Source organism: Candidatus Cybelea sp. (assembly GCA_036489315.1).
Classification (GTDB): Bacteria; Vulcanimicrobiota; Vulcanimicrobiia; order Vulcanimicrobiales; family Vulcanimicrobiaceae; genus Cybelea.
Map to the genome: position 1 here is coordinate 1 of DASXFZ010000029.1, position 56,669 is coordinate 56,669.

Here is a 56,669-nt window from a genome sequence, read left to right on the forward strand (position 1 = left end):
TGGCGCTGGCAGCGAGTGGAGGCATAATCGTGGAGATCATTGGAACGAACTTTACGCTTGCGCTGGGCTCCTGGCGTCTGCGCTTCGTGCTGGCGATCGAGGATAGCGACGAAAAGCTGAAGGAGCGAGTCGCACCTCCCCATCGCTTGCGCGTCGTCCCCGAAGACGAATTCGTCCGCTGACGCTTGGCGTACGAGCGAAAAGGTTGGAATGAACGGCGTTACAATACAAAGCCCGTCCGTACGGCGGGACGGGCGTACTTGAATCCGTCCTTGCCGACGGTGTAGAGATAGATGTTCGGAATGAGCGGATCGCCGCTGATGTTGAAGGCGAACTGTCCGACGAGCGCCGTAAACGTACCGCCGTGCTGTAAAGACGTTAGAAGCGAGGTCTTCGTCGTGGCACCTCCACGCTGCGAGGCGGCGATGATCAGCTGTCCGGCGGCGTAACCGAACGCGGAGAACGCCGTGATCTGCGTCACCTCACGCTGAAAATCTGCGACGAGCTGCACGGCGCTCGTAACGCGATCGAGCGGCGGCATCGGTGAGGCGACGTAGGCGCCGTCGAGCGTCGTTGCGTAGGTCGCGATCGTGTCGCTGTTGTAGAAGCCGTCCGACGCGCCGAAGTCGCCGGTGTATCCGGCCAGCCGAAGCGCGAGCGCGATCGGCCCCATTTCGGCGGTCTTGCCGCTGAGGAAAACGTAGCCCGGGGCGCGGTCGAAGATCGTTCGCGCGGCTTGCGCGGGATCGGTCTTGTCCAGCGGAAAAAGCAGCAGTTCCGAGGAGTGATGCCCGTTTCGGGCCTCGGCGACGAAGCCGCGCGCGACGTCGTAGCCGTAGTCGCCGTCGAAGGCGACCGCAACGGTCGAAACGCCCCGCTTTCCGTCGAGGGCCGATCCGGCGAAAAGGCGGCCGGCCGTGCTGTCTTTTGCCGGCAGCCGGTAGACGTTGTGGTACCCGCGCCCGGTAACGGCGTCGGCCGTGACGGTCGGGACGATCAGCGCAAAGCCCATATTGGCGTATCGGGAGAGCGCCGCCAGCGTCATCGCGGCCGTTAAATTCCCAACCACGCCGACGACGGTCGAGTCGGCCGCCGCGACGTTGGCATTCGAGGCGGCGAGTCCGCCGTCGTTTCGATCGTCCAACGGTTTCAAACCCCACACGTTGCCGATCGGGGCATGGAAACGATTCTGCTCGTCGACGGCGGCTTGCACGCCTTTGACGACTTCGTTGCCGTATTTCGCCAAGGCACCCGAGAGCGTCACGTTGACGGCGATCGTCAGCTGGGGAAGAAAATTGTTGAGCTGATTGATCGGTTGAGCCGGAACGATCTGCGCGGGCGCGCGCGCAGTCGTCGCGGCCGTCGCGGTCGCCGCGGCAAGAAAAGCGCGCCGCTTCATCGATACGCGCCCAATGTCGTCGCCAAAAAGAAGACCGAAAAGATCATGTTCGAGAGAAAGACGCGCTCGTTGATGACGAACAAATTGGCGCCGCTGCGAAATAGGTGCTCTTCATAGAGAACCAAGACCGCGACGGCGACGACGCCGAGATAGTAAGGGCGCCCGGCGCCGTCCAGGATGCCGGCCCACGCCAGCAGGCCGAGCATTCCCAGATGCAGAGCAATGGGTACGAGCCGGCCGCTGCGCTCGCCGAAGCGAGCCGGCAGCGAGCGAATCCCCTGCGCGCGATCGACTCCGAAGTCCATCAGCGCGTAGATGATGTCGAAGCCCGCGACCCAGATCGTCACGGCGGCAAAGAGCGCAACCGCCGACGGCGTAATCCTCCCGGCAATGCCGACGTAGGCGCCAAGGGGAGCGAGACCGTCGACGGCTCCCAGCACGAAATGAGTCAGCCACGTGAAGCGCTTGCAGAGCGGATAGATCAGCAAGAGCACGACAGCGATCGGCAGCAGCTTGAGGCACAGTGGGTTTAGCATCCACGCTGCCCATAAAAGAATGCTGAGGCCGATGGCCATCGCCCACAGCATGCTCGAAGGCGGCAGCGACCCGCTAGCGAGCGCTCGCCTTTGCGTCCGGGGGTTTTGTGCGTCGATCTCGCGGTCTAAGAACCGATTGGCCGCCATCGCCGCGGTGCGCGCCCCGAGTACCGCCAGCGTGATCCACGCCAGCTTTGCCGGCGCGGGAAGTCCGTGCGCCGCGAGAATCGCGCCGACGTAGGCGAAGGGCAAAGCAAAGAGCGTGTGCTCGATGCGGATCTCGCGCAAGAAAAGACGAATCCCGTTCAAACGCACCCTTACGGTTCGTTTCGCGACTGCATCAGCCGTTCGTAGGCGTGCATGCCTTGCCCGGACCACGGATCGGGACGCAGCGCCTTCGCGATACGGTCGAGCCCGTAGGCGCTCCAGCGCTCGCTAACGAGGCGGCGAGTCGCGGCGTCCATCAGCATCTCCGGCGGCCATTCCCGCGTGTATCCTTCGGACGCGTCTTTACGGGTCGCGTCGATGCCGATCTTCGTGCCGTACGCGATGCTGTAGGAACCATGGTCGAGGTCGTCGACCGGCCCCGGCATCGTCACCACGTCGCGCTCGGGCGCGAGGTTGTTGAGCACGGACCACGCGACCTCGCGCGTTTGCGAGACGTCGACGTCGGCGTCGACCACGATCAAGACGCGCGTGAGCATCATCATGTGCCCCAATCCCCAGAGCGCGTTCATCACCTTCTTCGCCTGACCCGGATAGGTTTTGCGAATCGAGACCAGGGCGAGATTGTGGAAGCCGCCTTCGACCGGGAGGTTCATGTCGACCACCTCGGGCAGCATCGCCTGCAGCAACGGCAGGAAGATGCGCTCCGTGGCCTTGCCCAGCCACGCGTCTTCCATCGGCGGTTTGCCGACGACGGTAGCGGCGTAGATCGGTTTGCGGCGGTGCGTAATGCACGTAACGTGAAACGTTGGATAACGGTCGGCCAAGCTATAGACGCCGGTGTGATCGCCGAATGGGCCTTCGAGCCGAAGGTCTTCGTTGTCAACGTAACCTTCGAGGACGAACTCAGCGTCGGCCGGCACGAGGAGGTCGACCTGCTTGGCCGGCGTTAGCTCGACGGGCTTTCCGCGTAAGAGGCCGGCGAACGCAAACTCGTCGAGCAGCGGCGGAAGCGGGGCGGTCGCCGCGTAGGTGAGCACCGGGTCCGTGCCGATGGCGACGGCGACCGGTACTCGCGTGCCCCAGGCATCGGCGTGTGCGCGTCCGTGTTTGTGCCGCTGCCAGTGCATGCCGGTCTCCGTCGCGCCGTACACTTGCATGCGATACATTCCGACGTTGGTGCGCCCGCTGTGCGGGTCTTTCGTGATGACGAGCGGCAACGTGATGAACGGCCCGGCGTCCCGCGGCCAGGTCGTCAAGACCGGCAGCTTCGTCAAATCGGGCTTCTCCATGACGACATCCTGCGCGCTCCCTGCGTTGACGGTCTTCGGGATCGCGTTTGCGAGCGGCGCGAAGGCCAGTGCACCGCCGATCTTCTCGACGATCGATCCGCTGGGCGGGCGCATCGCCGTCAGCGCGGCAACGCGCGCCGCGACTTCGTCGAGGCTCGCGGCCCCCAGCGCCATGGCCATCCGGTGCGCGGTTCCGAACTGATTGGTCAAAACGGGGAAGCTGGATCCTTTGACATCGGTAAAGAGCAGCGCCGGGCCGCCCGCCTTCACCACGCGGTTGGCGATCTCGCTGATCTCGAGCCGGGGATCGACCCTTTCCGAAACGACGTGCAGTTCGCCGGCCTTGCGCAACGCTTCGACGAACGCCTCGAGCGAACGGAATGCCATGGCGCCGTCCTTATGCGCGGGGCGGCTTAACCCTCGCGCGCCGGAAAGGCCGCGACGAAACGCGCACCGCCGCGGGACGAGTCGTCGACGACGACTCCGCCTCCGTGCGCCGACGCGATCCAGCGGACGATGGCCAGGCCGAGGCCCGCACCGGAACCGTCGTTTGAAAGCCGGTAGAAACGCTCGAAGACGCGTTCCCGATCGTCGCGCGGGACACCGACGCCGTCGTCTTCGACGACGATCTCACAGACGCGGCCGTTGCATCGCGAACGAATGCCCACGGTCCGGCGAGCGTGGCGGATCGCATTTTCAAGCAGGTTGCGCACCAGTTCGCGCAAGCGGCGTTCGTCGCCGTCGACGATGGCGCTGCCTGCGCTTACGTCGAGCGTGACGCCGCGTGCGTCGGCAAGCGGCTGCGTTTCGCGCGACGTGAGGTTGACGATCGCGGCAAGATCGAGCGGTTCGCAGTGCAGCACGCGCTGTGCCGGATCTCGCGCCAGCGTCAGCAGGTCGGTGACGACGTCGGCGGCCTCGAGCGCGGTTCGTGCGATCGTCTCGAACGCCGTGCGGCTCTCTTGCGTAGCGTTCGCGCGCGCGGCTTGCGCGACCGCGGCGATCGCCGTGAGCGGCGAGCGCAGCTCGTGCGCGGCGTCACCCGTAAAGCGGCGTTCGCGCTCGCGTGCCGCTTCGAGCGGCGCGATCGCCGTGCGCGCCAATAGGTACGAAGCGACCGCTACGACGACTACCAGCGGCAAGTCGAATTCGGCGATCGTTGCCACGACGCGATGCATTGCCGCCGCGAACCCGGCGCTCGCCTCCGGCGTATTGAGTGCCGGGCCGAGCATCGAGCTGTATTCACGGGCAATGAAAGCGTAGGCGCCGATGCTCAGAGCTGCAAGGACGCAAATGAAAACGCAGAGGTAGAGTGCTGCCGTGCGAACGACTAACGAGGCGCGAATCAACCTTTCGTCTTTCGAAGGGATTGGCGAGGGAGCCTCCGGGACGGCTCCCGGAGCCGGCGAGCTACGCCTTCACGCGATATCCGATGCCCCAGACCGTCTCGATGATGCCTCTTGCGCCGAGCTTCCCGAGCTTTCGGCGCAGCTGGCTGATATAGACGTCGACGATGTTGCTCGATCCGTCAAAATCGTAATCCCAGATGCGTTCGACGATCTGCGCGCGAGAGAGGGCGATGCCGGCGTTGCGTGCGAGGAACTCGAGGAGGCGAAACTCCGTCGCCCCCAACGCGACGGGCTTGCCTTCGTACGTGACGTTACGCGCAGCGAGATCGACACGCAGCGCGCCTACGTCGAGGACGCCGAACAGGGGCCGTTCGCCGCGACGCAGCATCGCGCTTACGCGCGCGATCAGCTCCTCCTCGACAAACGGCTTCACGAGATAGTCGTCGGCGCCGCAGTTGAGACCGGCGACCCGGTCTTCGACCGCATCGCGCGCGGTCAGCATGAGGATCGGCGTCTGGACGCCGGCAGCCCGTGCGTTGCGCGCGAGAGTAAAGCCGTCGAGCCCTGGGAGGCCCACGTCGACGACCGCGACGTCGTACGTGCGGCTGACCAGATGGTCGAGCCCGGTCTCGCCGTCCGAGACGACGTTGGCCGCGTACTTTCGCGTCTCGAGCATTTTGCGGATCGAGTCGGCGACCGCGGCGTTATCTTCTACTACGAGTATTCGCATTGTTGTCCTAGTTTTTCAGCGGTCCGGGGAAGGCGATCGTGAAGGCGCCGCTGAGGAACGGATGTTGCCCCGGCGGTTGAACCTCTTGCAGCAAGACCCGGCACGGAGCGATCTGGACCGCAGCGTAATAAACGAAGTCACGGTTGATGAACGGGTTCGCATATGCGTCGTAACGCAGGCCGAAGTAGGCGTGCGGAATCGGATAGTATTTCAGGCGCACATATCCACCCGTTGAATGCTGGTTGGTCAGAAGCCCGTCGGCGTCGTGGTCGTCGCCGTACCACTGTTCGGCTTGGAGATCGAGATCTCCGTAGCTGGCGTGGGCCATCAGTCCGTACCGTTCGTACAGGTCGGCAAAGGGCAGGCGGCCTGACGGCAAGACGCCGAGCGTGCCGCCCAGCGCGGTCCCGCCGATTTCGAAGAGGCTCTTGTTGCTTTGGGCGAGCGTCTGGCGCAGCCAGAGGCTAAACTCCGGGCTGCTGTTCCAGGTCGTCTCGCCGGTTGGGACCGGTTTTCCCCCGTAGGGTGCTCCCTGGAAAGAAGCGAACGCGACGACGCCGTCGACGCGGAGGTTGCCGACCGTCTTCTCCGCCATCAGGCCCCAGCGCGGCGACGAAAGCGGAAGGTTGTTCAAGCCGACGTGCGCGCCGTAGTAGCCGTACTGCTCGAGATCGTCGAGGCGCTGCCCCGGCGACTGCGTGAGCGGAAGCTCGAAGAGTCCCCCGCGAACGAGCGTCTTCGTGTGCTCGTCATAGCCGGCGGCAAAGAGGAGGTAGGTGCCGCTCGGTCCTCCGGCTGCGCCCAGACTGTAGTGCAGAAACGTGGTGATCGGTCCGAAGTTTGCACTGCCGAGGACGATGCCGCCCCCCTGCCACTGGCGGGAACCCGACGCCGGATGCTGGTCGTACTCCATCTGATAACGAATCGCGAAGACGGTCGTGCCGTGCTCGGGCAGCGGCAGACGATATCCATGATTGCGAAAGTAGTTTCCGAACGCGTTGAGTTCGGGAAGGACGCTGTGGCACTGACCGCATTTCAGATGATAGCGTTGCGCAAAGATCGGAATCGCGCTCGCCGGCGCGCAGGCCATTCCTACGAGGAGTACCGCGAGCGCTGCGACAGCGGTGCTATTGCGCAATGATCGCCGCTCGCATCGGTGCGCCGTAGTGGAAGAAACAGCCGAAGAGATAGGTACCGGCGCGATCGACCGCGATGGTCTGCGAGGACGATCCGGCCTGGAGCGCTCCGCTGCTGAAGCCGCCCGAGAGGCTCGTTCCGTGTTGCTGCGTTGCCGAGATGCCGAAGGGCGATCCATCGGGGAACTGCGTTGCATTCGGAATCTCCGTTGCGGTGTGCGCGAAGCTGTCGGTATTCGTGAAGTGGATCTCGGAGCCGACCGCGACGTTCGTAATGGCGGGAGTATAGCCGCCGCTTTCGCCATACGCCGTTTTCACCGGCTGGCTGAGCGTAAGATTGACGTCGATCGTGGCGCCGCCGCTGCCGCCGCTGGCGACCGGCGTTCCGCCGGCCGTGCACGCGGCAAGCAGCAGCGCGAGCATCGAGAGGAGGATCCGGCGGCTCATCGCTGTGTGATCCAGCGCCGGCCGGCAAAGGCTGCGACGAGATCGTCGTCGAGAGCTGTTGAGGCCAGCATCGTCTGCGCGAGCTCGCCCGAAGAGTTGAATGCGTAAACAAAAGTAGAATGACGATCGTGGATGCCGTGCTCTCCCTCTTCGGAGATCACGTTGAAGGCGCGCATTATTTTGTGGACGTTCGATTTCGATCCGCCCGCGACGATCCAATAGCGAGGGTCGGCGTTGAAGCGATGCGCGAGCACTTGCATGTCGTGCGGTGAATCGTGTTCGGGGTCGAGGGTAATGGTAAGCAATTTCCCCTCCAGATGACGGTGCTGCATTTGTTCGGCCGCCTGCTGGAACTGAGCGTTGACGAGTGGGCACGCGTCGGTGCAGTGAGCGGCGATGAAGGTCACCGCGAGCGGTTTGCCGCGCAACGACGAGAGCGTGAAGGGACGGCCCCGCTGGTCGATGAGCTGCGGCTCGCCGGGGGCACTTGTCGCTTTCGGGGCTGGTTTGGGAGCACGAGGTTCGTAACCGCCGCTGCCGGGCGAGGCGCTCGGACCGGGCGTCGCGCCGGCGACGACCTCGATGACGTCCCGCATCTCGAACTCGATATAGTGGAACGCGCAGCCGATGAGGTACGTACCCGGGTTCGTCAGTTTGACCTTGACGCTCTTTCCCGGATTGATCGTACCGCTGGCGTAGTTGGAGCCTAACACGCCGTTGCCGCTGGGAGAGAAGGAGAGGCTCGGATCTTTCGGCCACTTCGCCGGCGGCGAACTCGCGACGGCAATGACGTTGAGCGTGTGCGGCGTGGTCGACGAAAGGTTCGTCACCGCGACCGTAGCTCCGGGAGGATAGGCCAACACCTGTGAGGTCTTGTTTTGAGTGTAACCGCTGACGGTTCCCCAAACCGGATCGTCTTCGACGCCGATGGTTCCGGTTGGAATGCCGACACCGATGCCCTTCGAGGGCGGCGGGGAGGGCGTAGGCCCTCCACCACCGCTATTGATGCTGCCGAGACCGCCGCCGTTCGTGCAGGCAGCGATCGCGCCGGCGGTTACGAGCGCGAAGGCCGCAGCAAGTGTTGGAGACTTCACTGTCCCGGCGGTGTCGCTTGCGGGCCGGGAGTCGCCTTGGCTTTCACGACGATGACGTCGCGCATTCCGTCTTGATAGTGAAAGGCACAGCCGAACAGGTAGGTGCCGGCCTTCGATAGCATGACGCTCACCGACTTGCCGGGCGACAGGACGCCGCTCGCGAACTTCGGCCCCAGAACGCCGCCCCCGCGCGCGTTCGTGGTCAGCGACGGACTGCTCGGGAACTTGGCCGGGGCCTTTTTGATCTTTTTCACGACGTTCATCGTGTGCGAGATGTTTTTAGAGAGATTCTCCAGCGTGATTTTCGTGCCGGTCGGGAAGCCGAGGGCTTGCGAGAACTTCGTCTGGGTGAAACCGCCGAGCGTCGCCTTCCAGTGTGGATCGTTGATCGCTCCAAGGCCTTCGCTGGGCAGTTCCTCGCCGATTGTGTCCTTCGGCACGGTCGCGAAGACGGTGACGTTTTGATTGTACGACGGAAGGAGCACGGTATTGGCACCCGATGCGCCGGTTCCGGTACCGCCGCCGGCGCAAGCCGCAAGTGAGGCGGCGGCTATCGCCAAAGAGAGACCCGCGAGTCGTGTTGACATGAAACCTCCAAGAGAGTGTCGATTGTGCTCGCTAGGGTAGCCCGGCCGGATGAAAAAAGTATAAAGACCTTTTTTGCTCAGGGAACCCGGATCGAATCGCGCATCGCAGCCGCGATATTTTGCAGGGCCGGGTCTGCACCGGCGTCGCTGCAGGCTCGTTCGAAGGCACTGCGTGCGGCCGCATGCTCTCCCTCTCTCAGGAGCACGACCCCGAGCGCGAATCGCGCCCGAGCATAGGCCGGCGCGAGCGCTAACGCGCTGCGCAGTTCTCGCTCCGCCGCATCATAGCGTCCCAGGCGCTCTTCGGCGAGTGCGAGGTCGTAGTGAGCGACCGCATAGGAGGCATTTGCATGGAGGAGTTTTCCGAAGTCTTGGCGCGCGGTTACCGCGTCGCCGGCGTGCAACGCGACGATTCCGCGCGAGTAGAGCGCGCGCGCCGAGTCCGGATCGAGGGTGACGTAGCGGTCGGCGGTCGCACGCGCCTCGCCGATGTCGCCGCGCGCGAGATCGACGGCGATGAGATTGGCCATGGCGGCCAAGAAACCGGGATCGAGCGCCAGCGCCGCGCGCAGTTCGCGTGCGGCGTCGTCGTTGTGCCCGTCGTTTGCGTAGGCGATCGCGAGATCGTACCGGGCCGTCGAGCCTTTGGGTTCGGGCGGATCGAGTGCGACGATTCGTTCAAACTCGGCGATTGCCGATTTCCAGTCGTTGCGGGATAAGGCGCTCAGCCCGATCCTAAAGCGCTCCTCGACCTCGCGTTGCGTTGCGAGCGTTCGAAGCGCGGGCTCAGAGGTCGTGCGTGGAAGCGGACGAGACGTCGAATACGTTTGTCCCGTTGCCGCAGCCGTCATCAGACCGGTGAGTACGGCGCCGGCAAGCAGAACGCGCATCGTTCACGGATTACCCGCGCCGGCAGGGAGTTCGGCCTGGCGCCATCCGGTAGAGGACGCCGCGCGCTCCGGTTTGCACTCCCATCCGGTCCGGCCGGCCGAAGTAATGGGGCCGAGCATCGCGGGGGCCGCCGATGGGGTCAAAACGCCCGCGATTGCGTCCTCGAGCGACTCTGCCCCGGCTACGGCAAAGTGGCCGCAAGCGATGAGGAGTGCGAGCAGCACAGAAACGACGACGGGATGGAGCGGGGTTCTTGACACTCCTTCCATCATAGCCGAAAGTCTAAAGAATCCGTGAACCTCCCGCATAACGGCGCGGCGGCGCTCCTTTTGGTGATGCTGGTGGCGCTCCCCGCGCGGGCTGCGGCTCCGTTGGTTGTGGGCGCCGTCCGAGATCAAGGCGGAGTCCCTATCTCCGGCGCGAGCGTCGAGGGGCGGCGGTTCGGAGCCCCGCCGGTACTCGCAACGACCGATTCTTCCGGTACCTTTGCGATCGATGCGGCGGGCATCTCATCGGTCGTCATCCGCTGCCGGTACTGTGCTGCAGCCCAGGCGGGGGTACGCGAGGGCGAGCCGGTCGTCGTCATCGTCCGCCGGTATGCGGCGCTCGCGAGCGACGCGCCCAACGCTTCGGATATCGAGAGCCTCCCGTACGCAAACGTCGAGTCTATCCTCGGATTGCGTCCCTTTACGCTGCTGGCGCAGAGCCAGAGCCCCTATCCCGGCTCCCGCGTCAGCGACCGCGGGCTCTCGCCGGACGGATCGCTGCTGGTCGACGACGGCTCTCCGAACTACGACATCGTCGCCGGCGGCTCTCCCTACGCGCTGATCCCCGCGCAGTTCGAGCGCAGCGCCGCGCTGCAGCCTGCGAGCAATGCGTTTCTCTATGGTGATCAGGCCGCCGGCGGCATTGCCGACCTTAACCCTTTCGTCAGCGATTCGAACTGGCAGGTTGCAAGCGTTGGGAGCGATACAATCGCCCGCGCGCAGGTGGGTTCCGACGCAGCGGGCGCGGTGTTCGGAGCGTTCAGCAACGATACCGAGTCGCGCCAGCGCGGTGACGTGTCGGCGACTTGGTCTCCGGGCGGCGATCAAACGCTCGCATTCACCGGCGGAAGCGAACAGGGGCGGACCTTCGGAACGCCGCTGTCGAATTACGCGGGAAGCTACTCTTTCGTCAACGCGACCTATGCGAATCCGCAGCTCGAGAACCTGTACGCCTCGGCGGCTGTAGACCGGGGAAACTATACGTTCGGCTCGGCGGCGTACTCGGCCGCCGCGATCTGGTCGGACTCGAACGTTCTGATCGGTGCGCACACGTCTGGCGCGGTCTCGGCGTTCGCCGATCTCGGACTGCGGCTCTCCACCGGCCTCTACGATCAGCAGGCCGGGTGGTCGCTGTTGCCTAGCATCGGCGCTACGCTCTCGCAGTCGCGGCTCGACGCCGGCATTCACGCGACCGGCGCCGGCTACGATGTCAAAGCCGGCCTCGGTGCCTTTTGGATAGATTATGGAGGCGGATTGTACGGCGTGTCGCAGCCGGCAAAGACCACGCTGGCCGCGCCGTCCTTGCAGGCGCAGCTCTTTCCCGAGGGTCGCTGGAGCCTCAATATCCAGGGCAGCGGCTCGTTTACGCTCCCGACCTTCCTCGAGCAGTACGATTACATCGACTACCCGCCGACGTCGGTGCAGCTCGAGCGCAACGAGCTCGTCGCCGGAGCCTTAACGTACACGGATCTTTCCCGCGTTCGCGTTTCGTTCGAGGAGGCCTCACAGCGGGTTACCGGGGTTACCACCGGTACGATTACCTCCGCCGGGCTGGCCGCGACCTGGCAGGTGACGCCCGAGCTCGCGCTGCGCGCGTGGACGATGCACGTTACCGACACGGTGACGCCGTTCGTCGTCGCGGGTTACGATGAAGGCTCGGCGCCGACCGTCAATGCGATGTGGTTGACGTACGAAGCGCGCAGCCCGCTTCGCTTCGACCTCATCTACCGGCGAGATCTCCTTGACGGCACGCCGTTCTATCACGTCGACGGTGACGTTTCGGGACCAATTGCCGCACGGCTGCGGTGGTTTGCCGGCGTGGAGGATCGCATGCATCGCACGTTCCTCGATGTCGGATTGCGCTTCGGCGGTCAGTGATCCGCTACGCAATCCTCCACGCGTTTACCTATTCGTCTTCGTGACGCCCCTGCGTTCGGCGGCGGCGGCGCATCGGGGGAGCCCCGGGCGCACTAGCGCTCGGCGCAGCGTCACGCGGTGCGGCGTCACGCGGTGCGGCGTCACGCGGTGCGGCGTCGCGGGGTGTGAACTCGCGCGGAGTGAACTCGCGCGGGGCGCGGCCGCCCGGATCGCCGTTGCCCGAAACGCCACCCATCAGCGCCTTTCGGGAGAGGTTGAGGCGTCCTTGGCCGTCGATCTCCATAACCTTTACCATCACCTCGTCTCCGACTTTGACGACGTCCTCGACCTTGTCAACCCGGTTCGGCGCGAGCTGGCTGATGTGCACGAGGCCCTCCTTGCCGGGAAGGATCTGCACGAATGCGCCGATCGCGATGATCCGGGTAACCGTGCCGCGATAGGTCTCGCCGACGACGACCTCTTTGGTGAGGTTCTCGACGATCTCTCTGGCTTTGTCGCCCGACGCGCCGTCGAGCGACGTGATGAAGACGCTGCCGTCGTCCTCGATGTCGATCTTCTCGACGCCGGTGTCGGCGATGATCTTGTTGATGACCTTTCCGCCGGGACCGATGACGTCTTTGATCTTCGCCGGATCGATCTTGATCACGATCATTCGCGGTGCGTACTGCGAGAGCGCTTCGCGCGGCTGCGCGATCGCCTCGGCGAGCTTGTCGATGATGAAGTAACGCGACTTGCGGGCTTGTTCCATCGCTTCTCGCATGATGGCGATCGTAACGCCTTGGACTTTGATGTCCATCTGGATCGCGGTGATGCCCTTGCGCGTGCCCGCCACCTTGAAGTCCATCTCGCCCAGCGCGTCCTCGAGACCCTGGATATCGGTGAGGACGGTGTACTTGTCGCCCTTGAGAATCAAGCCCATTGCGACGCCGGCGACGTGCTCGCGAATCGGCACGCCGGCGTCCATGAGCGCTAGCGACGAGCCGCAGACCGACGCCATCGACGACGAACCGTTGGATTCGAGCACCTCGCTCATCAGGCGCAGCGTGTACGGGAACTCGTCCTTCGGCGGAAGCACGGGAACGAGCGCGCGTTCGGCAAGATGCCCGTGGCCGATCTCGCGGCGGCCGGGTCCGCGCATCGGGCGCGTCTCACCGACCGAGTATGGCGGAAAGTTGTAAAAGTGCATGTAGCGCTTGTTTTCGAGCGCGACGATGCCGTCCAGGCGCTGCGCGTCACTCGTGGAGCCGAGCGTCGCCGCCGTAAAGACCTGCGTTTGACCGCGGGTGAATATTCCCGACCCGTGCACGCGGGGCACGTAGTGCACCTTGCACCAGATCGGACGGATCTCGTCGGGTTTACGGCCGTCCGGCCGGACTTTTTCATCGACGACCATGACGCGAAGCTCTTCCTCTTCCATGGCCTTGAGGATCTTGCCGAACTCTTTTACGGTAAGCGGAGCTTCGAGGAGCGCTCGCACGTTCTCGTCCTTCTTGCCGCAACGCGCGATCGCTTCGTCGACGGTAATCTCGCCGAACGCCTCCTCGCGCTTTTGTTTGTCGACGATCCGCATCGCTTTGGCGATGTCTTTTGCAAACGACTTTCGCACCCACTTGTCGAGCGTCGCATCGACCGTGAGGAGCGGGAACTCGCGTTTTTTCTTGCCGTTCTTCTTTGCAAGCTGATCGATCGCTTTGACGATCTTGCGAATTTCGGCGTGCGCGAATTCGACGGCAGCGAGAAAGTCTTCCTCGGCAATTTCGTGGCCGCCGCCTTCGACCATCATCACGGCGTCGGCGGTACCGGCGATCACGATGTCCATGCCGCCGCTTTCGTACTGCGGCAGCGTCGGATTGCAGATCAACTTGCCGTCTTCGTCACGCCCGACGCGGACCGCGGCTACCGTCTTGTCGAACGGAATGTCGCTCAGCGCGAGTGCGGCGCCGGCAGCGCAGACGCCGAGCACGTCGGCATCGAGTTCGGGATCGATCGAGAGCACGGTCGCGACGACCTGCACGTCGTTGCGGAAACCATCTGGAAAGAGCGGGCGGATCGGCCGGTCCATCTGACGGGAGCTGATCACGGCATGCTCGGGGGGACGCCCTTCACGCTTGATGTACCCGCCGGGAATCTTTCCGGCTGCATACATCTTCTCTTCGAAATCGCAGGTGAGGGGGAAGAAGTCGATGCCTTCGCGAGGCTTTTCGGACGCGGTCACAGCGCAGAGCACGACATTTTGGTCGCCATAACGAACCAGAGCGGAGCCATTTGCTTGCTTCGCGAGCTCGCCGGTTTCGATGACCATCGTGCGCCCGCCGACCGTCAATGTTACGGATTCGGGCACGGTGTCTCCTAAGTTAGTATGTATTATTACTTTTGATTAACCGCGCCGGATTCGGGCTGGGGCGGTGGGCGCCCTGCCGCGCGGGAACCTCCAAGGCTCCCGAGGTTCCGCTGTGCCGCGGCTTGTATTACGCCTCCCATGCAGAGCCTTACGACTGAGGATTTGACCGCCTTAGAACTCAAAGCCAACGACATACGTCAGGGCATCATTCGCTCGCTGCTGGCCGCGGGGTCCGGGCACTCGGCCGGTCCGCTGGACATGTCGGACGTTTTTACGGCCCTTTACGGGCGTCTGATGCGGCACGATCCGAAGAATCCGCAGTGGCCGGACCGCGACCGGCTGCTGCTGTCGTGCGGCCATATCGCCCCGGTCCGGTACTCGGCGATGGCGAACTTCGGCTACTTCCCGGTCGAAGAGCTGCTGACGCTGCGCAAGTTTGGCTCCCGCCTTCAGGGCCACCCGGAACGAGTGAGCTTGCCCTCGGTCGAGACGACCTCCGGGCCGCTCGGCGAGGGTCTCGCGCAGGGCGTTGGGATGGCCTTGGGGGCGAAGATGGATGGTAAGGATTTTCACGTCTGGGTCGTCACGTCGGACGCAGAGCATCAGTGCGGTCTGCACTGGGAAGCGGTTCTGACCGGCGCAAAGTTCAAGCTCGATAACCTCACGGCGATCGTCGATCGCAACTTCATTCAAATCGACGGCAGCACCGAAGACGTGATGCCGCTCGAACCGTTCGCCCAGAAGTACCGCGCCTTCAACTGGGAGGTGTACGAGTGCGACGGCAACGATATCGCAGAGTTCATCGAAACGGCGCAGCGCGCGCGATCCTATGAAGGAAAACCGCAGGTGATCATTGCCAACACGATTCCGGGTAAGGGCGTCTCCTATATGGAGGGCGATTACCTCTGGCACGGCAAGCCCCCGAACAAGGAGCAGGCCGACGAGGCACTGCGCGAGCTGGCCGCCGACCGCGAACGGATCTTGGCCCATGAGTAGCGGCACGGGCGTGCGGGAAAGCGCACAGACGATGCACCTGGTCGATTATCGCAGCCCCGACCTCAAGATGGTTCCGACCCGCAACGGTTTCGGAGAGGGCTTGATCGAGGCCGGCTCCCGCAATCACGACGTCCTGGGCATCTGCGCCGATCTTTCCGAGTCGACGCGCTTCGAGGGCTTTAAGAAGGCGCACCCCGATCAGTACATCGAGATCGGCGTCTCCGAGCAGATGCTCGTTGCGATGGCAGGCGGTCTGGCGGCGGTCGGCAAGGTCCCGTGGATCGCAAGCTACGCGATGTTCAATCCGGGTCGCTCGTGGGAGCAAGTGCGCACGATCATGGCGCTCAACGAGACAAACGTGAAGATCGCGGGCGCGCACGCCGGCGTCTCAGTCGGTCCGGACGGCGCGACGCACCAAGCGATCGAAGATATAGCGATCATGCGCGTTATCCCGCATATGACGGTTGTCGTCCCCTGCGATTCGGTGCAGACGAAAAAAGCCGCACTCGCGCTCTCCGAGATGTGGGGACCGGTCTACCTTCGTTTCGGGAGAGACAAATCGGCGGTGATCACCACCGACGAAACGCCCTTTGAAATTGGTAAGGCGCAGACGTTCCGCGAGGGCGCCGACGTTGCCATTCTTGCCTGCGGGATCCTCGTCTACAACGCGTTGATCGCCGCCGACCGGCTCGCCAAGGACGGCATCGAGTGCCGGGTGATCAACAATCACACCGTCAAGCCGATGGACGAAGCCGCCGTCGTCGATGCCGCGCGCCGCTGCGGCGCGGTCGTCACGGTCGAAGAGCACCAACGGGCCGCCGGCATGGGCTCGCGCGTCGCCGAGATTCTCGCGCAGCAATCTCCCGTGCCGATCGAGTTCATCGGTGTCGACGACCGCTTCGGACAATCCGGCGACCCGGCGGAGCTTATCGAGTATTACGGAATGGGCGTCGACTCGATTGTCGCCGCCGCCAAGAAAGCGCGCGCAAGGAAGACGTAGTTCATCCCAATCTCGTTGTCGCCGCGGGCCTCGATTACCATAGTAAACGTCGGCCCGCGGCTCCTAGAGCTTGGGCGAACTACGCCTTTCTGGAAGTCCGAACGCCATTAGAAGCGTTTTCTTTAGCGGCGCAGGCCGAGGTCGGCGATGAGGCTGCGATACCGTTCGAGGTTTTTCTGGTGCAGATAGTTGAGCAAGCGGCGGCGTTGTCCGACCTGCAGCAGCAAGCCGCGCCGGCTGTGATGATCCTTTTTGTGAATCTTGAGATGCTCGGTCAACGAGTTGATCGATGCGGTGAGCATCGCGACCTGCACTTCGGCCGAACCGGTATCGTTCGATCCGCGGCCGTACTTGGCGGAGAGCTCCGCCTTGGTTTCCTTGGTGAGCGGCACGAGTAAAACTCCTTTGAGCAGGATGGTCTCGCTCGGGTACAGCGTGCTCGTTGCCGTCCCGGCGACCGGCTTAGGATAGCAAAGGCTCCGATAGGGCGCAAGGTGAGTTCGGGCAAGCGCAAAAGCGCTCGTGCATGGACTTACGAATAGCGGGAAAAACGGCGCTCGTCACCGGCGCCTCCTCGGGGCTGGGGGAAGCGGTCGCGCTGGCGCTGGCAGGCGAGGGCGTTAAGCTGGCGCTCGCGGCGCGGCGCGTCGATCGACTCGAGACGGTCGCGGCCAACGCCCGCAAGCTCGGGGCGCCGCAGGCGCGCGCCTTCGAGCTCGATCTCCAAGATTCGGACTCGGTGGCCTCCGCGATCGCCGCGGTCACCAGCGGCTGCGGGCATCCCGATATCGTCGTGCTCAATGGCGGCGGCCCTAAGGCCGGACGCTTCGGCGATCTCACCCTTGCCGACTGGGACGGCGCCTACCGCCTGTTGCTGCGCGGGATGCTCCAAGTACTCGCGGCCGTGGTCCCGCCCATGCGGGCCAACCGCTGGGGCAGAGTCGTCGCCCTGACCTCGACCTCGGTCAAGCAGCCGATCGATAACCTCTTGCTCTCCAACGCGTTTCGAACCGCGCTCGTGGCGACCTTGCGGACGCTGGCCGCCGACGTCGCGCCCGACGGAGTGACGGTCAACTCCATCGCGACCGGGCGCATCGAAACCGCTCGCTTGCGCTCGCTTTACGGCGACGACGAGGCCAAACTGCGTGCCGCCGGCAGCGAAGTACCGATCGGCCGGGTTGCCACCCCGGCCGAGTTTGCGCCGCTACCCGTTTTTCTCTGCGGCGAGCCTGCTGCGTATGTCACGGGCCAGGATCTCGGTGGACGGCGGCTTGACCCGTGGCCTTTTCGGCTAGCGACAAGCAAAGGTCGGCTTCCCGGCGGCTTCGAATGACCCGGCCGATATGCAGGGAGTTGAGGGAAAACGCGTGGCCGCGCTGATCGGCGATGGTTTCGAAGAGATCGAGCTCATAGAGCCGCGGCGGGCGCTCGAGGAGGCCGGTGCGATCGTGACGGTCGTCGGTACCGACGAGCGAGCGCGCCAGCGCATTCGTGGAAAACGCGGCTTGGACGACGGTCAGAGCCTTCGGGCCGAGGAGCTCGTCGGCGATTGCACCGCTGAAGACTTCGACGCGCTGCTGATTCCCGGAGGCAGCTCGCCGGATCGGATTCGGATGGATCGCGAAGTCCAGCGTTTCGTCCGCGATATCGATGCGCTCAAAAAGCCGGTGCTCGCCATCGGTCACGGAGCGCAGGTGCTGATTTCGGCACAGCTGGTGCGCGGGCGGCAAGTGACCGGCGTGCATTCGATCGCCGACGACATCCGCAATGCCGGCGGACTCTATCGCGATCAGCCTACCGTCTCGGATTCCAACTGGGTAACGACGCGAGGCAGCGAGGATCTCGCCCAGTTCAATCGCGCGGCACTCGAGAAGCTGGCGACGGCGATCCCCGTCGCGCCCGTAACGTAAAAAGCGCGCCCAGCCCCGCTACGGTCTCGGGGCCCAGAGGGGATCCCAGCGCGCCAGCGTTTCGCCGTACTGCCGCAGCGCGGCAAACGCGACGATGGCACAAAACGCGAACTCGGGGAGAACGAGCCGCTCGGCGACGCCCAGCGAATACGCGACAACGCTCGTCAAGCAGGCCAACACCACGTAGAGCGCGCGCGTCCAGCCGAGCCGGACCGTTGCCGAGAGCGCCACGAGCGAACAGGCGATGACCGCCGGCGATACGGCCAGCAGCGTCGCAGCGGCGTCGGGCGAGCCGCGGGCGATTTGAACGCCGGCGTAGACAATCGTCGCCAGTAGGCCGGCTGCACACGGGACGGCCGCCTTCGCCCGCGCAAGCTCGCGGCCGAAGAGCGGTGCGCTCTGCTCGCAGCGGTCGAGGTGGGGATGCCGTCCCGGCGTCTGATCGAGCGCGATCGCGACGGCGAGCAAGGAGCAGCAAAAAAGCGGCGCCGTGACGCCTGCCGGCTGTACGAGCGCCACCAGCACCGCGACGGAGCACGCGTAGAGCACCAGGCGGCGAGAGACGTACAGCCGCGCTTGGAACATTGCGGCAAAGGCGCGCGAGGTCACGTAAATGCCTGCGCGGCGGCGGCGTGCGCGTGCGTCGAAAGCAGCGCGCAATCGCCGGCGACGTCCAAGATCTGCCGGGCATACGCCGCCTGCGGCCGATCGATCACCAGCAACTGCGGCATACCGATCAGCGCGCCGATCAGTGGATATGCAAAAGCCTCGTGCATGCCCTCGAGGCGCTCGCGCAGACTCGCTGCATGGCCCTGCGCCCGCCGCGCCTCGACGTTCCACAGCGCGGCACGATAGGCGATGTAGCGGCCAAACGCGGTGTCGTCGAGCGCGAGGGGCTCGTGCGGCACGAATCCCGCGATGCGTTTGCAATGCACGGACTGCACGCGCGGATCGTAGTCGCCGATCAGCACGCTTCCGCTCGACGCCTTCGCAATCGCGGCAGCCATTAGCGCGACGATCGTCGCTTCCAACGGCGTCTCGAAGTTCAGAGCGGCGCGTTGGCCGCCGGCCAGCTCGAGCGTAACCGGGCCGCCCGAGACGGCGGCATTCGTGAAGAACGCCTTCCTCATGCGCAGCAGCGCCATCGCGGCAAGAGCATTCCACGAAGGCGGCCAACTCACTGTCGTGCCCACGAACGCGGAGGTCGCGCAAAGACTGCTGGAGATTCGGACGCTGATGGAGCTGGCGGGCGAATCCTTTTATAAGTACAGCGCCTATGAAAAGGCGGCAGCCTCGATCGAGAACGCTCCCCCGCTAGCCGATCTCGTCGCCGCCGGGGAGCATCGAAAGCTTGCCGGGATCGGCAAGACGATCGCCTGCGCCGTCGAGCAGCTGGTCGCGTCCGGCACGTGCGATCAGCTCGAGGAGCTTTACTTGCGCTACCCGCGGACCCTGATGGAGGTCCTCGGCGTCAGCGGAATCGGTACGAAGACCGCGGCGATGCTTTTCACGGATTACGGCATAGCCTCGCTTGCCGATCTGGAAGCCGCCGTCGCTGCCGGAACGCTTCTCGGCGTCCCTCGACTGGGAAGCAAGACGATCGAGAATTGGAAGCGCGGCATTCTTGCCTATCGGGGGCGGCAGCAGCGAACGCCTTTGCCCAAGGCCTTAGCCATCGCCCGCCTCGCCGTCGACTACCTCCGCGAGGGGCCGGCGCTCGAACGCCTCGCGTTTGCGGGCAGCCTGCGACGCAGCGAGGTGACCGTCGGCGACATCGACATCGTCTGCACCTCGCCGCAAGCGGCCGACGTGGTGGCGCACTTTGTCCGGTGGAAGAGCGCCGAAGCCGTTTTGGCGGAAGGGCCGACCAAAGCGAGCATTTGGCTGCGGGGCGGCCTGCAGATCGACCTGCGTGTCCTGCCCGACCACCTCTACGGTAATCTGCTGCAGCATTTCACCGGGTCGCGGGACCACAACATCAAGCTTCGCGAGTACGCCGTTCGCCGCAGCCTGCGCGTAAGTGAAAACGGAATCCTCAACCTCGAAAACGGCGAGGTCACGACCTGCAGCAACGAAGCCGGCGTTTACGCGGCGCTGGGGATGCAGTACATCCCGCCCGAGCTGCGCAGCGGACAAGATGAGATCGAGTTCGCGCGCAACGGTGCAATCCCGGTTCTCGTCGACCTGCCGGATCTGCGCGGCGACTTCCACATGCACACCACTTATAGCGACGGCGACGACACGCTCGAGGCAATGATTGCGGCCGCCGCGGCTCGAGGCTACGAGTACCACGCGATCAGCGACCACTCCGGCGGCCGACGAAAATTCGGGATGGACGCCGCAGCGGTGCGACGCCAGCGGGAAGAGGTTCGCGCGCTAAGCGAGCGCTACGGGATCGCGACGCTCTGCGGCAGCGAGGTCGACATTCTGCCGGACGGCGCACTGGACTTCGACGACTCCGTTCTCGCACGGCTCGACATCGTGATCGCTTCGGTTCACACAGCGACGTCTCAATCGCGCGAGGAGATGACGGCGCGGCTGATCCGCGCCTGCGAGAATCCCTACGTTAACATCATCGGCCACCCGACCGGGCGCCGGTTCGAGGGATCGCCGGGCTACGAGTTCGACTACGATGCCGTATTCGCGGCGGCCGCGCGCACCGGAACCGCGCTCGAGATCGACGGACAGGCCGCACGCCTCGACCTTCCCGCGGCGCTGGCGCGCAAAGCCAAGAGTTTCGGCGTAACGTTCTCGCTCGATAGCGACGCGCATCGCACCGGGGACTTGAGCGCGACGGAGTTCTCGATCGGACAGGCGCGGCGAGCGGGCTTGGTCGCGGCCGACGTGCTTAACGCGCGGCCGCTGGCAGAGGTGCGCGCGTTCGTCGCGCGCAAACGCAGCGCCGCGTGATCGAGACGCTGAGCACCACCACGCCCGACGGCGCCGTCACCGGAGCCAGGTTCGTGCGCCCCGCGCAAGGCCGCGCGAAATGGACGAACCTCGTCTTCGTCCACGGCGTCGGTTCAACCGCGGCGATCTGGGATTCGCAGCTGGAAGCGTTCGGCGACGACTTCACCTCGATCGCCATAGAGCTGCGTGGAAACGGCGCGCTGCGGCCCGACCCCGCGCCGGCGCTGATCACGCGCAGCGGTTTTGCCCAGGACGTGCTTACCGTGCTCGACGAGCTCGGCGTCGAGCACTTCACGTTGGTTGGCTGCAGCCTCGGAGGCGTCGTCGCGTTCGAGTTATGGGGGCGGGTCGATCGCCGCTTCGACGCGCTCGCGACGCTCGGAAGCTTCGCGCGCTATCCCGATGGAGAGCGCGTCGCCGAGACTATTCGCGCGGCAGTGCTCGATGCCGGCAGCATGGCGGTCTTTGCACGGCGGCGCGCCGCACAACTGGGCTTGCCGCCGCAACGCATGGCCGAGACGATCGATCAGATGGCGTGCAAGTCGGTGCCTTCATACCTCGCGTCGACGACCGCCACGTGGACGGGCGACTACACGCCGATCCTGTCCTCGATCACCGTACCATCGTTGATCGCGTACGGCGAGTTCGATCCGGTTGCACCGCGCGAGCGCTCGGAGGAGATTGCCGCCGGCATCGGAGACGCAACCCTGGCCGCCGTACCCAACGCCGGCCACGTCGCCAACGCGGATAATCCAGCCGCGTTCAACGCAATGCTGCGCGATTTCTTGACGCGCCTGCATTCCTAAGGAACCTCGCGAGAAGCCCATGTACCGATCGTTCGGGCCGCTCGTCGCTACGATCGGCGCGCTCCTTCTGCTGGGCGTGACGCCCGCGCCGTTTGCGGGAGAGTCGCCGTGGAGCGATGCGCAGATTGCGTCGTTGGGTGCGCGGCTCGATCGCGCGCTGCGCGCTCCCGCGCTGCGTGGCGCACACGTTGGACTTCTCGCCGCCGATGCGCAGCGCGGCACCGAGCTCTACACGCACGATGCGGACGGCGAGTTCGCGCCGGCCTCGGCCTTTAAGCTGCTGGTCGGATCGGCGGCGCTGCGATATCTCGGAGCGAGTTTTACCTTCGTGACGACGGTGAGCAGCGATACGGCCATCGCCGGCGCAACGCTCCCTGGGAACCTCTATCTGCACGGCGGTGGCGATGCGCACTTGACCGCAAGCGACCTGCGTTCCGCGGCGGCGGCGCTTTTTGGGGCGGGCCTGCGCCGCGTCGACGGCGCGTTGATCACCGACGCTTCGCACGATGACGCGCAGCGCTATGCGCCCGGCTGGTCCTGGGACGATCTGCCCTACGGCTATGCGGCGGCCGTTTCCGCGCTCGAACTCGAGGACGGAACGGTGCACGTCTACGTCACCCCGGGTGCCGCCGCGGGTGCGCCGTCGACGCTGCGCATCGAACCGCAAAGCGATGCGTTCATTATCGAAAACCGGGTCACGACCGCAGTGGCGAGCGCCGACGACACCACCGACGTCGCGCGCCCTTGGGATTTGCCGTTGACGATCCGTATCGTCGGGAGTTACCCCGCCGGCGCGCCGGAATCCGACGACCTAACGCCGAGCGTTCCCGATCCGGAGCGCTATGCCGGCGACGTTTTCCTGCGCGCGCTGCGCGCCGTAGGCATCTCGGTCGCCGGCGGCGTTCGCAGCGGTGTTACGCCCGTAAAACGCAGTACGCTCTGGCGGCACGCCTCCGTGGTGATGCCCGAACTGCTCTCCGAATTCTGGCTCCCCAGCGATAATCTGATGGGCGAACTCTTTCTCAAGGAGCTGGGCGCATCGCACGCCGGCGAACCGGGAACCTACGCCAGCGGCATCGCGCTGGAAGAAGAGTACCTGCGATCGCTGCACATCGACCCCTCAACGGTCGCGATCGCGGACGGCTCGGGCCTCTCCGTGTACGATCGCGTCACGCCGCGCGACCTCGTGACGGTTCTGCGCAGCGACTGGAACGGTCCGGCGCGCGAGAGCGTGCTTGCGGCACTCCCGGTGGCGGGCGTACGCGGAACGCTAAAGAGCGACTTCACGGGAAGCCTTCTCGACGGAAAGGTGTACGCGAAGACGGGCTCGATGCGCCACACGCGAGCGCTGTGCGGATACATCGACGCGGCCGCTCACGGCCCGGTTGCGTTCTCGCTGCTCATCAACGGCTGGCTCGGCGATGACGACCCCGGCGGTGCCGCCGCCTTGGCGCGCGCCGAAGCGGACCTGCTCGCAGCCTTCCTCTCGAACTAGTCTCTCGAGGCGCGGATCCGCTGCTCGGCCGCGTAGAGGTTCGCACGATTGCCGCGCACGAAACCGGCGAGCGTAACGCCGAACTCCCGCGCCAGATCGACGGCCAGACTGCTCGGCGCGGAGACGGAACCGACGATTGGAATACGCGCCATCAAGCTCTTCTGCAAGATTTCATAGCTCGCGCGTCCGCTGACCAGGAGAATGCAGCGCGCAAACGGCAGGCGCCCGTTGAGCAGCCCCCAGCCGACGAGTTTATCGACGGCGTTGTGCCGCCCGACGTCCTCGCGCACGGCGACGACGTCGCCGTTTTCGTCGAAGAGTGCCGCCGCATGGAGTCCCCCGGTCGACGCAAAGACTCGTTGCGCGGCACGCATCCGCTCCGGCAGTTCGTAGAGCAGCGCGGGGTCGATCGCGACGTCATCGTCGATTGGCTCGACGCCGAGGTTCCGCAGGGAGTCGAGCTGCGCCCGCCCGCAGACGCCGCACGCGCTGCCGATCGTGAAATGGCGCTCGAAACGCGACAAATCGCCCGCGATCGTGCCGGGGCGGCACTCGATCGTCACGACGTTGTACTGCTGCTGCGGATCGAGCGCCGGATCCAAACAGTAGGTGATCTCCGCGATGTCGTCTCGCGAGCGAACGATGCCTTCGTCGTAGAGAAAGCCCGCCGCGAGCTCGAAATCGTTGCCGGGGGTTCGCATCGTTATCGCGAGCGTCCGCATCGCGGCGGCCTCACCCAAGCGCAGCTCGAGCGGCTCTTCAGTAACGATCTCGTCGCGTCTGCGCGTGCGTATTGCACCGTCGAGGGCAACGACCTCGCCTTCGACGATGCGGCCGGGACGCATCGCCTCCACTACGATTCCTTCTCTTCCGGACGGCTCTGCACGTAGGCGTACCCGAAACGCCCCTTGATGCAGAGGTGGCCGCTGGTGACGTGGTTTTCGATCGGTGAGGTCACCTTGACAATTTCGTTCTCGGCGACGTGGAGCGTCAGGCGGCAGCCCACGCCGCAGTAGGAGCAGATCGTATCGGTCTTCGTCTGCTCTTCTTCGTTCCACTCGCCGCGCGAACGCAGCTCGTGCTCCGACGAGAACATCAGCGCACCCGTCGGGCAGACGCCGATGCAGTTGCCGCAATACACGCACGCCGAATCGGGAAGCGGGACGTCGTACTCCGTGGAGATATGCGCGTCGAATCCGCGCCCGGCAACCGCTATGGCAAAGGTGTTTTGGGCGTCGGTCCCGCAGGCCTCGACGCACTTGTAGCAGAGAATGCACTTCGAATAGTCGCGCATGTAGAGCGCGTTGTCGATCTTCGGAGGTTGTGCCGCCGTCGCCGGTTGCGGGCCGTACCTGCCCGGATCGGCACCGTATGCTTGGCAGTACCGTGCCATCTCCGGCGCGGTCGAAACGTCGACGCTCGAGGCGAGAAACTCAAGCACCATCTTACGGCTGTGACGGACGCGCTCCGAGTCGGTTTGAATCTTCATTCCCGCTTCGGCACGCCTGGCGCACGCGGGAACGAGCGCGCGCGAACCATCGAGCTCGACGACGCAGACCCGGCAGGCGTTGACCGGAGTCAGCGATTGCAGGAAGCACAGCGTCGGCGTTTCGACGCCGGCTTCGCCGAGCGCGTGCAGGATCGTTGCGCCGGCGCGAACGCTCGCGGGCCGTCCGTCGATGGTTATGTCGATCGTCTCTGCGTTCACGTTCGTACTCCGAAGATTCCCAGATTCGTGCGGGCCGACTCAACGACGCCGGCGGCGGTCTGTCCGAGCCCGCAGATCGAGGCGTCGCGCATCACCGCGGCGATCTCCGGGAGGAGGGTGACGTCGCGCCGTTCGAGCGCTTCCTGTTGCCGGACCGTTCCGACGCGGCACGGGACGCACTGTCCGCAGGATTCGTCCCGAAAGAAACGGGCGATGCGCAAGACGGTTTGCTCGAGATCTGCGCGATCGTCGAAGAGCATCACCACGCCGGAGCCCAGCGTCGCTCCCGCCGCGCGGGCATCTTCGAAGGTCAAGCGCAGATCGAGCGATTGCGGCGAGAGAAAAACACCGGCCGCGCCTCCGAGCAGAATCGCCTGCAGCTCGCGCCCTCCGGCTACGCCGCCCGCCAGCTCGATGAGTTCGCGCAAGATCATCCCGTGTGGAACTTCGTAGAGCCCCGGCTGCGCGATCGCGCCCGAGAGCGAGAAAAGCCGCGTCCCCGTCGAGGCCGCCGTTCCGATCCGAGCGTACGCGGCGCCGCCCTCGCGCAGGACCGGCAGCAGGTTCGCGAGCGTTTCGACGTTGTTGATCAGCGTCGGCTTGGCGAAGAGCCCGGCCTGCGCCGGAAACGGCGGCTTGTTGCGCGGCTCTCCGCGTTTGCCTTCGATCGAGTTGAAGAGCGCCGTCTCCTCGCCGCAGATGTACGCACCGGCGCCGCGCCGCAGATCGATCTCAAAGCGGTGGCCGCGCTGCATCACGTTCTCACCCAGCAGGCCGCTTGCGCGCGTCTTCTCGATTGCGTTCTCGAGGCGCCGCGCGGCCAGCGGATACTCACCGCGAAGATAAATATATCCACGCTCCGATCCGATCGCGTAGCCGGCGATCGTCATCGCCTCGATCAGCGCGAACGGATCGCCCTCCATCAGCACGCGATCCTTGAAGGTTCCCGGCTCCGATTCATCGGCGTTGCAGACGAGATAGCGCGGTGCGGCGGGCGCGTCGGCGACGGCCTGCATCTTTGAAGCCGCCGGGAAGGCGGCGCCGCCGCGTCCGAGCAGCTTCGCCGCCGCAACCTCGGCGATGACGCCTTTGGAACCCAACTCGAAGGCGCGCGCGAGCATCGTGTAGCCGCCGGCGGCGATATAGCCGTCGAGGCTCTGCGGATCGATTCGCCCGACGTTGCGTAAGAGGCTCAGATGCGTGCCGCCGGCCAGCGTGGGGCGACGATCGCTCGCCGCGCCGTCGTCTTCCATCGCTGCAACGATCGATCGCGCGCCGGCCGGCGCGAGCTGCAGCATGGACGGCGCGAGGCCGGATTTCGCGATGAGGGCTGCCGGCGCGCGATCGCACAGACCGAGGCAAGGAGTGCGGTGAAACGCCGCGCCGGCGGCCTCGAGCTGCTCGCAAATCTCCCGCGCACCGGCCGGCATGCAGGCGATGTCGTCGCAGACGTGGGCGAGGACGGGCTCGCGCGGCGTCGTGGCAAAGAGCGCGTAGAACGTCGCGACGCCGTAAATCTCAGCCGGCGCAACCGAAAGGCGTTCGCCGATATAGTTGACCGCGCCCGCGCTGATCCAGCCGATGCGTTCCTGCACTGCGTGCAGCGCCGGCAGCAGAAGGTGGCGCTGCTCGCGCGCGCTCGCGCCGCTGCGGCCGTCGAGCTGCGTCCCCAAAAGCGCGTCGAGCGCGTGACGTTCGTCCCCTGTGGCCGTCGCCGAGTTGAAGTGGAGATCCACTACGCGCCGCGTTCCAGGCGCACCGCGCAGGCTTTGAACTCTGCGGTGCCCGATTGCGGATCGGTCGCGTCGATCGTCAACAGATTCGTCGCGACGTCGTCGTTGTGATGGAAGGTCGTGAATACGAGCCCTGCGCGCAGCCCGGAGTCGACGTGAATGGGGACGACGATCGAGCCGCGCCGCGAGATAACTCGCGCCCGATCGCCCTCGCGCAATCCGTAGCGCTGCGCGTCTTCGGGCGAAACGTCAAGGCGCTCGCCGCGGCGCATCGGCGAACGATAGCCGCCGCTTTGCACCCCGGTATTGAACGAGTCGAGGCGCCGTCCGGTGGTGAGCCGAACCGGGTACTCTTCGTCGAGCGCTTCGACCGGCGGGTCGTGTTCTACCGCGGCGAACGGTGCGAGTTCGCCCCGAACCGGATTCTCCCATAGCCTGGAGTGGAGGAAGAGCTCGCCCGGGTGCTGCTCGTCGTAGCACGGCCACGGGATTCCGTCGAGTGCCTCAAGCCGCGCGTAGCTCATGCCGGCGTGCCAGGGGGAGAGCGAGCGGCATTCGTCCCAGGCTTGTTCGGCGGTGTAATCCGGCCAGTCATGCCCCAAACGGCGCGCTAGCGCACAAAGGATGGCAATGTCGTCCTGGGCCTCGCCCGGCGCGGCGAGTGCCTTACGGCATCGCTGCACGCGCCGTTCGCTGCTCGTTACGGTGCCCTCCGATTCACACCAGCCGGCCGACGCCGGAAAAACGACTTCCGCGAGCTCACCGGTCTTCGTCAGGAAGATGTCCTGAACGATCAGGTGGCGCAGACTTCGCAGCAGCTCCATCGCGTGCTCCTGATCGGCCTCCGATTGCGCTGGATTCTCGCCGATGACGTAAAGGGTCTCCAGCTCGCGCCGGCCGACGGCGGCGAACATGTCGGTGAGGTTCCAGCCGTTTTTTTGCGGCAGCGTCACGTTCCAGGCGCGCTCGAACTTTGTACGGCTCGCCGGGTCCTCGACATCTTGACCGCCGGGAAACTTGTTGGGAATCGCTCCCATGTCGCCGCCGCCTTGGACGTTGTTCTGTCCGCGCAGCGGACACACGCCGCTGCCGTAACGCCCGACGTGGCCGCAGAGCAGTGCGAGGTTGATCAGCGCGCGAACGTTGTCGACGGCGTTGTGGTGTTCGGTGATGCCCAGGGTCCAGCACAGCTGTGCGCGCGGCGCGTTCGCATACGTATGCGCGAGCTCTCGAATAAGGGAAGCGCTCACGCCCGTCGTCCGCTCGGCATATTCGAGGGTGTAGGGCTCGACGCAGGCGCGGTACGCCTCGAAACCGCTGGTCGCTCGTTCGACGAACTCGCGATTCTCCAAGCCGGCGGCCAGAATCTCGCGACCGACGGCGTTGGCAAGCGCGATATCCGAACCGACGTCGAGGCCTAGCCAGCCGTCGGCCCAGCGCGCACTGGACGTACGGCGCGGATCGACGACGTAGAGCTTTGCGCCGTTGTGAATGCCGCGCAGCACGTGATGAAAGTAGATCGGGTGCGTTTCGCGCGCATTCGATCCCCACAGGATAACGACGCCGGTGCGCTCGACCTCCTCGTACGAGCTCGTTCCGCCGCCTGCCCCGAAGACCGCCGTCAGACCGACGACGCTAGGAGCGTGTCAAGTTCGATTGCAGCTGTCGATGTTGTTGCTGCCGACGACCGCGCGAGCGAACTTCTGAGCGATATAGTTCATCTCGTTGGTCGCTTTCGAACAGCTGAACATCCCGTACGCGTGCGTTCCGTCTCGCCGGCGCGCATCGTCGATCGCCGATGCGGCACGGTCGAGCGCCTCCTCCCAGGTTGCGCGGCGAAGCTGGCCGCCATCGCGTACGAGCGGGTGCGTCAATCGAACGTATTGTTTGCTCACGATTTGTGAATTCGCGCGGCGGCTGACGAGTCCCCACTGCGCGTGGCCAGAGCCAAAGGAGCCGGAGGGTGCCGAGAGCAACCAACGGTGACTGCACAGGAGGGCTGATACGATGGATCTGTCCGGGATTACCGTCTACGCGGGTGGCGGCTTCGCTCGTTACGGAGATTCGAAGGTCGGACTGCTCACCCACGGCCTTCAGTACGGGACCGGCTGTTTCGAAGGCATTCGAGGTTACTGGCTGCCCGAAGAGCGCGAGCTCTTTCTCGTCTTGCTTCGCGACCACTACGAGCGTCTCCAAACCTCCGCAAAGATTCTGACGATGTCGCTGCCGCACGGCGTCGACGAACTTGCCGAAATCACCGTCGAGCTCTGCCTGCGGAACAGTTTTAAAGGCGATCTCTACGTCCGTCCCTTCGCCTACAAAGCGGCCGAAGACGTCGGCGTCCGGCTGCATGGCGTCCCCGATGCCTTTGCCATCGTCCCTATCCCCTACGTGCAGTACCTCGATACCGACCGAGGGCTCGACGTCTGCGTCAGCTCGTGGCGCCGCGCCGACGACACGATGGCCCCGCCGCGCGCCAAGATTACCGGGCTCTACGTCAACTCGGCCCTGGCGAAGAGCGAGGCCGTGGCCAACGGCTACGACGAGGCGATTCTGCTCTCGCACGACGGCCACGTCTCCGAAGGCTCGGCCGAGAACATCTTTCTCGTTCGGCGAGGCGTGCTGTACACGCCCGATCCGTCGCAAAACGTTCTGGAGGGCGTGACGCGCCGCGCGATCATGGAGATCGCGCGCCAAGAGCTCGGCATGGAGGTCGTCGAACGCTCGATCGACCGCGGCGAGCTCTACTCGGCCGAGGAGGTCTTCTTCACCGGGACGGCCGTCGGAATCGCCTACGTTGCATCGATCGATCGCCGCCAGGTCTCCGACGGCGCGATGGGCCCGGTTACCAAGCTGCTGAGCACGCTGTACTCGAGGATAGTGACGGGGCGTGAGGCGCGTTACCGGTCGTGGCTCACGCCGGTCTACGCCTCGGCCCGGGTTAAGGTGTAAGCGGAGCCGGCGGCGCCGGCGACGACGTATTCGTCCAGTAGGGGACGTCGGGCGAACCCTCGGGTGCGCGGATCGCTTGATGCAGTTCGCGCCAGTGGGCGAAGCTCACTTCGTCGGCATAGGCGAGCCGCGAGATGCGGTGGATGAATTCCCGCCCGAGCTGCTGCGACGGCAGCGACGTCGTCATGACGACGATGACGTAGGGCGCGTTGTCGGCATACACGATCCCGGCATCGTTGAGCGTATCGAAGAACGAACCGGTCTTGTGCGCGATCGGCACGTCGGCTGGAAGCGGCTGCGGCAGCAGCGTGTTCACCTGGTCGGCTTCCAATATCGAGATCATCTCGTTTGACGACCACTGATCGACCAGCTCGCCGTGCGCCATCAGCGTCAGCAGGCGCCCGAGATCCGCCGGCGAGGTGCGAAGCGTCGCGCGAATCGACCACGCGTCGGTGCGAACGTCGCCCAGGAGGTGCGTCGTTCCCAAGCCCAGCTCCGCCATCTCGCGATTGATCGTGTGCCGCCCGACGAGCCGAATTAACATGTTGGTCGCGGTGTTGTCGCTGATGTCTATCATCTTATCGAGCAGTGCCGAGACTGGATACGTGCTGCCGCTGCGCGCACCGCTCAGGTCTCCCGAACCGTCGTCTTTGTCTTGCTGTTCGAGCGTCACGCGGCGGTTCAGATCGAAATTCCCTCCGGCCAGCGCCTCGAAGACCGCGACCATCACGGGAAGTTTGATCGTCGACGCGGCCGGCATGCTTTTGCCGGCGTTGAAGCCCGCGTTATAACCGGTATTGAGATCGACGACGTCCAATGCGCTCGGCGCGGGGAGACGGCGCGCCAGCATTCGAACGTCGCGGTTGAGCGTTGCAAAAGGGGGCGGAAGGTACGCGCTGGCCGGAGCGGCTGGAATTGCTATGCAGACAAGTGCGCACAGAGCAATCGCGCGTGCTAGCATCTCCGACGTTTCGCTCAGCGCGCGTTTCGACTCCTGCCGGCGGTGCGGGTTTTACGGGGGCTCGCTCGGTCGCATGGTGAACGTCGTTGCGGATGAAGGGCTCGCCGAATCCGTGGCGATCGTTGACCGAAGGGCGGGTAACGTACGCGCTCAAGGTTCTGATGGTGGTCGTTCTGACGCTCTTTGCGGGCGAGTACGTCATCAGGATCCTCGCCCGCATTCACGGCGTGATCTATATCCTCGTCGCTGCGGTTTTCTTGGCATACCTCATCTATCCGGGGGTCCAGTGGCTGCGCCGGCGCGTGCCCCTGATCGCTGCGATCCTTCTGGTCTATCTGGGAATGCTCGCGACGCTGGCGATCTGCGCGATGTTCGTGGTGCCGCACATCATGGACGACGTCAGTCAACTGGTTCGGCATTACCCAGAGCTGGTCGACAGGCTTCGCTCGATCGTCTACGATCCGCGCGACCCGTTGACGTCGCGATTGCCCGGCTGGGCCCGGCGTGAGTTGGCGCGGGCCCCCCTCGATCTTGCGAACTGGGTCGAGACCCGCGGCCTGCAGACGGCCGGGCATATTGTCGTGGTCTTGGCAGGAACCGCGGCTGCCGTCGCGATTCTCATCATCGTCCCGATGGTGACGGCGTATCTGTTGCTCGACCTCGACCACCTCAAGCGCAGCCTCGCGGCCATTGTGCCGGAGGAGCGCTGGCGCGCGACGGTTTCGCTGCTCTCGGATATCGACAACGTCATCGGCGGCTTCATCCGCGGGCAGCTGCTCGTAGCGCTCGTCGTCGGTGTCCTGATCACCGGCGCGCTCGCGCTGCTGCGGGTTCCCTATCCCTGGCTCTTTGGATTGCTCGCCGCACTTGGCGACTTGATTCCCTACGTTGGAGCGGTGCTCGCCTATCTGCCGGCCGCCCTATCCGCGGCACTTGCCAACGGCTGGCTCAACGCGCTGTTCGTGAGCATCGCCTTCGTTCTGATCTACGAAGTGGAGGGGCATCTGATCGCGCCGCCGATCGTGGGCCGTCAAGTCCGCTTGAGCCCCTTCGTCGTCGTGATCGCGGTGCTGATCGGTGCAGATCTTGGAGGGCTCTTCGGTATGCTCGTTGCGGTGCCGCTCGTCGGCGTTTTGCGCGTCATCATGCTGCGCGTGCTTCGCGCGGCAAAAACATCGTGAGCGTCGCGGCGGAGGTCGGCCGCGTCGACATCGTCGGCGTTCCGATGGACTTAGGAGCGAGCCGCCGCGGCGTCGATATGGGTCCGTCGGCCGTTCGCTATGCGAAGCTCCACGAGAAGCTGCGAAAGCTCGGAATCGCCGAGATCGTCGACCACGGAAATCTTCCGGTTCCCATCCGCGAGTCGGCCGACGCAGCCGATTCGTCGGCGAAGTTTCTCGACGTTATTACCGATGTCTGCAACGATCTCGCAACGCTCGTCGATCGAGCCGTTCGTGAGGGCGGCTTGCCGATCGTCCTCGGCGGCGATCACTCGATCGCGATGGGCACGCTCGATGGGCTGACGCGTGCGCGCGGCGCGGCGCCGGGACTCGTTTGGATTGACGCTCACGCCGATATCAACAGCCCCGACAGCTCCGCGACCGGCAACGTTCACGGCATGCCGCTCTACTTCGCGTTGCAAAACGGTTTTGCGCTGCCCGAGAGCACGGTGCAGATCGGCTTGCGCGACGTCGACCCCGACGAGAAGCGGCTGCTGCGCGAGTGGGGCGTCAAGGCCTACACGATGAGCGACGTCGACAAGCTCGGCATGGTTCGCGTTATGGAGCTCGCACGAGCCGTTGCCGGCGCAAACGGCCGGGCGATTCACGTTTCGTTCGATATGGATGCGATCGATCCGAGCGAAGCCCCCGGCACCGGAACTCCGGTCAAGGGCGGATTGAGCTACCGCGAAGCGCATCTCGTGATGGAGATGCTCCACGAAAGCCGTCAGCTCGGCTCGATTGAGATGGTCGAGATCAACCCGATCTTCGACGACCGCAATCAAACCGCGGCGCTCGCCGTCGGCCTTATCTGCTCCGCGCTCGGGAAGTCAATTCTTTAACGAACTGGCCGCTGTGACTAGCAACAGCGCCAATATTGCGAAGTCATAAGGCCTTACTTGAAGGACCTCCGGCTCACGGCAGCCGCGCCAATCTGTGGGATGCTAGTGGGAGCAAGCTCGCAGACTACTGGAGGCAACGGTGCGTTACATACCGGTGCGGATTCTTTCCCTTTTCGTCGGCACTCTAGCGGTCAGCGCCTGCAATGGAATCGGCGCGGGCGGAGTCCTCGCCCAACCGGGCGCGGCTTCGGCACGTCAGCCCGACCGCGGAGAAGTTAAGGGAGACCGGCTCTACCTTTCCTCGCTTCCCTGGGTCAAGGAGTATTCTGTTTCCGGGAAGCGGCACCGCTTGCTTTGCTACGACACACTGCCGCCGATGAAACCGTACAGCTGGGGCGGAATCGGCGTAAGTGCCGCCCACGTTTTATATGTGCCGGTTCCTTCGTTGAGCAAAGTCTTTACGTTTACTGCAGATTGCGGGGCCGCGGGACCCACACTGTCCGATCCCGGCGGGGCGCCAAGTGACGTGGCGTTCGACGACAAGCGCGCAATCGTCTACGTTTCGAATTACGGGAAACGGTGCGTCCAGGTTTACGAGAACGGGGCGACCTCGCCGACACGAAGCCTTTGCGTGCCTGGATACCCATATGGAGCGTGGGCCGTTGCAGTCCATGGGGGAGATGTTTACGCTACATTGTCAAAACTGTGCGAGGACCCAAAGTACCAGTGCTCCTACCTTGTAAAGTTCCCGCACGGGCGCCAGAGAGGTGCCCACGTGCTACCGCTCAGGGAACAGAATTTCCAAGATACCGTCGGTATAACGTTCGATTTGAAAGGCAATCTTCTCGCATTTTCAGCCTTAGGCGACGTTGGCATTTATCGCCCTCCCTATAGGGGTGAACCTCGGCGAACGTGCGAAACTTTGGCTGGATATTTTGGTGCTCTGGACAGCAGCAACAAACGTCTCTACGTCGGCGCACGAGTATTTACTTACCCAGGCTGCAAATACAAGTACACGGTCCGCTCCGGGCATTGGAGCAATGTTCCTACGGGCGTTGCAGTCGATACACAATCCGACGGGTAGTACCTGCTAAAACGCATACAAGCACGTGTTACCACTAAAACCGGAGGTTGCTCTTGAAGTACATGTTGACGTGGACAGAACGTCCGCAGGGCTCACCCATAGAATACGAAAATGCGCAAAAGCGGATATTAGAGGTCTTCACGCGATGGAAGGCGCCTGGCCATTTCAAGATCGAATTGTTCGTCATTCGCGTGGGCGACTGGGGCGGCTATATGTTGCTGGACTGCGATGATCCGGCAGCCGTTCACAAGTTTTGCTCCATGCTTCCCGCCTTTGTGTTCGAGGCACGCCCCGTCATTCCAATCGATGACGCGGTCCGCGTCGAACTAGAAGCGATCGCTTTCCGCGACGAGATAAGCTAAAGGTTTCGAGCGGGCCACACGGAGGCAGCGCGGCAACGGCTAGAGCTTGATGGTCGCTTGGCCTTCGCACGCGACGCCGCCGCCGCAAACCGCGGGATCCCAGCTCGCGTCCGCAAGCAGCGACCGGATCTTCGTCTCGGTTTGTGAGTCGACGGGAGGCGTGAAAAAGAGGTTTGTCATCTTGCCGTCGTCGCCGACGGTGACGACTAAGGTGACGTGCGCGCCGAGAGCGTCGAGTTGTTTGCGCACTTGCGGATCGAGTACCGGCGTCGGCTGCTCGGCGCCGAACGGAAGGTAACCGCCGGCGGGACGCGCGTTCTCACTCGCGACGTTTCGCACTTGCGGCGAAGCGGTCGAGATCGGCGCGGTCGTGCCGTGCGATGCGGAGTCGCCGGCTTGCGCGACGGCGGCGACCGACGGTGCGGCCGGAGCGCTCGTCGAAAGCGGAACCTTCGCGGGTTGGCCGTGCTGCTGCAACTTCACCAACGTAACCTTGTGCGCGGGACTGATCGTGGGCGTCGCCTTGAAATGCGGCGCGGCCGCGCGCGGGCGCGGCATCGGCCGCTGCGGCCGGACGATTTGAACGTGAAGTACGTGGGTGAAGCTCACCGTTTCGACCGCCGGCGTGTCTGCCACGGTCCAGGCGAGCGCCGGAATCGCCAGCGCGACGAGGCAATGGATGAGGACGGAGCCGAGCGTGGCTCGCTCCATTCGCCCTCGTTCACCAACCATGGCCGTCATTTTTTGCGTTTTTCCCTGCCTCCCAACGCGCGGGCGGCCCGTCTCGTGACGCCGCCGCTCCGGCAGGGAGACTCCGCGCCCCACGCGTCCCAACCCTCCGTCTGGGACCGCGCAAAGAGCTCGATGCGGCTTCGCTGCCCGCACAGGCTCTCGATCAGCGTACGAAAGATCGCCGGCTTCTCGCTGTGCGCGCCGCGCGGCTGGAGCACGACCTGCGGTTGCGCGAGGTCGAGGATGGGAAACGGCCGCCCGGTCGGATTGGTCGTGGCGACGAGCAGCAGTTCCGAGGTCGGCTTGGTGAAGGTTGGAGGTATGCCCTGACCGGAGATGATCTCGCCGCGCCGGTTGATCTTCACCCAGACGTACGCGACGCCGCGATAGTGCAGCTTCCATGCGTCGATCAACTTCAGGGCAAAGTCGAGCCGCGGACACGTCGCCCAAATGAAGACGGCGGCGCGTTTGTTGAGCATCGCGCGCACGTCGATGGCGGCGAGTTGATCGAGCGACATCATCGGGTAGTGCTTGCCGGCGGCGGCGTCTTTGATCGGACTGCCGTAGTAGTACCACGGCGGATCGACGTAGACGATATCGTAGCGTTTACGCGGCAGCGGGGGAACCGCTTGATGCTCCGCCGCGGGGCGCCGCTTGGAAAGGCGTCGCGCGTGCTCGTTTTCGCTCATCGCGCTCCGAGCACCGCCACCAGGGCGCCGCCAACGGTCGCGAAGAAGTTCACTGCGTCGTTTTGGAACCACGCGATGCCTCGTCGAAGGGTCGTCGGCGTTCCGCAAACGTGCGGCGACGTTTCACAATCGCACCGGCAAGCGGGACACCAGCGCAATGCCTGCAGGCTCGCGCCGAGTAGCGAGTCCAGCAGCGCGCCGGCGATGCCGCCGATCGTTACGGCAAGCAGCGGCGCGAAGCCGGTGAGCGCGGCGACCGCACCGACCAAGAGCGCGCCGCCGATGGTCGCGGCGCTGCCTTGAAACGTGATACCGCCGGAGAGTCCGGTTTGAATCTGGCGAAACGTGAGAATCGATACCGGCCGCCCGCGCGCGAGCGTACCGATCTCCGTGCCCCACGTGTCGGCCGATGCCGCGGCAAACGCCCCGGCGAACGCAACGCCAAAGGGAGCGCCGAAACGCAGCGCGCCCAGTGCGCAGAGCGCGGCGACGCCGCCGTTAGCAAACACCTGCCAGGCGTTGCGTGCTTTTGCGGCGGGTGCTCCGGTGAGTCGCGCCTTCCGTTCGCGGCCGATGCGCGTCAGGATCGCCGACGGTATGAAGAACGCCAGAAGTATCGCAGCGCCTCGCCACTGGGTGCAGCCAAAGACGATCGTTCCGACGGCAAATGCGGCAACCGCTCCATCGGGCGAAAGTGAGCGCGCACGATACGCACCGATCGCAATGGCGGCAGCGAAGAGCGCCCCGACAGCAACGTTTAGCACGTTTGCAGTGCGTAGTAGCTTTCCAGTGCGTCGAGGAGACCTTCGGTCGTGAAAACCGTGGCGACGACGTCGACGCTCAACCCCGCCTGCGCGGCGGCCTCTGCGGTGATCGGCCCGATGCAGGCAACGCACTTTCCCGCCGCAGCTGCTGCGGGCGTCGTACTCTTTCCCAGGAGCTGGACGAATCCCCGGACCGTGCTCGCGCTGGTAAAGGTGAGAACGTCAGCGCGCGCGACCTTCCGCGCGAACTCGTCATTCTTCGGGACGACGGTGCGATAGGCGGCCACGATGTCGACGCGCAGTCCAGCCTCTTCGAGCATCCGTGGAAGAACGTCGCGCGCTTCCTGCGCGCGGTACAGCAGGACGCGATCCCCGGCAGACGCTCGTGCGACGATCGCGGCGGCAACTTCCTCGCTCACGAAGGCGGGAGGGACGAGATCCGCGATGATGCCGTTAGCGCCCAAGCGCTCCGCGGTGCGATCGCCGATCGCCGCAATTTTCGCCGAGCCGGCGCGTCGTGCGTCGGCACCCTGCGCGCGCAGGCGGCTAAAGAACGCGTCGACGCCGTTTTGCGAAGTAAAAATGATCCACGCATAGCGCGCAAGATCGGCAAGCGCGTCATCGGCCGCGCGCGTATCTTCGATCGGCTCGATGGCGATCGCCGGCGCCGAAATCGGCTCGGCGCCGCGCGCGAGCAGCGCGCGCGCAAATGCGGCGGATTGCGATCCCGCGCGCGTGATCAGCACGCGCTTTCCGAAGAGGGCTCCGGTATCGAACCAGCGCAGCTCGGCGCGCAGCTCCGCAACCGGACCGATCACGGCGACCGCAGGCGCGCCGATCTGCGCGCGCTCGACCTCATCGCAGATCGTTCCGAGCGTTCCGCTAGCGGTACGCTGGCTCGGCCGGGTGCCGTCCTGCACGACGGCAGCCGGTGTGTCCGATGAAAGGCCCGCAGCGACGAGCGCCGCGGCGATCTCGCGCAAATTTGCGGTCGCCATCAATAGAACCAGCGTCCGCCCGGGATCGGCGAGCTTCGAATAGTCGAGGCTCGGGGCCGGCTTTGTTGGGTCCTCGTGACCCGTGGCGACGGTGAATGCGGCCGCATGTGCGCGATGCGTAACGGGAATGCCGGCGTAGGCCGGTACGGCATACGCCGAACTTACGCCTGGAACGATCTCGAACGCAACGCCCGCGGCACGCAACGCCTGTGCTTCTTCTCCGCCGCGGCCGAACACGAAGGGATCGCCGCCTTTCAAACGCACGACGCGCGCTCCGCTACGCGCGCGTTCGATTGCCAGCCGTTCGATCTCCGCCTGCGGCATGGCATGCGCGCCGGCGCGCTTTCCGACGAAGATTCGTTCGCACGGCGGCGGCGCGAGCGCGACGATCGCGTCGCTTGCAAGAGCGTCGTAGAGCAAGACGTCGGCCCGTCCGAGAACCTCGGCGGCTCGTAACGTCAGCAGGCCCGGGTCGCCCGGGCCTGCGCCGACTAGGAAGACGCGACCGCTATTGCTACTGTTCATCGGGCATCGCGGAGAGCAGCGATGCCGCGACTTCTCCGGCGATGTTCAATTCAAAGAGTTCGTCGAGAACGCGCGCATGTGACAGGGCTTCGGCGTGGTCGACGCTCGCTTTGCTGCGAATCCTCAAAATCACCGAGTGCAAGAGCTTCGAGACGATCGTCAGACTCATGCCGGTGACGAGCATGCGTTCCCGTTCGCTCAGCTCCGGACAGCGCGCAAAGAGACGCTCGATTTCGGCTGCGCGAATGGTTTCGGCCTTCTGCGTCAGCCGCGCGATGATCGGATCGGTCGCGCGCGAGCGATACCACCCCTCGAACCGCTCGACGTGTTCGGCGATGATCGTTTCGACTGCGGGAATCGCCTCGCGTCGCAGGTCGAGGCGTTCGTTGACGACCGACTTCAACCCGTCGACGTCTACGAGCGCCACGTTGTCGATATGCGCAACTGCAGGATCGACGTCGCGCGGAACCGCGATGTCGACGATGAAGAGCGGCTGGTGCGGTCGCGTTTTCATCGCCGCGCACACGCTCGCTTCGTCGAGAACGAAGTGCGACGAGCCCGTCGACGCGACGACCACGTCGGCGACGGCGAGCGCCGACGAAAGCTCGGGCATCTCCACGACTTCCCCGAAACCGGCCTCGCCGATCAACTCGCGCGAGCGCGCGGCGGTCCGATTGCTGACGATGACGCGAGCCGCGCCCTCCTGACTCAAGCGTTTCACCGCTGCTCGCCCCATCTTCCCAGCGCCGACGACGAGCACCGCCTTACCCTGGAGACTTCCCAAACGCTGTCGCGCCGCTTCGACGGCGGCGGTGGCCAGCGAGACCGACTCGCCGCCGATACGCGTTTTTGCGCGCGCGCTCTTTCCCGCGGCGAGAGCTTCGCGGAAGAGGCGGTGCAGCGTCCGTCCGATCGAACGAGCCGCAGTCGCGGCAACGTATGCATCTTTGACTTGGCCGAGAATCTCGGCTTCGCCGATCAGCATCGAGTCGAGTCCGGTGCAGACGCGGAAGAGATGATTGACGGCTTGATGACCGAGCCGCGTGTAGAGATACGACTCGAGGTCGTAACCGGTTGCGCCGTGACGAAAGTTCGAGAGAAACGACTTGATCTGCGCGACGCCGGTTTCGTAGTCGTCGAGCTCGGCATAGATCTCCAGGCGCCCGCAGGTTTGCAGCATGACCGCTTCCTTGACCGCTTCGTAATCCCGCAACGCGACCAGCGTCTCGGCCATTCGGGAAGGCGGGAATGCATGGCGTTCGCGGACCTCGACCGGGGCCGTGTGGTGCGAAAGACCGATGCATGTCAGGGGCATACTGGAATCCTACGGCCCCGGGACGCTGCTCGACAAGGGCATTTCGAGCACCTCGCTCAGCGCGGCGTCGCTCGCGGCGATCGTCAGATCGATATCGATGGCCGTATGAGCTGTCGAGAGAAAGTTTGCTTCGTAGGGCGAGGGCGCGAAGTAGACGCCGCGATCGAGCATCGCTGCGTAGTAGCGCGAAAAGAGCGGGCGGTCGCAGGCTTGGGCACCGGTGAGATCCTCCACGGGTCCGCCAGAGAAAAACACTCCGAACATTCCGCCGGCGCGCGTCGTGTAAATCGGCACTCCGTGGCCTTTGAAACTCGCCGCAAGCCCGTCGGTCATTCGGGTCGCGAGCGACTCGAGCTCTTCGTAGAGCCTCGGCTCCCCGGCAATGAGGCCGAGCGTTGCGATGCCGGCGGCCATGGCCACCGGGTTGCCCGAGAGCGTGCCGGCCTGGTAGACGGGCCCCTCAGGCACCAGCCTCGCCATAATCTCCGCGCGACCTCCAAAGGCTCCCACCGGGAGGCCGCCGCCAATCACCTTGCCCAGCGAGGTGAGATCGGGCTCGACCCCCTCGCGGAGCTGAGCGCCGCCGCGGCCGACGCGAAAGCCGCTCATTACTTCATCGAAGATTAGCACCGCGCCGTGCTGCGTACAGAGCCGGCGAAGGCGCTTTAAAAAGCCGGCGCGAGGCAAGATCAGGCCCATGTTCCCCGGATACGGCTCGACGATTACCGTCGCGATCGCGCCTTCATGGAGCGTGAAGGCTTGCTCCACGGCCTCGGCGTCATTGAACGGCAGCACGACCGTGTCGGCCGCGGTGCCTTCGGTGACGCCTGGCGAGTTGGGAACGCCGGCTGTCAGCGCGCCCGATCCGGCGGCGATCAAAAACGAGTCGGCGTGGCCGTGATAGCAGCCCGCAAACTTCACGATCTTCGCGCGCCCGGTGTAGCCGCGCGCTAAGCGAACCGCGCTCAGCGTCGCTTCGGTTCCGCTCGATACGAAGCGAAGGCGTTCGATCGAGGGCATCATCGACACGATCAGCTCGGCGAGTTCGCTCTCCGCCTCGGTTGGCGTACCGAACGACGTTCCCCGCGCCGCCGCATTGGAGATCGCACGCGTGACGGCCGGATGTGCGTGGCCGAAGAGTAACGCTCCCCACGACATGATGTAGTCGAGGTACTCGTGGCCGTCCAAGTCGTAGAGCGTCGCTCCGGCACCGCTCTTCATGAAGACGGGCGAGAGACCGACCGATCCGAGTGCGCGAACCGGCGAGTTGACGCCGCCCGCAATGACCTTTCGCGCCCGGGCAAACGCGGCGATCGAGCGTTCGAGCTTCACGTCGTCACCACCGCGGTGAGATCGTCGGGCCGATTGACGTTCACGAAATACCTTCCGTCGGCGGGGAGTATTCGTACCGCAAGGCGCGCGAGCAAATCGTGCATCGCCGCGCGCCCATGCCGGCGAAGCGCCGCACCTTCGCGCAGAACCGCGTAACGATCGTAGAGGGCCGCAAGCGGCTCGAGCCGCCCGTCGTGTTCGGGCACGACGGCTTCGTCGCCGGCACGCCACGATGCCGATACTTCAGCCAGAGCGCGAGATTCGAGCTGCGGCTGATCCGCGGCGATCGCAAAGAGACGGTCGGCGCGAATCGCCGCGCACGCCGAGTAAAAGGCGGATGAGGGTCCCTGCGCCGGCGCGCGATCGACGAGCAGCGGTGCATCGAGTTGCGCGTCGATCGGCGGCGAGAAGCTTGACTTTCCGGCGATGTAGATGGGAATCCGCAGCTCGCGCAACCGCGCAAAAATCCGCAGGATCATCGGCCGGCCGCCGGTCTCGTGTTCCAGCTTGCCTGGAAAGCGCCGCGCGCTGCCGCCCGCTAGCAGGACGATCGCATCAGCCATGACGGCGGGCGTATGCCTTAGCAAAGTAGGTAATCACGATATCGGCACCGGCCCGAACGAAGGAGGTGAGCACTTCGTCGACGGCCCGCTCGGCCTCGAGCCAGCCGTTGGCGATCGCCGCCGCGAGCATTGCATACTCGCCGCTGACGTTGTACACCGCGATCGGCACGTCGAACCGGTCGCGCGCGCAACGAACGACATCGAGATATGGAAGCCCTGGCTTGATCATGACGATGTCCGCCCCCTCGGCGATGTCGAGCGCGATTTCGCGCAGCGCCTCGCGCGCGTTGGGCGCGTCCATCTGGTAGGTGCGCCGGTCTCCGTGCTGCGGAGCCGAGCCGGCCGCTTCGCGAAACGGTCCGTAAAAAGCCGAGGCGTATTTTGCGCTGTAGGCCATGATCGCGACGCCGGCGTGCCCTTGCGCGTCGAGCGCGGTGCGGAGTGCCTTCACGCGACCGTCCATCATATCGGACGGCGCGACGACGTCGACGCCGGCCTGCGCATACGTAAGCGCGATCCGGCAGAGCAGCTCGAGCGTCGAGTCGTTGTCGACGTCGCCGCTGGGATCGAGGATGCCGCAGTGGCCGTGATCGGTGTACTCGCAGCCGCACAGGTCGGCGATCAGCAGCATCTCCGGCAGCTCGGCCCTGATCCTCCGAATAGCACGCTGCACGACGCCCTGGGGATCGTAGGCGCTCGACGCAACCGCATCCTTACGGGCGGGAATGCCGAAGATAAGCAGGCTCTTGATGCCCAAACTAAAGAGCTCGCGGGCCTCGGCGACGGCGGCGTCGACGCTCAGGCGTGATATCCCCGGCATCGCGGCGATCGGCCCCACGTCTTCGGGACGCTCTACGACGAAGACCGGCTGCACGAGCTGATCGAGGCTGACGCGGTTCTCGCGAACCAGCGCTCGCATCACCGCGCTGCGGCGGAGCCGCCGCGGACGAACCACGATCACCGCCGTGCTCCGGCGGCCGTCGCGCGATTCGATAGCGCGGCCGCGAGCGCGGTGCCCAATGCGTGCGCCTCCTCCATCTTCGTCACGCGACCCTGTACGCTCGCACGCACGAGATTTCCCGGCTCGGCCTCGGCTGCTCCCATGACGACCATGTCGCTGCCGGCGAGGCGAGCGTGGATGCCGATCGGCGCGCTGCACCCGGCGTGCATCGCCGCGAGCGCAGCTCGCTCGCATTGCACGCACAGCTCGGTGGGCGCATCGTTGACGGCGGCGCGCAGTAATGCCGCAATTTCCTCATTGCCGGCTCGGGTCTCGACGGCGAGCGCGCCTTGGCCGACCGCCGGTACCATCTGCTCGAGCTCAAACGGAACGACGTGGCTCGCACCCTGCCCAAGACGGTTCAGCCCCGCCATCGCCAGCACGATGGCGTCGTACTCGCCGTCGCGCAGTTTGCGCAGTCGCGTATCGACGTTGCCGCGCAGCGTCTCGTACCGCAGATCCGGGCGAAGCCCGAGCAGCTGCGTGCGCCGCCGCGGGCTCGAGGTCCCCACGACGGCCCCCGCCGGCAGTTCGTCGAGACCTGCATAATGCTCGCTGCAGAACGCATCGCGCGGGTCCTCGCGCAGCGAAACCGCGGCGATCCGCAGATCGGCGGCAAGCGTACTCGGAAGATCTTTACAGGAGTGGACTGCGTAGTCCGCGCGCCCGTCGCGCAGCGCGTTCTCGACCTCGGTTACGAAGACGTTGACGCTGCCGATCCGATCGATCGAACGAAGCTGGTCGCGATCGCCGCTGGTCGTGATACCCAGGAGCGTCGTGGCGATGCCGCGTTCTGCCAAACGCGCGGCGACGCTGCGGCTCTGGACGGTCGCCAGCCGGCTGCGCCGCGAGGCGCATATCGCGCTTCGGTCCGGCATGCGCGCAAGCTCCTCCACCGGCTGCTGCGCGAGTTCGCGCAGGATCTCTGCGCCTTCGTCTCGCGGGAAGAGTTCCTTGATCGCGCCGCGCATTCGGCGCAGCGTCTCGAGGGCGAGGCCGTACTCCGGACCGAAATGAGCGGAAAGCTCCCGAACGATTCGTTTGGAAAACGCCGGCGACGCGCCCGAGGAATCGGCGCTGATCGTCAACTCTCCCACCCGCAGAACCGCCGGCATCGTGAAGTCGCCGCGTTCGGGCATCGAAGCGTCGCAGGCAAGAACGTTGGCGGCGCGCGCGTCGTCGACGACCTGCGCGTTCACGGCCGTGTCGTCGGTCGCGGCGACGACGAGCGACGCGCCGTGCAGATCGTTCGAATCGTAGGCCCGCTGGGCAAACGTTCCGCCGCACTCGCGCAGAAGATCGCGCAGACGATCGCCGATGCGCTCCGCAACGACCGCGATCGGGAAGCCCGCCGCTGCGAGCGATTCCGCTTTGCGCGCGGCGACGTTTCCTCCGCCGACGATTAGCGCTCGGCGGCCATGGGAGCGCAGGGAAATCGGTAACATATGGGCGCACGAAGGCTTCAGCGTCCGGCAGCCAAAAACCGCCTTTGGTCATGAGAGCAAGCGCCGACGGAGCCGTTCGCGCGGCCGTCGCGGGTGCGGTGGTTGCCGCGTTGACGACCCTGCCGGGTTTAGGCGTGGGCACGCTCTGGGACAACAGCGAGACGGCGTACGGTGAAGTCGCGAAAGAAATTCTGCTGACGCACGACTGGGTCGTCATGCACCTCAACAACGTGCCGTACTTCGTGCAGCCGCCGCTCTATTTTTGGTTAGGCGCCATTTTCTCGCTCTTCACCGGACCGACGCCCTTCGCACTGCGCTTACCCTCGGCGCTGGCCACGATCGCGCTCTGTGCCTTCACCGGCTACGCCGTCGCGCGCCAGGCGGGATCGCGCGTCGGCATCTACGCGGCGGTGATCCTCGCAACGAGCTTGATGCAGGCCGTGATCGGCCGGCTGGCGATCATGGATGCCCTGCTCGACCTCACGGTTGCAATGACGATCTTTTGGTGGTTTCGCGCGCTCGAGACCGGGCGAGACCGCTATGCGATCTTCGGCTGGATCGCGGCGGGCTTCGGATTCCTTGCCAAAGGCCCCGTCGCGCCGGTCGTCGCGCTACTGGTCATCGTGCCGTTCTTTCTCTGGAACCGCCGGATCGAGCCGATGCGACCGCCCTCGGCGCGAGCGTGGATCGCCGGACTGGCCGCGTTTCTCGTCGTCGCTGCACCTTGGCCCATCGCGCTGGTCGCACACTATCACCTCGCCCCGCTGCAAAAACTGATCGGCGAGTATACGATCGGGCGCTACACCGGCGTCGTCGAGAATCAGTCGGGCCCGATCTGGTACTACGTGCCGGTCATCATCCTCGGCTTCTTTCCGTGGATCGCATTTCTGCCGATGGCCTTCGCGTACGGGGTACGCGCTTTGCGGGCGGACGTGCTCGAGCACGCTGCGACCGCGCGCCTGGTTCGCCTCGCGTTTGCATGGGGCGTGATGCCGCTGCTCTTTTTTAGCTTCGCGAGCACGAAGCTGCCAAACTACATCGCGCTCGAGTTCCCGGCGCTCGCCATACTGACGGCGCTGTATTTCGAAGCCGTCGTGCGGCGTGGCGGCACGCGTTCGGCGGTTTTCTCGGCGGCAACCGTGCCGATTACGATCGGCGCGCTCGCTTTTGCAATCTGGCTCTTCATGCGCAACAATCGCTTGACGGCCGAAATCGCGATCGCCGTTCCGCCGATGCTTGCGATGGCGGTTGCGATCTTTGCCGGATCGCTGCTCACGGCGTTTTTGGTCGCCCGCCGCTCAACGGTCAATGCCGCACCGTATGCACTCGCGCTGGCGGCGATCGTCGCCACCGACGTGCTCGCAATGACGGTGCTGCCGCACGCCGAGGCGTTCAAGCCCGTGCCGCGGCTGGCGGCCATGATTGAGGCGCAGCGCCGGCCTGGGGACGTCGTTGCGATCCAAGGAGTCTCGGGCGGAAACGCGCTGCTCTTCTACACTCGTCCGGTCGTAGTCGCCCTCGCGCCGCCCTCCGACGGCGATCCGCAGAGCGACGGCATCGCGCCTCGCAGCGTGATCTGCACGGCAAAGCGCGCCTGGGTGATCGTGCCCGCAAACGGCGCGCAGGAGCCGACGTATGGGAGGATTCGGCGGTTGATCACGGTCGACCGCAAAGCCGCCCTCGTACTCTACGAAGGGCCGCCGTGCGATATGTAGGAGCCGCTATGGTTTGTAGCTGCTGACCTGCGCTTGCGTTACCGCCGAGGCTTTATTGTTTCCGAGGCTGCCGCGAATGTAGGTGATGACGTCGGCGATGTCCTTATTCGAAAGCTGACCCTTCCACGCGGGCATCTGTCCGTTGTACGTCATGCCGGCGATGGAGATCTGGCCGTGCAGGCCGTTGAGCACGATCCCGATGACGGTTTTCGCATCGCCGGTTACGACGGGATTGTTGGCGAGCGGCGGAAACGCTCCCGGCGTACCTTGCCCTTGCGCGCCGTGACAGGTCGCGCAGTTCGCAGAGAAAACCTTCGAGCCGTTGGCGTTGGCGACGCCGCCGGCCGCGGAGCCGCCCGTGCCCGAATTCGCTGCCGTTGCCGTGCCGGGAGAGCCCGGGAGCGTCGCCGCCGCAGCCTCGCTCAGCACGACCGATTCGGGTGGTGACGCCGGGGCCGCCGCCTGTTTGGCCATCGTCGTAACTTGCCCGTAGATCGTGAGCCCGATTATCCCAAAGACGACGATCGCCGTCGACCATAAGAGGCCCGTGCGCCCTGCAAAGCTTCGCGTGCGGGTGCGATCGAGCCACGGCAGCAGTAGAACCACCACGAGGAATAATGTTGGGACGATGATCGTCGCGATCAGCTCGGTGCCGATCGACAGCGGCCCGAGATGAATTTCCGCCGGCACGAGCGCCAATAACCCGAAGAGCGAGAGAAAATACCAAGCCGGATACGGTACGAAAAACTTCGTCGGATCGGCCTTCGCGTCGAGATACGGCGGGAACGCGAACGAGAGGAAGCAGATGATGATGAAGACGATGAACGAGAACGCGCCGTCCATGAAGAACTGATCGGGCCAGAACCGCCCGGGGCGCAACGTACGGCGATCCTCGACGACGGGGCCCGCCGAACCGTTATGGCGGAAGATCGCCAGGTGCGCGCCGACAAGCAGGACGAGCACGGCCGGCATCAGCCAGACGTGAAGCCCGAAGAAGCGGTTGATCGTCTCCGTGCCCATTCCGCCGCCGCCCTGCGCGATGTGCTGAATCATCGGACCGGCCATCGGAGCGAGGCCGGTTATATTGAGCGATACCTGCGACGCGAAATATGCGTCCATGTCCCAGGGCAGAAGATAGCCGGTGAGGCCGAGCACCAGCGTAACCAGCAGCAGCAGAACGCCGACGACCCACTGCAGTTCGCGCGGCGACTTATACGCGCCGAAAATCAAGACTTGCAGCAAGTGCAGGAAGACCAGGGCGATCATCGCCGACGCGCCCCAGTAGTGCACCGATAGAAGGAAGTGCGTGTACGGATTGAGATAGATCGCGCGCGTCGATTCCCAGGCCGTCGCAGCCGACGGTGCGTAGAAAAACGTCAGGAATATCCCCGTGACGATCTGCACGATCATCGCGAAGAGCGTCGCGCTTCCGAAAACGTACCAATAGCTCGCGCCGCCCGGGACGTCCTCGGTGAGGAACTCCTTGGCCATCGAGACGAATCCAGTGCGCTTTTCGATCCAGTTGAGCATCAGCGATTACCTATGCTTGGTAGGAGACGACGATGCGTTGCGGGGTGTTCGACTGATACACGATCCAGGTTACCTCGGCCGCGCCGTTTTGGGAGCGCAGCGGGAGCGGGTCGAGACCGCGCGGCGCCGGCCCGGCGATGTGCGTGCCGTCGAACGTGTATTGCGACCCGTGACACGGGCACATGAAGCGGTTCTGTGCGTCGCTCCAGTTGTAGTAGCAGCCCAAGTGCGGACAGATCGGGCTGAAGACCACGAAGCCCATGCTGACGGGAGCGTAGGTCAGGTCGCCGTCCGGACCCGGAACGTTGAAGATGTCGGGCCGCGCGGCCCGGAACTTGTCGAGGTCGATCTTGATGCCCCACGCGTACTCGTCGGCGGCCTGCTCCGGCAGGTAGCCGTCCTTATACTTCATCGTGAACGTCAGCTTGACGGGCTTTTCCGTAGCCTTCCGCAACGCATCGAGCTCTTGCGCGCTCAGCGGCGACCAGGTGCCGGCGGCGGCATTCTTGGGCGGGAGCAGCGACCCGACGATCGGAACGGCGAGCACGAGTCCGACGATCCCGCCGATCGTCAGCGTGGCGTTGGCCATGAACGTTCGCCGGCTAACTTCCTCGGGCGTTTGCGCCGGCGAGTCGTGTGCGCCTGCCGGCGTCAGGCCGGCGTCGTGCGGGGCGCCGGCGTTCGAGTCAGACACAATCGTTCTCTCCAGCAGCAGGTACGGGTCGCAGGCTCATTTGGGCTTAGTGTAAGCCTGACCTCTCGGCTTGCGCCAGGACGAAACTCGGACTCTGGCCCGCCCACGGGACGAATCCGGGACGCCCGTCGTTTGCCGGGGCGGCGGCCCTCACACCTTGTAGCTGTGTAAACCCGAGATCCAGATGTTCACGCCGAGATAGCAGAAGATGATCGAAACGAAGCCGAGGACGCTCACCCAACTCGTCCGCAGCCCCCGCCACGCGTGCCGGGTGTGGAGATGCATGTACGCGAGGTAGACGATCCAGGAAAAGAGCGCCGCCGTCTCCTTTGGGTCCCACTGCCAGTACGCACCCCACGCCTCGTGTGCCCACATGGCGCCGGTGATGATGCCGACCGATATCAGCGGCAGGCCGATGGCAACGGCGCGATAGACGATCACGTCAAGTGCCGGCAGGCTGGGAAGCGCGCCCAGCCAGCGTGCGACCGCTGCCGACTTCGTTCCCTGCGCGTAGAACTTGAGCAGGTAGATGCACGAGAAAACGAACGCAACCAGGAACGCGGCGTACGACGATACGACGATCGGCACGTGGATTTTTGCCCAGTACGATTGGAGTGAGGGAACCGGCGGCATCGTCCCCTCGTACCAGGTAACGCCGTAGGCGAGAAAGATCGCCGCCAGCGCGAGCACGAAGCCGCCGGCAAACCAAAGGCGGTAGCGAAACGCAAAGCCGATGAAGATCGCCACCGACATCGCCGCGAAGAGCGACAGCGAACCGTAGAGGTTGAGCAGCGGCCAGACGCCGGTGGTCTCGAACCGGACCGCCAGCTGCGCGAACTGCGCGAAGCAGCCGAGGATCGCGAGCGGAATGCCGGCTCGCGCAAACCATTCCTCTTGTGAAAAGAAATAGATGATCAGCGCAAGCGCGCCGAGCGTGTACGAGCCGAGCGCTACCGCGATGAGGATTTCGTCCCAAGCAAAATTCATAAGCCGGCTGCCTTCAACGCTACCACCAAACGCCCGAACTCGCTTTCGAAAACGTCGTACCCCTTGACGGTTGTGGCTGCCAGGCCGACGCACGACGCGCCCGTGCCGCGCCCGTCCACTCGAACGTACAGCCGGGCGGGCAGAAAATAGAACGAGATCACCAGTCCCGCGAGCAGCACGAAGGCGCCGATACCGACCAGCGGAACGCCCGGATCGTGGCGGTATTGGAAGCCGCTATAGAGGACGTATTTCTTCGGTACGAGCCGCCATCCGCCGCCCAGGTCGATCCAGGTGCCCAGCGGCACGAGTGCCTCGCCGAGGGTGCTGCCCGACTGCGAGACCGAGAGCACGACCGCCGGATCGTTGACGCGCGGGTCGGCCGTGGGCATGCCGCTCTGCTTGTCGACGGTCGGCACGAAGCGTTCGTACGAAAAGCTTCGCTGCGAGCCGGGAAGCGAGAGCGAATCGCCTTCTTGAAGCGTGCGTCCGGAGGTGTCGCGGTCGACGACGCCGTTGTGCGTTACGAGAAAGCGCATGCCGAAACCGTAGCTCGCCTGATAGTAGAGCGTGTCGTCGACGTCGATCGGATGGTTGACGCGCACCGTCAGATGCTTGGGGACCCCGTCTTTACCGGTGACGGTGACGCGTGAAACGTAGTCGACCGGCTGGTATACCATTCCGCTCTTCGTCTGCGTCGGCGCGATTTTGTAGGCAAAATCGTCGAGCTTCAGCACGGCGCCGGTCTGCGAAATCGCGGCGGTCTCGCCGGTGAGCAGCGCGACCTCGCCGGAGAAACCTCGCGCCCAGTAGAGCGCCGTTCCGGCGGCGATGATCACGAAGCCCGCGTGCGCGACCAGGACGCCTCGCCGCGCCCAGTCGTGCTTGTCGGCGAAGCTCCACTCCGTACCTTCGAAGAGACGATGGCGCACACGCCAGCCGCGCGAGGCGAAGTACTCCGAGAGCCGCTCGCGCACGTCGTCGGGCGGCGCCGCCGCGTCGATCTCCGCGTGAAGCGGGATCTTGTCGATCTTGACCGGTCGAAGCGCCGGCAGGCGCGCGGGTATTACCCGTTTGAACGTGCAGACGGCAAGCGAGAGCAGTATCAGCCCGACGATGCCGACATACCACGGCGAGTGATAGACGTTGTCGAGATTGAGGCGCAGGATCGCGCGCGCCAGCGGAGCGGCGTACGAGCCGAAGTAAACACCCGCTTCTCGTCCTTGATCGATGACGACTCCCAGGAGCGTCAAGATGCCCCATACGACGAAAAGCGAGACCGCAAAGAGCACGTTACCGAACGTGCGGATGAAATCGGCGTACAGCGCGCGCGCTGCCGTCAAGCCGTTTTCCAGCGGCGTTCGAGCGGAACGATGATCCAGATCGAAAGCTCGTAGAGCACGTACATCGGCAGCGCCAGCAGCGCCATCGTTAACGGATTACCGTCCGGGGCCGCGAGGCCGCCGGCAACAAAGAAGCCGAAGAGCGCGTGACGGCGGTAGTGTTTGAGCGTTGCCGCGCTGACGATCCCCAGGCGTGCCAGGCCGATCAGCACGATCGGCGTTTGGAAGATGATCGCGAAGAGCGCGAGCAGGACGATGACGAAGTTCAGCGTGGAGGCGACGCCGAAGGTCGGCGTCGCGACGGCGTCGGTGATGTGCAGCAGCGCGGCGACGACGCGCGGAATCACCACGAAATGGGCAAAGGCCAAGCCGAGCAGCGCCAGCAGCAGCGAAGGAATAATGAAGGCGTAGACCATCCGGCGGGTGCGTGGATGAATGGCCGGCACGACGAAGAGCCACAGCTGCTGCAGCAGCAACGGAAGGCCGAGGACGATTCCGCCGACGATCGAGAACTTGAACTCGGTGAAGATGACGTCCGCCGGGCCGAACGCGTGAAGCTGCAGCCCGCCGAAATACTCGCGCATCATCCAGCGGATCACGTACTGCGACGGCCAGAAGAGCACTACCGCGATCGCGCCGACGGTGGCGATCGCGATCAAGAGACGATTACGGAGCTCCCGCAGGTGCTCCGTGATCGGCATCTCTTTTTGGTCCCACGGCGCTTCGTCAGCGCCGCGTTCGGCCAAGAGCGGCAACGAGGCTTCCTACGCGCTGCGGCTTTACGAGCTCGGCGTGCCCCGCCCGGGCGTGGGCGGCGGGATGGCGTCGCCGGTCGACGAGCCGATCTCGACGTTATCCATCACGTCGGCCGATGCCGTAGCGGCTCGCATGCGTGCTTCTTCGCGTGCTTTGGCCGCGGCCTCGTCGGCCTCGGCCTGCCCCATCAAGAATTCTTTTTTGGCTTGGCCGGCGCTGCGGGCGAGCTTGGGAAGCTTGTCGGCACCAAAGAGGAGTGCTCCGACGACGAGGATTCCGATGATGATCGGCGCGTCGATGATTGCGAGAAGCGGATGTAGCGTCATATCTGTTCGAGTCCTTTGCGCCCTAGTCTAAGAGGGCGTCGGTAAGCTGTGCCAGGTCTTTTTTCGCTGCGGTCGGGCCGATCGGCTCCAACGCCCGCTTGGCGAGCTCGACGTAGCGAGCAATCTGAACGCGTGTCGCGCGAACGCCTCCCTCTCGCTCAATGCCGTAGACGATCGAAGGGATTGCCTCGGCCGTTCCCCCTGCGTAGTAGCCGTCGACGAGGCTGCGGAAGCTGCCGTTCCCTTCGGCAAGCGCCGCGATCAGCGGGAGGGTGGTCTTTCGCTCGACCAGATCGTTCCCCACGGGTTTGCCGAGCGACCGCTCGTCCGCGGTGACGTCGAGCAGATCGTCGCGCATTTGAAACGCGATGCCCAGGTTTTCGCCGAATTCGCGCAAGGCCTCGACCTGCGAAGCAGCGCCGCCGCCCAGGATCGCTCCGCATTGGGCCGAGGCTGCAAAGAGCGAGGCCGTCTTCTTGCGGGCGATTTCGACGTATGTATCGAGCGCGAGGTCGAGATTGCCGAGCGCTTGCAGTTGGAGGACTTCACCGTCGCAGATGTCGGCCAGCGTTGCCGAGAGCACGTGCGGCACGGGATGAGGATACTTGAACGTGACGTTTTTGAAGATCCAAGCAAAGAGATAGTCGCCGGCGAGCACGCTCACCCGGTTACCGTAGTCGACGGCGGTGGCGTTGACGCCGCGTCTGGTCTGCGCGTTGTCGACGACGTCGTCGTGGATCAACGTCGCCACGTGAATGAGCTCCATGTACGCGGCGAGGTGCAGGTGTTCGAGGGGGTCGCCCCCGCAGGCGGCGGCGGCCAGCAGCGTGAGCCGCGGCCGAAGGCGCTTTCCGCCCGCAGCCAACATCCGTTTGATTGCTTCGGTGATGACCGGGTTGTCGGTTGTAAAGCGTTCGCGGAAGAAGCGATCGACGAGCGCCTCGAGATCCTCGTAGGTGCTCGACGGCTCGACGAGCGTCACGGGCGCCGTCCAAAGTGGATAGCGATGGTACCTCCCATCAGCGAGAGGTAGCCGGCGTCGGCAAATCCGGCGCGCGTGAAGCGATCGCGCAGGTCGGGCGCGTTGGGATGATGCGTCAGCGAGCTGGGCAGATAGCGATAGGCCTCAGGCGATCCGCCGACGAGTCCCCCCAGCCAGGGAACGACACCGTAAAAGTAGAGATCGAAGAGCTTTTTGACCCCTTTGTTGGGTGCCTTGCTCACGTCGAGGTTCACGAAGCGTGCACCCGGCCTCAGAACGCGGCGGATCTCGCGGAGCGCGCCATCGACGTCGACGACGTTGCGCAGCGAAAAGCCCATCGTCGCGCCATCGAAGGATTCGTCGTCAAACGGCATCGTCATGACGTCGCCTTCGACGAAGGTCGCTTTGCCGCGCGCTCCTTTGACGGCCCGAGCCCGAGCACGTTCGAGCATCGGGCTGCAGAAATCGATGCCCGTTACGTCCAGCGTAGGCTGGCTCCGCAGCAGTCCAAAGACGAGATCGCCCGTACCGCAGCAAAGATCGAGAATTTTCGCGCGCGGCGGGGGGCCGAGCAGCCGGATTGCCCGGCGGCGCCAGCGTTCGTCAAGGCCGGCGGTCATCATTCGGTTCGCGAGATCGTAGCGGGGCGCGATCCGCGCGAACATCTCGCGAACGAAAAGCGCCTTCTCGCTTTCTGGGTGATTTCGAGTCGGTGCGGAGTTCATAGCCGTTTCGGCTGCTTCCAAATGGCGCGTCGCTCTCCCCCTAGGGTGCTGGCACCATCGTCGTGATGGTTTGCCGTGCTCTCACTGCGCTCGACGGGCGAGGTCATCTCGGCGCTCGCCTCCGCCCGCGACATCGCCGTCGACGCCTATACCCTTCACGGCCCGGTCCTGCGCGCCGTTGAGGCAGCCGCCCAGCGCGGCGCTCGCGTCACCGTCGCGCTCGACGGTGACCCCCACAACGATCCCAACGGGCATCTTGCCGCGGAGAACCGTCGGCTTGCGGGTGAACTGCGCGATGCCGGCGCCGCCGTCTCGCTGGGCGAGCCGGTTCATGCGAAAGCGATCCGGGCGGACGGCCGGCTCTACCTCGACGAAAAAAACTGGGGGAGTGGCGATCTGGTCGTGCGCGAGGACGACGCCGCGGCGGCGCGAGCGATCCCGATGATAAAGCACGCGGCGTTGGCGGAAGAGGCGGCGCTGCTCGACGGCGCTCCCAAGAGTGCCGGCGTCATCGTCGAGAGCGAGTCGTTCGGCTGCTGCAACCGGGTCTACGGCCGGCTGGGAGCCTTGGCGCGCGCGGGTGCCTCACCGCGGCTCCTGGTCAGCGAACGCGAACTGCGCGGCAACGCGCGCGAACGCGAAGTTCTCAACGGTCTCGCACGCAGCGGAGTGCGCGTACGCGTCTGCAGCGATTCGGCGAAACTCGCGGTCGCGGGCGATCGGGCTTGGCTCGGCTCGGCGAACGCGACCGTCGCCTACCGTGAATCGGATTGCATCGACTGGGGAGTTCGAACCGCTGATACGGCCATCGTCGACGCCGTCCGCGAGCGCCTCGAAACTCAGTGGCGCAGCGCGAAGCTAGCTATAGCTCTCGGGCCCTAAATCCCAAAAAGCGTTGCTGCGTTGGCGTCGGTCCGCGCGACGACTTCGGCGAGCGGCACGTTTAAAAGCTCGGCAAGCTTCCCGGCCGTGTACGTCACGTACGCAGGTTCGTTTCGCTTACCGCGTTTGGGCACGGGCGCGAGGTAGGGGCAATCGGTCTCGAGCACGATCGCGCGCAGCCCGACCTCGCAGACGGCATCGCGAACCGCCTGCGCTTTCGGAAACGTCAAGACGCCGCCGATTCCCAAGAAGAGGCCGAACTCGTCGACGTACGTGCGCGCCTGGGCGGGACTGCCCGTAAAGCAGTGAACGACGCCGCGCATTCCGGAACGCCATTGGAGGCGTAAGACCGCGCTGAAGTCTTCGAAGGCGTCGCGCTGGTGAAAAACAATTGGTACGCCGGCCTCGCGGCCGATACGCAGCTGCTCCTTGAATACCTCTGCCTGCGCGTCGCGCGGGCTGTGGTCGTAGTAGTAGTCGAGGCCGATCTCGCCCAACGCCACGACGCCCGCTTGCGCGAGCAGCGGCTTCAGGCGCGTTTCGATGTCCGCAGGAGCCTTGGCAGCTTCGTGGGGATGGATCCCTACCGCAGCGCAGAGTCCGTAGCGCCTCGCGGTGTCGACGGCCGCTGCGCTGTCGTCGAGACTTTCGCCGATCGTCACCATCGCACGAACTCCGGCCTCGCGAGCGCGCGCGATGACCTCGTCGCGATCCGCGTCGAAGGCGCGATCGTGCACGTGACAATGCGTGTCGATCACGTCTGCGCGACGAGCTCCACTTTTGGGAAGAGCGGTGCGGCGGTTTTGGTCTGCGTCCCGGGCCGCAGCCCTCCCCATCGGCCCAGCGACGACGACCAGTCCTCGTCGATGCGTCCCGGCTCGCCGAGCTGCCGCCACATCTCTTCCATGCGCTCCGGCATGATCGGCTGCAGCAGGAGCGCGAGGCGGCGCAGGCCTTCGCACAGATCGTAGAGCACCGCATCGAGCTCGTCGCTGCGGCCCTCTTTGTGCAGCGCCCACGGCTTGTGCTCGTCGATCGTTCGATTCAGCGCCGTCACCAGCTCCCAAACGCCTTCCAGCGCTTCGCGAAACCGCAGTGCGAGGATGCGCTCGCGCGTACTCATCGCCAGCGCCGCGAAGCGATCCCCGAGCTCGTCGGCGGCGTTCCCTCGCGCCGGCACGGTGCCCTCGCGGTACCGCTGCAGCATCGAGAGCGTGCGCTGCAAGAGATTTCCGAGATCGTTGGCGAGATCGCTGTTGTGGCGTTGGGCGATCTTCTCTTCGGAGTAGGAAAAATCGCTTCCGAACGGTGCCTCGCGCAAGAGAAAGTAACGGATCGAATCGGCGCCGAAACGGGCGGCAAGCGCGAACGGATCGACCGCGTTGCCGAGGCTCTTACCGATCTTCTCGCCGTCGACGGTGATCCAGCCGTGCGCGAAGACGAGCTCGGGGGCGCGCTCGCCCAAGGCCCAGAGCAGCGCCGGCCAGATCAGCGTGTGGAAGCGTGCGATCTCCTTGCCGATCAGCTGCGTCTTCGCCGGCCAAAGCGCGGCGAAACGATCCTCGTCTTCGCTCCAGCCGATCGCCGTGATGTAGTTGAGCAGCGCGTCGAGCCAGACGTAGATCACGCCCCCGCCGTCGATCGGAATGCCCCAGTCGAGGTTCGTGCGCGAGATCGAAAGATCGTCGAGACCGTCGCGCAGGATCGACATCATCTCGTTGTAGACGCTGCGCGGCTGTACCCACTGCGGGTTGCGCTCGAAGTGCTCGAGCAGACGGTCGCGGTACGCCGATAGGCGAAAAAACCAGTCGTGCTCCGAGATCCACTGCACCTCGCGGCCGCACGTGGGGCAACGGCCGTCGACGAGCTTGGATTCGAGCCAGAACGTCTCGTCCGATACGCAGTACCACCCTTCGTACTTGCCGAGATAGACGTCGCCGCCGGCGCGCAGGCGGTCGAAGACGCGGCGGACTTTTTCGACGTGTCGCGCTTGCGTCGTGCGGATGAAGTCGTCGTACGAGACGTGATAGGCTGCGAAGAGCTCCTTCCATCGCGGCACCAGCTCGTCGCACCACTCCTGCGGGCTCTTTCCGGCGGCCGCCGCCGCGTTGGCAACCTTCTGCCCGTGTTCGTCCGTCCCGGTCAAGAAGAACGTCGGCTGGAACGTGCGAGAGGTTCGGGCGAGCACGTCGGCGACGACCGTCGTATAGGCGTGCCCGATATGCGGATTGCCGCTGATGTAGTAGATCGGTGTCGTAACGTAATAGGTGCGCTGCATGGGGTTCAGCGTTGCTTTAGCGGCGCTTTGGGGCCGGCCTTCCGCTTCGCTGCCCTCTGGTAGAGAGCGCGGCGGTCGCCAAAGCCTTGCGCGGCCAGCTGTTTTGCTACCTCACCGACCCGTTCGCCGCTCGCGAGCAGGGCATCGATCGCGGCGGTAGGATCGCCCGGCGTCCGCGCCGCGCGATAGGGTGCGATCGCGAAGGCGATCTCTCCGCGGACCGGATCGGGGAGTGCCGCGGCGACCTCCTGCGGAGTTCCGCAGAGCTGCTGTTCGTGAAGCTTCGTGTATTCACGGACGAGGAAGAGGCGGGCATCGGGGGCGATCGCCGCTAAGTCGGCGAGGCTGGCGAGAATGCGCTGCGGCGTCTCGAACCAAAGCGAGGTCACCTCGTGCCGTAAAGCGGCGCGGTAACGCTCGCGTCGCGCCGAGCTTGCGCGCGGCGGGAAGCCTTCGAACGTGAAGGTGCGCAGAGGAAACCCTGAGAGCAGCGCGACTCCCACCGCAGCGCTCGGACCAGGGAGCACTTCGATGGCGATTCCGGCGGCGCGCGCGGCCGCAGCTAGATCGCTGCCCGGGTCGCAAATTCCGGGGGTGCCGGCGTCCGAGGTTACCGCCACGAGGCCGGTGCGCGCGCGCTCGAGGATTCCCTGGGTGACTCGTGGGGCGTTCTGCTCCCGATAACTCCAAATCTCGCGACCCTCGATCTTCAGCGCCTGCAGCAGGCGGCGTGCGACCCGCGTGTCTTCGGCGACGACGAGATCGGCTTCGCGCAGGACGTCGAGCGCGCGAAGCGTGACGTCGCGCAGGTTCCCCAGCGGCGTCGGTACGAAGATCAGGGGCATGGCGGCCGAGTTCGACGCGGAGCACGTTCCTCCGGGCGCGAAGCTGGAGCTTTATATCTCGCCGAGTTGCCCGTATTGCAAGCGCGCGATGGAGTATTACGATGCGCGCCGCGTGTCGTACGTCGTTCACGACGCGCAGAACGACCGGCGCGAGCG

56 protein-coding genes (1 of these 56 running past the window's edge) are annotated in these 56,669 nt (G+C 65.0%); 16 read left to right on the forward strand and 40 right to left on the reverse strand.

The window, feature by feature from the left end; translation table 11 throughout:
• On the forward strand, positions 1-182 hold a 182-nt coding region (locus VGG51_07030; GenBank protein ID HEY1882775.1), incomplete at its 5' end, for a hypothetical protein.
• 38 nt (positions 183-220) lie between these two features.
• Here VGG51_07030 and VGG51_07035 read toward each other — a convergent pair.
• The 11 genes from VGG51_07035 to VGG51_07085 form a co-directional block, all read right to left on the reverse strand.
• Positions 221-1,399 (reverse strand): branched-chain amino acid ABC transporter substrate-binding protein, encoded by a 1,179-nt coding sequence (locus VGG51_07035; GenBank protein HEY1882776.1) that lies wholly within the window; start codon positions 1,397-1,399, stop codon positions 221-223.
• On the reverse strand, positions 1,396-2,244 hold the full coding sequence (locus VGG51_07040) for a 4-hydroxybenzoate octaprenyltransferase (GenBank protein ID HEY1882777.1): 849 nt from the start codon (positions 2,242-2,244) through the stop codon (positions 1,396-1,398). The genes VGG51_07035 and VGG51_07040 overlap by 4 nt, the downstream gene beginning before the upstream one ends.
• Before the next feature lie 8 nt (positions 2,245-2,252).
• The gene (locus tag VGG51_07045) at positions 2,253-3,779 is read right to left on the reverse strand and encodes a menaquinone biosynthesis decarboxylase (GenBank protein ID HEY1882778.1); all 1,527 of its coding nucleotides are present in this window, start codon (positions 3,777-3,779) and stop codon (positions 2,253-2,255) included.
• Positions 3,780-3,805: 26 nt separating this feature from the next.
• On the reverse strand, positions 3,806-4,741 hold the full coding sequence (locus tag VGG51_07050) for a HAMP domain-containing sensor histidine kinase (GenBank protein HEY1882779.1): 936 nt from the start codon (positions 4,739-4,741) through the stop codon (positions 3,806-3,808).
• A gap of 61 nt (positions 4,742-4,802) precedes the next feature.
• The gene (locus VGG51_07055) at positions 4,803-5,471 is read right to left on the reverse strand and encodes a response regulator transcription factor (protein HEY1882780.1); all 669 of its coding nucleotides are present in this window, start codon (positions 5,469-5,471) and stop codon (positions 4,803-4,805) included.
• A 7-nt stretch (positions 5,472-5,478) separates the two neighbouring features.
• Positions 5,479-6,561, reverse strand: coding sequence for a hypothetical protein (locus VGG51_07060; GenBank protein ID HEY1882781.1), 1,083 nt, complete (start codon positions 6,559-6,561; stop codon positions 5,479-5,481).
• Positions 6,562-6,598: 37 nt separating this feature from the next.
• Positions 6,599-7,054 carry a plastocyanin/azurin family copper-binding protein gene (locus VGG51_07065; GenBank protein HEY1882782.1) on the reverse strand — a complete coding sequence of 152 codons (456 nt, stop codon included), beginning with the start codon at positions 7,052-7,054 and terminating at the stop codon, positions 6,599-6,601.
• Positions 7,051-8,148: an SCO family protein gene (locus VGG51_07070; GenBank protein ID HEY1882783.1), complete on the reverse strand. Its 1,098-nt coding sequence runs from the start codon at positions 8,146-8,148 to the stop codon at positions 7,051-7,053. The genes VGG51_07065 and VGG51_07070 overlap by 4 nt, the downstream gene beginning before the upstream one ends.
• A complete protein-coding gene (locus VGG51_07075) occupies positions 8,145-8,735 on the reverse strand; it encodes a plastocyanin/azurin family copper-binding protein (GenBank protein ID HEY1882784.1) in 591 nt (196 codons plus the stop codon). Before VGG51_07075 ends, VGG51_07070 begins: the two co-directional genes overlap by 4 nt.
• 77 nt (positions 8,736-8,812) lie before the next feature.
• Complete coding sequence (locus VGG51_07080) at positions 8,813-9,625, reverse strand: tetratricopeptide repeat protein (protein HEY1882785.1); 813 nt, start codon at positions 9,623-9,625, stop codon at positions 8,813-8,815.
• A gap of 3 nt (positions 9,626-9,628) precedes the next feature.
• Positions 9,629-9,886, reverse strand: coding sequence for a hypothetical protein (locus VGG51_07085; protein ID HEY1882786.1), 258 nt, complete (start codon positions 9,884-9,886; stop codon positions 9,629-9,631).
• Between the two features lie 33 nt (positions 9,887-9,919).
• On the opposite strand from VGG51_07085, the gene VGG51_07090 reads away from it, so the two are divergent.
• Entirely contained in the window at positions 9,920-11,770 is a 1,851-nt protein-coding gene (locus VGG51_07090; GenBank protein HEY1882787.1) for a Plug domain-containing protein, read from the forward strand.
• Positions 11,771-11,798: 28 nt separating this feature from the next.
• Here the strand turns inward: VGG51_07090 and pnp are convergent, their stop codons facing one another.
• The gene (pnp, locus tag VGG51_07095; GenBank protein ID HEY1882788.1) at positions 11,799-14,111 is read right to left on the reverse strand and encodes a polyribonucleotide nucleotidyltransferase; all 2,313 of its coding nucleotides are present in this window, start codon (positions 14,109-14,111) and stop codon (positions 11,799-11,801) included.
• A gap of 162 nt (positions 14,112-14,273) precedes the next feature.
• Here pnp and VGG51_07100 point away from each other — a divergent pair, with 162 nt between their 5' ends.
• Both VGG51_07100 and VGG51_07105 read left to right on the forward strand, forming a co-directional pair.
• A complete protein-coding gene (locus VGG51_07100) occupies positions 14,274-15,107 on the forward strand; it encodes a transketolase (protein ID HEY1882789.1) in 834 nt (277 codons plus the stop codon).
• Positions 15,100-16,107, forward strand: coding sequence for a transketolase C-terminal domain-containing protein (locus VGG51_07105; protein HEY1882790.1), 1,008 nt, complete (start codon positions 15,100-15,102; stop codon positions 16,105-16,107). The genes VGG51_07100 and VGG51_07105 overlap by 8 nt, the downstream gene beginning before the upstream one ends.
• 122 nt (positions 16,108-16,229) lie before the next feature.
• On the opposite strand, the gene rpsO is transcribed toward VGG51_07105, so the two are convergent.
• The gene (gene rpsO, locus VGG51_07110) at positions 16,230-16,499 is read right to left on the reverse strand and encodes a 30S ribosomal protein S15 (protein HEY1882791.1); all 270 of its coding nucleotides are present in this window, start codon (positions 16,497-16,499) and stop codon (positions 16,230-16,232) included.
• Positions 16,500-16,633: 134 nt separating this feature from the next.
• On the opposite strand from rpsO, the gene VGG51_07115 reads away from it, so the two are divergent.
• The gene (locus VGG51_07115) at positions 16,634-17,440 is read left to right on the forward strand and encodes an SDR family oxidoreductase (GenBank protein HEY1882792.1); all 807 of its coding nucleotides are present in this window, start codon (positions 16,634-16,636) and stop codon (positions 17,438-17,440) included.
• Between the two features lie 34 nt (positions 17,441-17,474).
• A complete protein-coding gene (locus tag VGG51_07120; GenBank protein HEY1882793.1) occupies positions 17,475-18,017 on the forward strand; it encodes a type 1 glutamine amidotransferase domain-containing protein in 543 nt (180 codons plus the stop codon).
• Between the two features lie 18 nt (positions 18,018-18,035).
• Here the strand turns inward: VGG51_07120 and VGG51_07125 are convergent, their stop codons facing one another.
• Together VGG51_07125 and VGG51_07130 are read right to left on the reverse strand one after the other, a co-directional pair.
• Positions 18,036-18,626 (reverse strand): hypothetical protein, encoded by a 591-nt coding sequence (locus tag VGG51_07125; protein HEY1882794.1) that lies wholly within the window; start codon positions 18,624-18,626, stop codon positions 18,036-18,038.
• Positions 18,623-19,147 (reverse strand): hypothetical protein, encoded by a 525-nt coding sequence (locus tag VGG51_07130; protein HEY1882795.1) that lies wholly within the window; start codon positions 19,145-19,147, stop codon positions 18,623-18,625. The genes VGG51_07125 and VGG51_07130 overlap by 4 nt, the downstream gene beginning before the upstream one ends.
• On the opposite strand from VGG51_07130, the gene polX reads away from it, so the two are divergent.
• From polX to dacB, 3 genes are read left to right on the forward strand one after another with little or no spacing between them, the layout of a single operon-like run.
• Positions 19,128-20,927, forward strand: coding sequence for a DNA polymerase/3'-5' exonuclease PolX (gene polX, locus VGG51_07135; GenBank protein ID HEY1882796.1), 1,800 nt, complete (start codon positions 19,128-19,130; stop codon positions 20,925-20,927). The genes VGG51_07130 and polX overlap by 20 nt on opposite strands.
• Positions 20,924-21,733: an alpha/beta hydrolase gene (locus VGG51_07140; protein HEY1882797.1), complete on the forward strand. Its 810-nt coding sequence runs from the start codon at positions 20,924-20,926 to the stop codon at positions 21,731-21,733. The genes polX and VGG51_07140 overlap by 4 nt, the downstream gene beginning before the upstream one ends.
• Positions 21,734-21,752: 19 nt before the next feature.
• Positions 21,753-23,228, forward strand: coding sequence for a D-alanyl-D-alanine carboxypeptidase/D-alanyl-D-alanine-endopeptidase (gene dacB, locus VGG51_07145; protein ID HEY1882798.1), 1,476 nt, complete (start codon positions 21,753-21,755; stop codon positions 23,226-23,228).
• Here dacB and fdhD read toward each other — a convergent pair.
• The 4 genes from fdhD to VGG51_07165 are packed head-to-tail and all read right to left on the reverse strand — an operon-like array spanning position 23,225 to position 28,567.
• Positions 23,225-24,073: a formate dehydrogenase accessory sulfurtransferase FdhD gene (gene fdhD / locus VGG51_07150; GenBank protein ID HEY1882799.1), complete on the reverse strand. Its 849-nt coding sequence runs from the start codon at positions 24,071-24,073 to the stop codon at positions 23,225-23,227. The genes dacB and fdhD overlap by 4 nt on opposite strands.
• 8 nt (positions 24,074-24,081) lie before the next feature.
• Positions 24,082-24,936 carry a 2Fe-2S iron-sulfur cluster-binding protein gene (locus VGG51_07155; GenBank protein ID HEY1882800.1) on the reverse strand — a complete coding sequence of 285 codons (855 nt, stop codon included), beginning with the start codon at positions 24,934-24,936 and terminating at the stop codon, positions 24,082-24,084.
• Positions 24,933-26,672, reverse strand: a complete 1,740-nt coding sequence (locus tag VGG51_07160) for an NAD(P)H-dependent oxidoreductase subunit E (protein HEY1882801.1) — start codon at positions 26,670-26,672, stop codon at positions 24,933-24,935. The genes VGG51_07155 and VGG51_07160 overlap by 4 nt, the downstream gene beginning before the upstream one ends.
• Positions 26,672-28,567, reverse strand: a complete 1,896-nt coding sequence (locus tag VGG51_07165; GenBank protein HEY1882802.1) for a molybdopterin-dependent oxidoreductase — start codon at positions 28,565-28,567, stop codon at positions 26,672-26,674. The genes VGG51_07160 and VGG51_07165 overlap by 1 nt, the downstream gene beginning before the upstream one ends.
• A 109-nt stretch (positions 28,568-28,676) precedes the next feature.
• On the opposite strand from VGG51_07165, the gene VGG51_07170 reads away from it, so the two are divergent.
• Positions 28,677-29,621 (forward strand): branched-chain amino acid transaminase, encoded by a 945-nt coding sequence (locus VGG51_07170; protein ID HEY1882803.1) that lies wholly within the window; start codon positions 28,677-28,679, stop codon positions 29,619-29,621.
• Here the strand turns inward: VGG51_07170 and VGG51_07175 are convergent.
• On the reverse strand, positions 29,611-30,582 hold the full coding sequence (locus VGG51_07175) for a serine hydrolase (protein HEY1882804.1): 972 nt from the start codon (positions 30,580-30,582) through the stop codon (positions 29,611-29,613). The genes VGG51_07170 and VGG51_07175 overlap by 11 nt on opposite strands.
• A 92-nt stretch (positions 30,583-30,674) precedes the next feature.
• Between VGG51_07175 and VGG51_07180 the strand changes: the two genes are divergently transcribed.
• The 3 genes from VGG51_07180 (at position 30,675) to VGG51_07190 (ending at position 34,090) form a co-directional block, all read left to right on the forward strand.
• On the forward strand, positions 30,675-31,763 hold the full coding sequence (locus tag VGG51_07180) for an AI-2E family transporter (GenBank protein ID HEY1882805.1): 1,089 nt from the start codon (positions 30,675-30,677) through the stop codon (positions 31,761-31,763).
• Positions 31,760-32,644, forward strand: coding sequence for an arginase (rocF, locus tag VGG51_07185; GenBank protein HEY1882806.1), 885 nt, complete (start codon positions 31,760-31,762; stop codon positions 32,642-32,644). Before VGG51_07180 ends, rocF begins: the two co-directional genes overlap by 4 nt.
• A 1,146-nt stretch (positions 32,645-33,790) precedes the next feature.
• Positions 33,791-34,090: a DUF3303 family protein gene (locus VGG51_07190; protein ID HEY1882807.1), complete on the forward strand. Its 300-nt coding sequence runs from the start codon at positions 33,791-33,793 to the stop codon at positions 34,088-34,090.
• A gap of 39 nt (positions 34,091-34,129) precedes the next feature.
• On the opposite strand, the gene VGG51_07195 is transcribed toward VGG51_07190, so the two are convergent.
• The 9 genes from VGG51_07195 to hemC are packed head-to-tail and all read right to left on the reverse strand — an operon-like array spanning position 34,130 to position 43,453.
• Positions 34,130-34,801 (reverse strand): hypothetical protein, encoded by a 672-nt coding sequence (locus tag VGG51_07195; protein HEY1882808.1) that lies wholly within the window; start codon positions 34,799-34,801, stop codon positions 34,130-34,132.
• Positions 34,802-34,827: 26 nt separating this feature from the next.
• On the reverse strand, positions 34,828-35,511 hold the full coding sequence (locus VGG51_07200) for an MT-A70 family methyltransferase (GenBank protein ID HEY1882809.1): 684 nt from the start codon (positions 35,509-35,511) through the stop codon (positions 34,828-34,830).
• Positions 35,508-36,275 carry a DUF92 domain-containing protein gene (locus VGG51_07205; protein HEY1882810.1) on the reverse strand — a complete coding sequence of 256 codons (768 nt, stop codon included), beginning with the start codon at positions 36,273-36,275 and terminating at the stop codon, positions 35,508-35,510. Before VGG51_07205 ends, VGG51_07200 begins: the two co-directional genes overlap by 4 nt.
• The gene (gene cobA / locus VGG51_07210; GenBank protein ID HEY1882811.1) at positions 36,269-37,798 is read right to left on the reverse strand and encodes a uroporphyrinogen-III C-methyltransferase; all 1,530 of its coding nucleotides are present in this window, start codon (positions 37,796-37,798) and stop codon (positions 36,269-36,271) included. The genes VGG51_07205 and cobA overlap by 7 nt, the downstream gene beginning before the upstream one ends.
• Complete coding sequence (gene hemA, locus VGG51_07215) at positions 37,788-39,113, reverse strand: glutamyl-tRNA reductase (GenBank protein ID HEY1882812.1); 1,326 nt, start codon at positions 39,111-39,113, stop codon at positions 37,788-37,790. Before hemA ends, cobA begins: the two co-directional genes overlap by 11 nt.
• A 9-nt stretch (positions 39,114-39,122) precedes the next feature.
• Positions 39,123-40,445, reverse strand: a complete 1,323-nt coding sequence (hemL, locus tag VGG51_07220; protein ID HEY1882813.1) for a glutamate-1-semialdehyde 2,1-aminomutase — start codon at positions 40,443-40,445, stop codon at positions 39,123-39,125.
• On the reverse strand, positions 40,442-41,008 hold the full coding sequence (locus tag VGG51_07225; protein HEY1882814.1) for a molybdenum cofactor guanylyltransferase: 567 nt from the start codon (positions 41,006-41,008) through the stop codon (positions 40,442-40,444). The genes hemL and VGG51_07225 overlap by 4 nt, the downstream gene beginning before the upstream one ends.
• Positions 41,001-41,969, reverse strand: coding sequence for a porphobilinogen synthase (gene hemB, locus VGG51_07230; protein ID HEY1882815.1), 969 nt, complete (start codon positions 41,967-41,969; stop codon positions 41,001-41,003). The genes VGG51_07225 and hemB overlap by 8 nt, the downstream gene beginning before the upstream one ends.
• On the reverse strand, positions 41,966-43,453 hold the full coding sequence (gene hemC / locus VGG51_07235; GenBank protein ID HEY1882816.1) for a hydroxymethylbilane synthase: 1,488 nt from the start codon (positions 43,451-43,453) through the stop codon (positions 41,966-41,968). Before hemC ends, hemB begins: the two co-directional genes overlap by 4 nt.
• 50 nt (positions 43,454-43,503) lie before the next feature.
• Between hemC and VGG51_07240 the strand changes: the two genes are divergently transcribed.
• Positions 43,504-45,168, forward strand: coding sequence for a glycosyltransferase family 39 protein (locus VGG51_07240; GenBank protein HEY1882817.1), 1,665 nt, complete (start codon positions 43,504-43,506; stop codon positions 45,166-45,168).
• 6 nt (positions 45,169-45,174) lie between these two features.
• On the opposite strand, the gene VGG51_07245 is transcribed toward VGG51_07240, so the two are convergent.
• From VGG51_07245 to ubiE, 8 genes are all read right to left on the reverse strand, one after another.
• A complete protein-coding gene (locus VGG51_07245; protein HEY1882818.1) occupies positions 45,175-46,698 on the reverse strand; it encodes a cytochrome b N-terminal domain-containing protein in 1,524 nt (507 codons plus the stop codon).
• Positions 46,699-46,708: 10 nt separating this feature from the next.
• Entirely contained in the window at positions 46,709-47,392 is a 684-nt protein-coding gene (locus VGG51_07250; GenBank protein ID HEY1882819.1) for a ubiquinol-cytochrome c reductase iron-sulfur subunit, read from the reverse strand.
• Between the two features lie 150 nt (positions 47,393-47,542).
• Positions 47,543-48,379 carry a c-type cytochrome biogenesis protein CcsB gene (gene ccsB / locus VGG51_07255; protein HEY1882820.1) on the reverse strand — a complete coding sequence of 279 codons (837 nt, stop codon included), beginning with the start codon at positions 48,377-48,379 and terminating at the stop codon, positions 47,543-47,545.
• A complete protein-coding gene (locus VGG51_07260) occupies positions 48,376-49,719 on the reverse strand; it encodes a cytochrome c biogenesis protein ResB (protein ID HEY1882821.1) in 1,344 nt (447 codons plus the stop codon). Before VGG51_07260 ends, ccsB begins: the two co-directional genes overlap by 4 nt.
• Positions 49,716-50,474 (reverse strand): twin-arginine translocase subunit TatC, encoded by a 759-nt coding sequence (gene tatC / locus VGG51_07265; protein ID HEY1882822.1) that lies wholly within the window; start codon positions 50,472-50,474, stop codon positions 49,716-49,718. Before tatC ends, VGG51_07260 begins: the two co-directional genes overlap by 4 nt.
• Positions 50,475-50,498: 24 nt before the next feature.
• Positions 50,499-50,801, reverse strand: a complete 303-nt coding sequence (locus tag VGG51_07270) for a twin-arginine translocase TatA/TatE family subunit (protein HEY1882823.1) — start codon at positions 50,799-50,801, stop codon at positions 50,499-50,501.
• Positions 50,802-50,823: 22 nt separating this feature from the next.
• Entirely contained in the window at positions 50,824-51,783 is a 960-nt protein-coding gene (locus VGG51_07275) for a polyprenyl synthetase family protein (GenBank protein ID HEY1882824.1), read from the reverse strand.
• On the reverse strand, positions 51,780-52,508 hold the full coding sequence (gene ubiE / locus VGG51_07280) for a bifunctional demethylmenaquinone methyltransferase/2-methoxy-6-polyprenyl-1,4-benzoquinol methylase UbiE (GenBank protein HEY1882825.1): 729 nt from the start codon (positions 52,506-52,508) through the stop codon (positions 51,780-51,782). The genes VGG51_07275 and ubiE overlap by 4 nt, the downstream gene beginning before the upstream one ends.
• A gap of 75 nt (positions 52,509-52,583) precedes the next feature.
• Between ubiE and VGG51_07285 the strand changes: the two genes are divergently transcribed.
• Positions 52,584-53,390 (forward strand): hypothetical protein, encoded by an 807-nt coding sequence (locus tag VGG51_07285; protein ID HEY1882826.1) that lies wholly within the window; start codon positions 52,584-52,586, stop codon positions 53,388-53,390.
• Here the strand turns inward: VGG51_07285 and VGG51_07290 are convergent.
• Genes VGG51_07290 through rsmI form a run of 3 tightly spaced genes read right to left on the reverse strand, consistent with a single transcriptional unit; the run spans position 53,387 to position 56,513 of the window.
• Positions 53,387-54,148 (reverse strand): TatD family hydrolase, encoded by a 762-nt coding sequence (locus tag VGG51_07290; protein HEY1882827.1) that lies wholly within the window; start codon positions 54,146-54,148, stop codon positions 53,387-53,389. The genes VGG51_07285 and VGG51_07290 overlap by 4 nt on opposite strands.
• Entirely contained in the window at positions 54,145-55,668 is a 1,524-nt protein-coding gene (metG, locus tag VGG51_07295; protein HEY1882828.1) for a methionine--tRNA ligase, read from the reverse strand. The genes VGG51_07290 and metG overlap by 4 nt, the downstream gene beginning before the upstream one ends.
• Positions 55,669-55,673: 5 nt before the next feature.
• Entirely contained in the window at positions 55,674-56,513 is an 840-nt protein-coding gene (rsmI, locus tag VGG51_07300) for a 16S rRNA (cytidine(1402)-2'-O)-methyltransferase (protein ID HEY1882829.1), read from the reverse strand.
• Here rsmI and VGG51_07305 point away from each other — a divergent pair.
• Positions 56,512-56,669, forward strand: the 5' portion of a protein-coding gene (locus VGG51_07305; GenBank protein HEY1882830.1) for a glutaredoxin. 103 nt of this gene lie beyond the right edge of the window; 158 of the gene's 261 nt are visible here — the first part of the coding sequence; its start codon is at positions 56,512-56,514; its stop codon lies beyond the right edge, outside the window. The genes rsmI and VGG51_07305 overlap by 2 nt on opposite strands.

Excerpts from the sequence above, each read along its gene's own strand:
- ubiE (HEY1882825.1), bottom strand. The coding sequence starts at position 52,508 with ATGAACTCCGCACCGACTCGAAATCACCCAGAAAGCGAGAAGGCGCTT.
- VGG51_07080 (HEY1882785.1), bottom strand. The coding sequence starts at position 9,625 with ATGCGCGTTCTGCTTGCCGGCGCCGTACTCACCGGTCTGATGACGGCT.
- VGG51_07105 (HEY1882790.1), top strand. The coding sequence starts at position 15,100 with ATGAGTAGCGGCACGGGCGTGCGGGAAAGCGCACAGACGATGCACCTG.
- VGG51_07200 (HEY1882809.1), bottom strand. The coding sequence starts at position 35,511 with ATGAGCGAAAACGAGCACGCGCGACGCCTTTCCAAGCGGCGCCCCGCG.
- cobA (HEY1882811.1), bottom strand. The coding sequence starts at position 37,798 with ATGAACAGTAGCAATAGCGGTCGCGTCTTCCTAGTCGGCGCAGGCCCG.
- VGG51_07035 (HEY1882776.1), bottom strand. The coding sequence starts at position 1,399 with ATGAAGCGGCGCGCTTTTCTTGCCGCGGCGACCGCGACGGCCGCGACG.
- hemA (HEY1882812.1), bottom strand. The coding sequence starts at position 39,113 with ATGCCCCTGACATGCATCGGTCTTTCGCACCACACGGCCCCGGTCGAG.
- VGG51_07175 (HEY1882804.1), bottom strand. The coding sequence starts at position 30,582 with ATGCTAGCACGCGCGATTGCTCTGTGCGCACTTGTCTGCATAGCAATT.
- hemC (HEY1882816.1), bottom strand. The coding sequence starts at position 43,453 with ATGTTACCGATTTCCCTGCGCTCCCATGGCCGCCGAGCGCTAATCGTC.
- dacB (HEY1882798.1), top strand. The coding sequence starts at position 21,753 with ATGTACCGATCGTTCGGGCCGCTCGTCGCTACGATCGGCGCGCTCCTT.
- VGG51_07170 (HEY1882803.1), top strand. The coding sequence starts at position 28,677 with ATGGATCTGTCCGGGATTACCGTCTACGCGGGTGGCGGCTTCGCTCGT.
- VGG51_07225 (HEY1882814.1), bottom strand. The coding sequence starts at position 41,008 with ATGGCTGATGCGATCGTCCTGCTAGCGGGCGGCAGCGCGCGGCGCTTT.
- VGG51_07190 (HEY1882807.1), top strand. The coding sequence starts at position 33,791 with ATGTTGACGTGGACAGAACGTCCGCAGGGCTCACCCATAGAATACGAA.
- VGG51_07055 (HEY1882780.1), bottom strand. The coding sequence starts at position 5,471 with ATGCGAATACTCGTAGTAGAAGATAACGCCGCGGTCGCCGACTCGATC.
- fdhD (HEY1882799.1), bottom strand. The coding sequence starts at position 24,073 with ATGCGTCCCGGCCGCATCGTCGAAGGCGAGGTCGTTGCCCTCGACGGT.
- VGG51_07060 (HEY1882781.1), bottom strand. The coding sequence starts at position 6,561 with ATGGCCTGCGCGCCGGCGAGCGCGATTCCGATCTTTGCGCAACGCTAT.
- VGG51_07075 (HEY1882784.1), bottom strand. The coding sequence starts at position 8,735 with ATGTCAACACGACTCGCGGGTCTCTCTTTGGCGATAGCCGCCGCCTCA.
- VGG51_07130 (HEY1882795.1), bottom strand. The coding sequence starts at position 19,147 with ATGAGGAAGGCGTTCTTCACGAATGCCGCCGTCTCGGGCGGCCCGGTT.
- rsmI (HEY1882829.1), bottom strand. The coding sequence starts at position 56,513 with ATGCCCCTGATCTTCGTACCGACGCCGCTGGGGAACCTGCGCGACGTC.
- ccsB (HEY1882820.1), bottom strand. The coding sequence starts at position 48,379 with ATGAATTTTGCTTGGGACGAAATCCTCATCGCGGTAGCGCTCGGCTCG.
- metG (HEY1882828.1), bottom strand. The coding sequence starts at position 55,668 with ATGCAGCGCACCTATTACGTTACGACACCGATCTACTACATCAGCGGC.
- VGG51_07195 (HEY1882808.1), bottom strand. The coding sequence starts at position 34,801 with ATGGAGCGAGCCACGCTCGGCTCCGTCCTCATCCATTGCCTCGTCGCG.
- VGG51_07180 (HEY1882805.1), top strand. The coding sequence starts at position 30,675 with ATGAAGGGCTCGCCGAATCCGTGGCGATCGTTGACCGAAGGGCGGGTA.
- VGG51_07240 (HEY1882817.1), top strand. The coding sequence starts at position 43,504 with ATGAGAGCAAGCGCCGACGGAGCCGTTCGCGCGGCCGTCGCGGGTGCG.
- VGG51_07115 (HEY1882792.1), top strand. The coding sequence starts at position 16,634 with ATGGACTTACGAATAGCGGGAAAAACGGCGCTCGTCACCGGCGCCTCC.
- VGG51_07065 (HEY1882782.1), bottom strand. The coding sequence starts at position 7,054 with ATGAGCCGCCGGATCCTCCTCTCGATGCTCGCGCTGCTGCTTGCCGCG.
- VGG51_07045 (HEY1882778.1), bottom strand. The coding sequence starts at position 3,779 with ATGGCATTCCGTTCGCTCGAGGCGTTCGTCGAAGCGTTGCGCAAGGCC.
- VGG51_07245 (HEY1882818.1), bottom strand. The coding sequence starts at position 46,698 with ATGCTCAACTGGATCGAAAAGCGCACTGGATTCGTCTCGATGGCCAAG.
- VGG51_07270 (HEY1882823.1), bottom strand. The coding sequence starts at position 50,801 with ATGACGCTACATCCGCTTCTCGCAATCATCGACGCGCCGATCATCATC.